Here is a 57,671-nt window from a genome sequence, read left to right as displayed (position 1 = left end):
GTGCCGTCGGCCCGGATTTCGACGGCGCGAACAAGCACGCCGCTTTCGCGGGTGGCCTGGACGAGCCGCCGAATATCGGACGTTCGCGGATAATTCCGTGCCTTGCGCTCGAACATCACGCGCTCCGCCCCTGTGCAAACTGGGGGGACAGAACGAAAGTGCCAAGCTCGATGGCACGCTGCTGCGCGTTACGCCACCTTACGTCGAAGCCGCTCTGCGGTGCCGGAATGGTCGGCCAATCGCGGCTCAGCCAGATCGCGATCGACTGCGACGTCACGGATTCGACTTCCAGGCCGGGGACCATCTGCAGGATGGCCTCGGACTTGTAGCAGAGCGCGTGTCCCGCGAAGTAACCGCGATCGGCCGCGCTACGAAAATAGATCTTCTCGATCCCGAACTCCGACAGGCAGTTCCGCAACTTCGCCGACAGTTCCGCTCCCGCCGCCGCGTCTCGCGCCTCGTAGACGAAGGTCGCACAACGATCATTGTCGAGAATGATTTGCCCGTCGGCCTCCTCTTTTAGGGCGACAATGGATAGATAGGGCTTCGAATATGCAGCCGCAGCCACGGACAGGCTGGACCGTTTGGTCCTATCCTCCAAGGCTTTGTCGGCCGGCTGTGCGGAGGCCGAACTTTTCGGGTGACAACGGCGTTCGAGCTCCGCGTACAGTGCCGTCTCGACGGCGCTATCGATCAGGGGGAAACACCAACGCTCCTTTTCCGGGAGGTTGGGGGACCGGATCTCGCGCTGTCCGACGCTAAACCAGGCTGCCACTTGCTGCGACGGCAACTTGGTGATGGCGCCGGGAAACACACTCTCCAGCTTTGTCACGAGAGCATTGGCTCGCGGATTCCACTCAACGTCTTTATCGACGCGCAGGAAGATGCGAACGGAACCGGGAACCACCCCCTTCGCCAGTCGCTCCATTTCGGTCGCAATCGCCGGCCAATCCTTTTCGACCGGGCCCACGACGATAGTCGCATAGCGTTCGACCAGAGTCGGTGAAAACTCACCGGGATGGAGCGCACACAGAACCAATCCCTGCGCGGACACGGCGGCGCCAAAAATGGTCTGTTCCGTTACTTCCTGAGAGAAGAAAGGTCGATTTCGCAAATGGTCGCGAAAGTCAAAGAGAGGCGGCCCGTTCATTGCAGCCCTCCCTGCGGTGCGGCAGCGTCAGGCAGGAATCGCCAATCGCTACCGACCGGGCGGATTGCCGTAGCGCTAACCAGGGCCGTGCCGCCCTCGACCTCATAATTATACATCAGGCGGTCGGTGCCATCGAGATTGACGAACTGGTGCCCGAGGAGCTTGCGCATCCGTAGTTCGCCGTGGATCGAGACCCCGACGATGCTGCCGGGCGCAAAAAGGCGATCGGTGTTGGATCCCGTCACCGGCGCCAAGGAGGGCGTCAGGCTGCCATACCACTCGCGCAGCCTTTCGATGATCGGCGGCTCGAGCAAGCTGTCCTCGCCCGCCATACCTGCACCGCGATCGAGCCGGTCGAGAATGGCTTCGAAATCTTCGAACAGGGGCTGGGTGAGCCTAAGGCCGCCCGGCACATCGTCGAAGATCACAATGGCGCTGTCGAGTTTCTGGGGACCAACATAGTCGACGACATTTATTCCGGCGTGTGCATAATCGATCTCGCCCGCCGGGATGCCTTGGTCGCTGAGCAGGATGGCTTTGAGTGCTTCAGCGACCCTCTTGCGGATCTTGACTTCGCGCGGTGCCGCACCGCGGAACCACGGTTCGTCGATCCGGATCAGCACCCCGGTAGTTTCGAAATCGCGGCGCTGCTGCCGCATATGGGCATTCTTCTGCGCCAGCTCGGAATAAAGCATCTTCTTTCCGCCGTAGGCATAGCCGAAGACGGCTTCCGAGACCTTGAGCCGGCATTCGGCGAAAACGCCCTGGTCGCTTGTCAGATTGTGCTGATCGAAGATATGCTCCGCATTCAGCGAAGCGGAAACGGTGGACATCATCAGCGGCGTGGTGGTGATCCGGCCCTTTTCCGGCTTGAGCAGGATCGAATGCTCGAAGGGCGAGCGGCGCCAGCCTACCACGCGGTAGGACCTACGCAGATGAAGGTAGGTCGCTCCCGGATAGGCCTCGCGCATCGCCTTTTCGATCGAGATATCGCCGAGGGTCACACTAGGGTCATCCGCCATGCGCAGCTTGAAGCTGATGTTGGCGATCTGGCGCAGCGGAAAGTCGAAATGGGCGCATTCGCCCCTGAGCCGAGCGACGTCTTCAATTTCGTGGGGACGGAAAGCCGAGGGTGCGGCCCAGCCAACGGCTTCGGCAAAACCCTCAGGCCAATCGAGAAGGTGCAGCGCTTCCTCGATCAAGGCTTCATCATCGTCCAGCTCAGCGCGAAGGCAGCAGGCCTGCTGATACTGGATGATCCGATTGCCGAGATGCAGATGGTTGGGTTCGACGGATCCCGTCACCGCCTCCGCGAAGGTGGTGCCAAGCTTCGTGAACGCTGCGCGCGGTGCGATTACCGCGAACAGGCCAGGCTTCGAACGTCCAATCCGTCCCGCACGCTGGCGCAGGGACCGGCGCGTGGGCGGGACACCCAGATTCAGGCCGATCCGGAAGCGATTGATGTCGATGCCGACTTCGAAGGCGGACGTACAGGCTGCCGCTACCAGACTTCCGTTCTTCAGACCGCTTTCGATTGCCGCGAGATCGGCGCGCTCATAACCGTTGCGATAGGGGAGTACCCGATCATCGTCGGTCAATTTGCTGATGCGCTCGACGCCCTGCCTGGAGTCGGCAAAGGCGAGCAGCGACTCGCCCGCCATTTCGGGGATGAGTTCACCGATGGCGGTTGCGAGTCCATCTTCGGCGGCCCGGCCCCGATCTGCACCTTCGATGTGCATCAAGGTCATCGGCTGTGTCGGCGCGCCATTATCGTCTTCGGAAACATGTGCGAAGCCGCAGCCGGTCAGGGCTTCGACATGCCCTACCGGATCGCCGATGGTCGCGGATGCCGCGATGAGTTGCAGCGTGCCGCCGCCATTTCCCTTTGCGTGCATGGCGGCAAACCGAAGCCGCCTGAAGAAATAGGCGCAATTGCTCCCGAACACACCGTCGAGCAGATGGGCCTCGTCGATCACAAGGAAGCGAAGGCGCTTCAGACAGTCCTGCACTTCCCTGGTCGCCCGGAGGCGGAGGAACCAGGCGTGGACCACATCCGGCGTCATCAGCAGAATGCGTGCCGTCTTCAAAATCTCGCCGCGCTCGCACATCGGCACCTGACCATTGATCTCGGCGACGAGCGCCGGATCGAGGTCCATGGCAGCAAGCTCCTGCCGCCAGCGGCCCAGTTGGTCGCTGCCCAGCGCTTTCTGCGGATAGAGGATGATCGCGGTCCCATCGCCTTCGACCATTTCCCGGAGCACGGGATAGTGAAAGACGAGCGACTTCCCCGAACCGGTGGCGGTGGTGACGAGAACATTCTCGCCGGCATCGACGAGCTCGAGCGCGAGCGCCTGATGGTGCCACAGCTTGCCGCCGCGCGGATGGACGGAGGCCATGGCGATGGCCGCTGCGCCGCTGCGATAGGCCTCGGGCAAATCGGCAAGGCGGGGCAGACGCGTTTCCACTTCGACCGTCTCGACGACGGTCGGGGAAAGCGTGCCAAGGATGGTCGAGACCGGATCGAAGGACGGGCCGGCCTGCAGCTGCGGAATGCTGGGGGCGCCGCTCATTTGATCGCCCTCACCAGCTTTCCGAGATTCGCACTCGGTTCGATATAGGCCTCAGTGGATTCGAGGCGTGCGTGACCCGCGATCAGCTGAACGTCGCGCAGGGAAAGGCCAACGCGCGGTGCCGCCTTGGCCAGCTCGGTAATGAAGGTCCGGCGACCGGAATGGCTGGAACAGCCGACCAGCCCGACCTGCTTGTAAAGCAGATGGAACCAGGTGGTGAGCGATGACAGTGTCTGCCGTTTGGGCGTGTAGTGTTGCTGGGAAAATGCGACGTACGTCATGTCCGGATGGTTCAGCTGGAATTTGCGGATGGCCTCTGCGAGCCTCGGATGCATCGGGACCTTGCGACCCTTGCCGCGTTTGCCGACCTTCGGCCGCACCGTCACATAGTCCGATACCCGGCCATCGGGTTCGACGAGATCGGACAGATGGGTGTTGAGGATTTCACTAACGCGCAGGCCGGCATAGCGAGCGAGGCGATGCTTCAGCAGATAGGCTGTCGGCGCTCCGCCGCGGCTCAGGATATGCGTTTCCACCCGGTCGTTATCCCGATCGGACAAGATCCGAGCCCGTGAACGCGGCCGCTTGTGGGGATCGAGATAGAATTGCTCGGCCTGCCGCTTCCGCCCCTTATACGGCCGGTACTCCTGGTAAATGTCTTTCTTCACTTTTCAGCTCCTTTCAGTTGCGAGGAGCCATTAGCATCAACAGAAATTTTTGATTCGCAATAGAAAATTAGTATCTAGTCGCTGTGCGGGAAATTAACCTTAACATCGTTAGTATTAATGAAAACGATACTACAGATACTTTCGAGATAAATAAATAATTGCGATAGTTATCTGGAATAATTATATAAGAGAAAGCATCACATATGTTTCACTAAAATAGCATCTATCCGGTAATTACTGTTTCAATCGACGTGCGAAAAATTCCAACGAGGCCTGCCCCCGGCGCGAGGCGTCCTGCCGCGACAGGCGTCGCTTTAGGGGCTTGGTGGGTCTCGTGGGGCATCAGTGCGCTCGGCGCACCGCGAATCGGTCTTTCAGCAAGCGGGGTGATTCGCATCGATAGGGGGAGGGGCGGGGAGGCTTGGCCGGCCCTGCGGGCCGGGAGGGGCTTCGCGTGTTTTCCTGGGGCTTCGCCCCGGACTCGCAGCCCTTCGGGCTGGTCCTGCGGATGGGTTTTAAGATCTTTGGCGAGGAGGATTAAGAAATTTGGGGCTAGATTCCATGATACTGAAAATCATGGAGAATACCGGGATCTTGGTATAAGAAAATCAGTGTTATATTAGAAGTGTAGAATCCCAGTTCGAGGGGCAGGTTCGTCAATTAGCACTTGACATTCGACGTAAATTTGGCTATACTGTGCGCCGTTGCTTCGGATTTGACCGGCAATGACCTTCTGCATCATTGGTTTCTTGATCCGCGGGGCGGATCAGGCGCGATGCTCCCCCCACCCCAAAGGAATTTTCATGACCAATCATGAGCATAAGCTCGCGCGTGCGCGCCGCATCCTGGCCGCGATCGACGATCTGATCGAACGCCACGGCCAGATCTCACCGGCCCATTATCCCGGCTGTGCCGATCACAGGATCACGATCGACCTTCCGCCGCTTCGCATCACCATCCTCCCGAACCGATTTCGGGCCTATATGGCGAAGTCGAAGACCATGGTCGGCGAAGGGACGATCGAGCGCGACGGTTGGCGAGCCGTTGAGATCTGCTGGCACAATTCGCGGCGTGCCTGCTTCAACGTCTCCGGTGAAGAGATCGACTTCTACCACTATCTTCCAGGACGGTGGGAACAGGCGTTTGATGTCGACATCGAAGGCGATTCTATCCCGATCCGTCCCGACCTCTTCGCTGACGACAAGAACCCGGCCTGGCGCGAATTCAAGCAGAGTGGATTTGCGAAATGGCCGCCTGAGGCGCCGAATGCCGGAGCGTGATCGAGAGCGTGCGGGAAAGGGACGGCACTACTCCGTCCCTTTCTTCCGTTCCCCTTGCTCGAATCCTTCGAAGCCTGATCGTTGGATTGGAATGCCGTCATAAGCGCCCTTGGCTAGACGAGCGCGCAGCTCGCCAATAGCAGGATCACTCCGCCGATCAGAGTAACCAGGCCGCCGAGGACGTTCCGTGCGCCGCCACTGACGATCGCGGCGAGGATCAAGATGAGAATAAGGCCGAGCATTGTCAGATTTTATCGACTTCGTTCGTCCGCGAATTGACCAGATAGTTTGAGCGGCCCGTGCCGTCCCGGTTCGTGATGCAATGGACGCCATAAAGATTGGCACCGACTTTGCGGACCTCGATCGGCTTGGCACAAAGGTTTCCGCTAAGGTTGATGGCGAGGCGAATTACCTTCTCTGCTTCGTCGAGATCGCCCATCCTCACCGGCTCAGGTTTCGATGGAGGCGCTGCGTCCGCGATCGGCGGAGCGGCAGTCGCGGGCTGGGCAACCTTGGATGAGTTTTCGGCAACTGCAAGGTTTCGACCATCTTCTTCGGCAAACGTGCTTTCGACATTGCTGCCAATCGCTTGCAACGCCCAAATTCCACCGACAAACACAACCGTCGTGCCCAGCGCAATCTTTCCGAGCTTCCCCATAAATCACCTCTTCTGATGGTTATCCGAGGGCGGTGTAGCAGGCAGAGGTTAAGAAATACGGACGATCGTCCGTGGACTGACAGTCCCATACTCCGCGACTTCGTTGGCATGGAAGATTTCAACAAGGAGTTGGGAAAGCGTATCCGCCGCAGGCGAAAAGAGGTCGGCTTGTCTCAGGAAGACCTCGCTCTTTTAGCGGGCATTGACCGCTCTTACGTGGGTGGAATCGAAAGGGCCGATCGCAATGTATCGTTCTCGATTCTATGCAGGCTGTGTCTGGCACTTCGATGCGATGTAGCTGCGCTCACGCTGGGGATACCGCCAGCTCAGACCTGAGATTACATCAGCGAGCGCTATAGGTCGCTCTGTCGCTAGACTTTCAGGCGAAAAACCTGACCTGACCCATCGAGAGTAAGTTCGTGGATCATGTCCACGCGCGCGCCATCCCAATGGTAACGGAAATGTCGCCCTTGCACGGGCTTTTCGACGACATCCGGCCAGAAGGCCGCGATGCATTCGCCGCCGAGGTTGCGGACGGAAGGGTAAACCACCCCATCCTTGCCGGCATCGCGGTGCTGACGGGCAAAGGCTTGCGACGGCGCATAGTCGTCAGGCGCGAGCAGGGCATCGAAGCCCTCCGCCCGGATATCCACGAGCTTGGCTTTTACGGCGCCCACCAGCTCGCGTATATCCGAGATCCAGCCTGGCTCGTCTCGGGTGTCGAGCAAGCGCTGGGCCTGGTGATATGTCACTTCGGCGATCGCCGTCTCGAACGTCTTGGCGGCATAATAAGCGCCGAAATGGCCGTCGTGGAAGCGCCCCGGCCGATCAGGAGAGCAATGGGTGAAGGGCGCCATCACATAGCTCGCCCCTGGCCCGGACACCCGGCGTTCGACCGGGACGAGGTCGAGATTGCCGATGGTCTCGGCAATCCGCGGATTGGTCTTTGCTTCTGCCGCGGCGAGCAGCTCCCAATCCTCGGGATCGGCGAGATCCTCGAACAGGTCGATCGGCGGATATTTGCTCTCGATCAGGCGGACGGCCGACGGCCACGCGATCGGAGCCAGCGGTGCATCGGGCATGGGTGGATCACCAAGCTCCGCGATAGCTGTCGAGATAGCGTCGTACCCGCATCAGATCGGTCAACTGCCCACCGAGCATGACCTCGAGCGCCGAGCGCTCGCCAAAGGCGCGGTTGGGCGCTTTGATCCAGCGATAGCCCCGTTCCGTCTCGGTGTAGAGCAGACGGAGCGCCTTATGAATGCCGATCAGGTTCGACAGGCGCGCGGCCAGATCGACATTCCATCGACCATATTCACCCTGCTTCCAACGCTGATAGGTGCGGACGGCGATGTCGCCGAGCAGGCGAGCAGCCTGGGCATCAGTGACGCCCCAATTATCGAAGAGGCGGATCACGGCGCGCTGCATGGCCTGCACCTCCGCGTCCGAAAAGTGCGGCGCGGGCGGCGGCGGCGCAGCCTTGATTGCGACAAGTTCCATAAATGCCTCCTGCGACAATTGGCGTATATATGATCTTTTCATGCCAATTGTCAATGTTGCGTGTGCGCATTCGCTAGCCGCTGCAGGAATATCGGCACGTCGGAAAATTGGAACATCCGTGGAATTGACCGAACCGTCCGCTCCGGTCCAGAAGCTTTCCGCCACAGCCTGTCGGGCAATCGCGGCGGGGTTCCAAGCCTGCAAACAAGCTCGGCTGATTGTCTGTGCCCTGGCGCCGAGCCTTGGACACGCGGTAACGCCGCTTCTTGTGCTCCCACGGGTGGACATTGCTGTCGAGCGCCCAAATGCCGCGACGACATTGCTGGGCATCCTCCAGCGCTTCGATATATCGTTCGTCGGGACCATAGCGTTCCAGAACCCAGGCCCATCCATTCAGCACCATCTCGAGTTCCACATTTCGCGGCAGGCGCAGATCCCAAGGACGTTTGGTTGCGGGAGGATCCTGGTGGGCGACGGGAAGATAGGGAACGGCAACGATCCGGCCATGCCGGTCGACAATACCGCCAGTGTCCATCTTCGTAAGAATGGCGAGGTCGACCGATTTTCCGCCGATGATCGACTGCAGAAATGCCTGTGCTTCTGGACCTCCTGGCTGATCCATTTCAGGTGCATCGACGAATCCTAGTCGAATGGCGACCTCGACTGCAGTGCCGCGCCCCGGATGATAGATGCGAGTCAGAAATCCGTCGCCGTCGATTACCTTGATGACGGGTACACGCAGCATTTCGAAATCAGGCTGTTCCGGTGCCGTCAGCATCGCGCATTCCTAGGCATCGGTTGGTGCTGGATCGAACTGTTTCCAATCGAGTCGGATGTGATCCCTGGTGGTTTTGGGTAACGCCTTGCGGTCGACCATCCGGGCGGACACTTCAAAATCGGCTGAGATCTTGACGATTAGGACCTTGCTGAAATTACGCCGAAGGTTGAGCGTGACGATGTTGCTCTGCTTGAAGGGCGTGATGGTCTTCACCTCGACAAAATCATTCCCGAGCCGCCCGTCTGAACCCTTAGCGTAATTTTTGTGCAGCCGGATGCCGTATGCGATGGCACCGTAGAGTTCGCCTATGTCGCCATAAACTTGCAGATGCCGGCCGGTCAGCCGATGATATTCCTCGGCGGTATCGAGCAGATCCTCAAAGATTGGAATCAGCGAAGGGTCGGCATGGGGATATTGTTCGCGAAGTAGCTGCTGCTCGTAATGGTAGTCGAGCTCTGCCCAACTCACCCACTCGCCATCATCCCAAATCGCGTTGTCAGGCCCCAGCATAGTCTTTTCCATCAGCTTCGAGCTCTGTCTGGACTGAATAGCTGACGATATCTTTAAAGGGGGGCTGGAATGGCTTCAGGCGGGCGTGCGGGCAATTACAAGGCGCCTCAGCTCCTCGCGCAATTCAGCCTCGCTGGCTTCGATCGCCACGGTCGCGATCTCCAACCGTTCGCGACCATCTGCGAGACCATGCATCTCAACTTTTCGACCATTCGCTCCCGGCACTGCGGGGTAGAGGAGAACAAGACGCGGAGAACGATAGATCCGGGCATAGGCCATCATCTGATAGACATCGGCCTGGCTGACGCCGTTGGTCAGATTCTTCCACTTGGTATCGAGGATAATTTCAACCTCGCTGCCGCGTCGTACCAATATATCGGGCCGGGTTGAAAAACTGGTCCCGACCGTATCCTCGCCTTCTCGCCACGGACCAAGGCAGTAACGGAGGCCGCCCTGCGTCACGACATCCAGCCCGCTATCGGCGAGAGCCCGGCGGAGCTGGGCCGCCACATAAGCCTCGAACAGTTCGTTCATCGGAAAGAGCAGCGAAATGCCTTCAGGTTCGTGGCTCGCGGCATGGGTCTCCTGCCAACGCTGACCAAGGAGTAACCGGGCGAGTTCCAGCAAGGCGTTCCACCGCCGGCTCGAACGGTCGATGCGAACCTGCTTCCATGGCAGCGCGCCCGGCCTGACTGTTCGCACCTCGTCGAGCAAGAAGCGAAGTTCGGCGAGCTTGCGCTGAGTAGCCATCGATCGCGTGTGCCGCGATACGAATAGTACGCATGCCTTCATGATCTGCATTAGCGGTATGTCGACCGATAACGCGTCGAACCGGCAAGCGAGCCGATCGGGGCGAACCGCGTGGACGGTAAACTGTCGTACCGGGTCCAAGCGCCCCCGCAGTGCGCGTAGATCTTCGTCGAAGCTCTGATATTGCCTTGGCAACCCGTGCCGCACCTCGGCAAGCAGCCGATCGGCAAACAAGGTGATGAAGAGGTCGAGTAGGCTATCGGCGCGGTGAGACATCGCCGCCGCCTCACCTGTCGAAATATCCAGCCCAAGCGCGACATTGAGCATATGCATCAACCGGCCGCGGACGGTCGATGGCACATCGTCAGGAGTGGCCGGATCGACCTTGGGCAGGATTTCGAGACTGGCCCCACGCGCTGCGATGACGCCGACCATCTGGCGCGCTCGCAGGTGGCGATGATGGTCGCACAATATGTCGGTGCCATCGGTGCCGCCGAAGGGGTGTGCTCGTGCCGCGGCAAGGAGGGCATCGGCCTGGCCGCGCGTGAACCCGTCGCCTCCCACTGCGACACGGCCCCACTCGTGGACCGTGCGATGCGTCACTCGGAGATCTCTTCGGAGGCGGCATTGGCTGAAAGTGGAACCTTGCCGATCAATTGGTCATAGGCATCGGGCGCAAAATCGCGCCGGACGCTCCAGCTTTCGCGTTCCTCGCCTTCGCCGCCCGTCGGGTCGCGCAGCTTGCGGCAATCCAAAAAGGCGCCGCCCCGGCCGGGGCGTTCACCCAGCACAGCGGCGACGCGCGCCCAATCCTCGAAGAAATATTCCTGAAGCAATGGAATGACCTTGTCGCGCATCGTCGCGTCGATCGCGGCACGGTCACGGCTGCCGTCGCCGAGGAAAAAGGCATGGCCGATCCGGTGCTCGCGATCGACCAGATATTCGATGCGATCGTTGATCACCTCCAGCACCCGGCGCAGCGGCACACCCTCGACCGTTTCAGATAATAGCGATGCATCGGGGGCTAGCTCACGAAACAGGAAACGCCGCCGCAGCGCGGTGTCGAGCAGCGCGATCGAGCGATCGGCGGTGTTCATCGTGCCGAGGATGTGGAGGTTGGCGGGCACCGAGAATGGCTCGCGCGAATAGGGCAAGCGTAACTCGATCGCATTGGCTTCGCCGGTGCGCTTGTCCGGTTCGATCAGCGTGATGAGCTCGCCAAAAATCTTGGATATATTGCCGCGATTAATCTCGTCGATCACCAGCACATAGGGCTCCGGCTCGGGCGATCCGCCATCGGATTGCTGGCTGTTGATATAGGCTTCAAGGGCGGGAATGCTGACGTCGCTGCGCGTCATCAGATAAACTGACCGCATCGAAAAGCTTTTGGCATAGATGTCTTCGACCGCAGCGCCCGACTTGTCGATCCAAAGCCAGTTGACCTGGCGACGGTGCGAGTAAACCCCCGTGGGCCGCGGAACATATTCATAGTCGCCGATCACTTCGCCGATTGCACGAAACTTGGAGTTCCCCTTCGACACCACGACAAGATCGCCCTGTTTGATCCAGTTGCGGAAAATCATCGGACATTGCACACGGCCGGTCTGTGGCGTCGGTGCGGGGCGGCCGTTGTCGGGATATTCCCGGTCATCCGCCGCCGCCTCGGCTTGCCGCTGCCCGGCGAGCAATGCGACGAAACACGCCTTCTTCCGGGCTCAAAGAGAAGCCGGCGCTACCGTTTACGCCTTCTTCCGCCTCGGAATTGACCTGCGTCGGGCGCAAGCCCTCTATGAATTCCTCGTAGCTATAGTTCTGATGGAACGTAACGAAATCCACGCGCCGTGCTTCAACCAATTCATCGTAACGCGCCTTGAGTTCGGCGCGTCGCTGGGGGTCCCAGAGCAGCCCGTCGCCCTCGGCAAGTCGATCACAGAGCCGGACGGCTTCAGCGACCGTGGCATAGGTTTTGCCGGTGCCGGGTGGGCCGTAAAGGATCAGGTTGACGGCGGCCTGATGGTGATCGTCGAGCTCAGCATTCTCTTTCATTTCCGATAGGCCTTCCATCGCTTTGGCAATATCCGCGCGAAGGCGATAACTCACCAGTTTGTCCGCACCATATTTGAGATAGTTAGGCGTGCCTCCACCGAGTGGCCTGATACGAACGGGGAGCCGGTCCACCAGGATCGCTTTTACGATGCCGAGATCGGTTTCGATTTCCTGCGCTTCGCTGGCCTTATTGGACTGAGCTCCAACCGGTTTTGCGCGGTAGGCGACCACCCCTGTGGCGCGATTCTGTTGTTTCTCAGGTGCATAGGCCGTCCCGTCGGCATCGAAGAGCATTATTGGCGATTCTGCGACCCCGACAGCTTGGCCTTTCACGATCTCCAGCCCGAGCTTTTCGAGGTGCAGTCGGGCTTCTGTGCCGTTGCAATTCTTGCCGTCGAGAGGGGCACCCCCAGCCATGAACTGATGAGCCACGCCGAACACCGCCTTCGAGGGGTAGCGAGAGCCGTCACGGACGACCCAGTAGTCGATATCCTTCCCGAACCCATAGCTGTCGAGAAACGCGTCCAACCCCACGGCCCCACATTCGTCGATGGCTTTGTTCACTGCGTCCAGATCCGGCCGGGGTCGGCGCTTGTCGCCGGAATAGCGGCGATAATAATTTACCGTCGTGCGCAGGTTGCTGAGATCGCGGTACAGGTCGCTGGTCAGTGGCACCTTGGACGGGTTGGGTCTGTTCAGCGCCTTCTCGGTCGAGGAATAGCGCAGACTCTCCATGACGGAGTCCAGCTGATCCTCTTCGTAAAGCGCGTCCAAATCGCCATAGGCTTTCGCTAGTTGCCGTGCCTCGGAAAGCTTGGTGGCAACCGTATTCGAACTGTAATTCGCCTCCAGCCAGGCGCGGAACCCCGCTTCGTTCACGTCATTCCCCCCATTTTCGATCAGCCAGCCTTCGCCCGCCGTCCGCGCTTCTGCCTGGGCGCGGCGGCGCGCTCGGCGCGAATGCGATCGAGTAGGACGCTGGCGGGTTCGTCATTGGGGTCCTGCGGCACCAGTTCGCCACGGAACGCCCTGCCAAGGATCGACGCCTCCAGCCGGTCGATCAGCGCGCGGGCACGGGTGGCCTCGGCCTTCATGCGGTTTGCGCGGGCGAAGGCGGTGCGAAGCACAGCAACAAGCCCATTTTGAACCTCGGTTGATGGCGCGGGCAGTTCGAGTGCCAAAAATTTAGCTTGTGTGAGATTTAGGCCACTGTCGCTGATTCCCGTTTTCATGACTTCGATCCGCTCTAGCGCCTGCGGCGAATTCAACATGAACGTCAGAAAGGCAGGGTTCACGTGCTCCTTACAGCGCAGGCGGTACATTTTATCGGCAAGCATGAGCCGCGGTCTAGTGGTCTCCACGAGGCAAGTTACACCGCACCGGACCCGAGGTCCTGCCCGCGTCACAAGCACGTCTCCCGCCTTAACTTCGATAGACGGTCGCGGTGCGAGACCGGGAGGAAGAACTTTATTCTCGCCTGACCGGTAGGCGATTGCTTGGACTGCGGTCGTTTTCAGTACGGCCCATTCATCGCCAGTAGATGAAGGATAGTTCTCACATTTTGGGCTCCAGCCCTGATCAAGTGTCTCGATGAGGTCACCTAGGGCCAAGACGCGATGAGCAGCCGCTCGATCATAGGCTTCGCGTAAAGCGGCCAAGCGCAAGTTCGCCGCCAGCACCGACACCCTCTCCAGTTCCGCTCGCGCGCGGGCAAGCCGGGCGGTCAGCGCGTCCAGCTTCGCGACGATGCGGCGTTGTTCGGCTGCTGGAGGCAACTGAAACTCGAAAGAACCGACCTCCTCGGCGTTGACGCGTGGACGGTCGCCCTTGTCCAAAGACGCGGTGTACTCAAGAAACCGCGCGGACATCATCACACGTTTCAACATCGACGACAAAACGCCGGGATAAGGCGCAAACGGTAAAATCTCAGCCGATGCGCAGCCGTCGAATGACGCTTCGATAACCTTATTCAAATATGGCCTAAGGCGACCGTACAAGACATCGCCAGCGCGAAATTGCGCTACAGCGCTTCTGACGTCCGCAGCGCTTCCCACCGTAATCAATCGACTAGTCTGAGGTTCGATGTGCTCCAGGCCGACGAACGGAGTGGCCCCTAGTGTCGTAGGATTGGCTTTGTCTGACCGGACTGAGGTGACTTCTCCTATTGTCGTTTCGGCCCATCCCTCCGGCAACATCACTGTGCCGTCTCCTCGACAGCAGCGTCGCTATCTTCGCCGCCCAATTCGCCCACCAACGCCTCGATCTCCTCCAGCGCCAGCTTCAGATGCCCTTCGATCGCCGACGCGATCTCCTCGGGGGTGTCGAGCCCGTCCTCGGCTTCGTCGCTCGTGTCCTTGAGCCAACGGATATTCAGATTGTCGCCGTTCGCTGCGATCTCTTGGCGTGTGAAGCTGCGGAAGCGGCCCTCTTCGCCCTCGTCCCCGCGGCCCGCGCCGCCCAGCGGATCGCCGCCGAAGGCTTGGACGAAGGCGTCAAAATCGGCGCGCTTCAGCGGGTTGGTCTTGCCATAGGCGGGCGCGCCCGACCGCATGTCGTAGATCCATACTGCTTCGGTTGCATCTTGCACAGGCGCCTCCTCGGCGGCGCGGGTGAAGAAAAGGACGTTGGTCTTGACCCCCTGCGCATAGAAGATGCCGGTCGGCAGGCGCAGGATCGTGTGGAGGTTGCACCAGCTCATCAGCCGCTGCCGCAGAAGCTTGCCGCGCCCGTCGTCGAACAGCACATTGTCGGGTACCACGACCGCGGCGCGGCCGCCGGGCTTTAGCGCGCGTATGACATGCTCGACAAACGGCAGCTGGTAGGAGGAGACGCGGTCGGTGATCGTCAGATCATCGCGCGTCGGCGGCCCGCCCGCAGGACCGAAAGGCGGGTTGGTCAGGATCAGGTCGGCATTTTTGAACCGCGCCTCGCTGCCCTTAGGCGACAGCGTGTCGCCGAGGTCGAGATGGTCGGGGTCGATCTTGTGCAGATGCAGGTTCATCAACAGCAGGCGGAAGGTATCGGGCACATTCTCGATGCCGCGGATCGCCTCGCCCAACTGAAATTTCTGAAGCCGTTCGGACAGCTCGAAATAATCGTCGGTCTTTGCGCGCATATGCTGGTCGGCGGCGATTAGGAAGCCGCCAGTGCCGGCAGCGGGATCCTGGATCACTTCGCCCGGCTGCGGCTGCATCAGATCGACCATCACCTCGATCAGCACGCGCGGAGTGAAATATTGACCGGCGCCGCGCTTGGTCTCTTCGGCCATCTTCTGGAGCAGGCCTTCATAGGCGTCGCCGAAGGCGTCGCGCTCGGCGGTGAACCAGTGGAGGCCGTCGATCGCGTCGATCAGCTTGCGCAGCGTCGCGGGTTCGCGAACGACGGTCGTGGCATTCTGGAAGATCGCGACGACCGAACGGTCGCCGACCTTCGCCGGATCGCCGAGGTCGAGCAAGGCGCGCTTGTAGACGTTCAGCACCTCGGCCTCGTTCGCCGCGGTGATCGCGCGCCAGCGATAGCGCTCAGGAATGCGACTTTCGTCCTTCTGCTCGGACGCCATTTTCAGGAACAGCAGGTAGGTCAGCTCGGTGACGTACTGCTGATAGGTGATACCATCCTTGCGCAGCAGTGCGCACAGGCGCCACAGCTTGTTCACGAGATCGCTAGCGGGATTCAACTTGTCACTCCTTATGCGGCGGCGCCGCTATCCCAGATCGCGGCGTTCAGGTCCATCAGCACCTCGCCAAGTTTATGGTCGAATTCCTTGTCGATAACGGGGAAGCCGCCATTCTGGGCGAAGAGCGGATCGGACAACAGCGCCGGATCGCCGACCGGCTGATCCTTCAGCGCGCGGCCGATACGCTGTAGCCAGCGGCGCTGGCCCTGCGTCCAGTCGCGACTGGCGAGGATCGCCTGTACGCCATTCTCGACCCGCGTCTCATAGGGCACCAACGGGTCGCCGAGGGCGGCCTGACGGACGAAGCCGATGATATGCGCCGCGATGTCGGCGTTGCGTGCGGTGCCATAGGCGCGGCGCAGGCGTGCCTCCGAATAACCTTCGGCGTCGAGCAGCAACGCGATTTCCTTGAGCTCGGCGCGCGTCAGGTCGCGCGGGCGCTGCGTCGCGGCGACCAGCGCCGGCACCGCATTCATATTGGCGCGAATGAACGCCTCGAAGCCCGAGATATAGTCAGCGGGCGAAGCCTTCTCGCCATAATCATCCTCGACCGACACCAGTTCGTCCTCATGCTCGGACACGAACATGCCGTCACCCTTGTGCCGGTTCGGCGTGTCGAGCAGTATCGCGAGCGACGGATGTCGGCGGAACAGGTCGAGCGTTTCCGCGGGGGCGGCATCTTTCAGCCGGTCGGGTAATGCGGACAGATCGCCCAGCACCTGCGCCATCGCCTCGCGCTTCTCCTCATCCAGCCGCTTCAGCCGTTGGCGCAGTTTGACGACGATCTGGTCACGGACGAGGGCTCGGTCCGCGTCGGTCGGCGCGCGATCGAGGTCACGCACCAGGTCGGCAAAGCTCAACGCGGGGTCGACAACGACCGGGCGCATATCGGTGAAGTCCTGCAAATTCGCGTAGATATCGACGGCGTCAAAGATACGGAAATAGGCCTTGCCGATTTCGTCGCAGCGGCGTGTCGCGCGACCGATCATCTGGTCATAGAGGATGCGGCTGTTCACGCGGCGAACGAAGACCAGGTTGGTGATCGACGGCACGTCGATGCCGGTGGTCAGCAGGTCGACCGTCACGACATATTTGGGCCGCGGGTCGTTCTTGAACGCCTTGATCGCATCGAGCGGCTTGTCGACGCTTCCCGTGATCTTCTGGACCATGTCATGCGGCTGCGGCCCATATTCCTCTTCTAGCGCCTCGCGCAGCGCCTTGACGAGGATATCGGCATGATCGTCGCGCGCGGCGAAGAGCAGGGTCTTGCCCGGCTGGTCGGGCGGGCATTCGGCCGCGACTGCTTGCGCCACCGCCTTGTTGAACGCCTCGGTGTAAACTTTCTTGTTGAAGTCGGCGACTTCGAAATCGACCTGATCCTCCAGGTTGAACAGATCGAGTTGTCCAGTTCTTGGATCGACAATCGAAACCTCTTCGCCTGGTTCAAAGACGATGCCGGTCTGGCTGAGCGCGGTGGTGATGCGGCGCGGGGGGCGGTGGTCGATCAGATAACCGTCGATTACCGCCTGGCGATAGCCATAGGAAAAGACGGGCCGCCCGAAAATTTCGCGTGTGTGGAGCGCCGGGGTCGCGGTCAGCGCGACCGTCGTCGCGTCGAAATAATCGAGCACGCGGCGATAGGCCGAGAGATAATCGTCGAGGGTGCGAAACTCCAGATCGTCCTCGCGCAGCTCGGCGTCGAGCGTATAGCCGCGGTGCGCCTCGTCGACGATGATGAGGTCATAGGTGCCCGGCGTCGGCCGCTCGCCGTCGCCCTCGTCGAACAGCCGGCGGACCATCGCCTGCACGGTCGCGACCTGCACCCGTGTCGTCGCTTCGGGAAATTTAGTCGCAAGGTCGGCGACGGGGAAGACCTGGTCGAACTTCAGAAAGCCCGAGGTGTCGGTGGTCGACATCGCGTCGAGCGTCTGGCGGCCGAGTGCATTGCGATCGACGAGGAAAAGGATACGCCGGAATCGTTTCGCGCGGAGCAGTTCGTACATCAGCGCAATGGCAAGCCGTGTCTTGCCGGTGCCGGTCGCCATTGCGAGCAGGATCGCGCGTTGACCCTGATCGATCGCGCCGGTTACCGCCTCGACGGCATGCTCCTGATAGGGCCGCAAACCAGAGACACCGACTTCGCGTTCTGCCACTGCGGTGAGCGGCTCCCCGACCTTCTGCTCCAGCCGCTCGACCAGATCGCGGGGGGAAAACCATTCGGCAAGCGCCCGCGGCGCTTCTTTGGTGCGCGCGTTCCAGAACCAGATCCCGGATTTGATGGCTAGCTGCTTTACGTAGGGGCGCCCGTTAGTCGCAAAGACGAAGGGCACGCGGAACCGCTGGTCGCCATCGAGCCATGGTCCGCCAGTTGGGACGGCGTCGATATCAAGCGCGATATCGCGGGCGTAGCGTTGCGCCTGGCTCAATCGGCCTGGCACGTCGGTCGCCCCCCGCTTCGCTTCGATTACGCCAACGCAAGAACCGTCCACAAAAAGCGCGTAGTCGGCGGGACCGCTCTTTGTTGGCCATTCTGCGATCGCCATGTTGCGACCAAACTCCGGTCGAGCGCCACGCGCATATCGGATAAGCGCGCTGTCGACTTCCCAGCCCGCATTGCGAAGCTGCTCGTCGATCAGCACCCGCGTCGATTTCTCGTCCAGCTCGATCGAATCGGCCGCCGTTGCGGCCATCGATGCGAGCAGGTCGAGTTGCACGGGTGCCGCCGCCTCGGCCTGCTTCTGTATAGCCGAAAGTTCTTGCTCGGCGGCGGCCGCTTTGGCTTCGGTCTCCGCCGCGTAGGCTTCCCAGAAGACGCGTTCCTTCTCGCGCTGATCGGCATTCTCCATCGCCTCGCGCCGCGCCGCCTCGGCGTCGCTCGCTGCAAGGCGCGCTTCCGCCTCTGCATCGCGACTCGCTTTGACCTGCGCCCGCAACTCAGCGAGTTCGATTTGCAATTCTTCGGAGATGTCTTGAGACGATGCGGGCGGAACAAATGGCCCCGCACGGAAGCCTGGCTGATTGTTGTAGGCCTGATGAAACCATATGGCGAGATTGCGGGCCAGTTTCAGCGCCCCGAGGGCTTCGCTGGGCGTGCCCGCATCGTCATGCACTGCCTTGTTGCCCTGCCGTCGGAGCAAATGGAAAATGTCGCCGATCTGCTGAGGCATGAGCGATCGCCTCCGCAATTGTGAAAGTACCTCGTCAAACGAGGGCGACCCCGGCGGCAATAGTGCATGTGTTGCCGCTATTTCTTTCGCCATCGCCTCTGCGAAGGATCGAAGTTTCGTCAGCGCCGCAGGGGCGTCATCAAAGACGTAACGCTCAGCAAGCCTGGCAAGACGAAATAGGCGATCGTCAGCGGCCTCTAGAAAGGCAAAGTTCGAAGATCCCCCCTCAGTCACCAAGGCATATTAGCTGCTCCAGTGTTTCGCTCAAGTTAGCAATCACTGTACGCTCCGGCAAAGCGTGAAATCGCTGCCGATGCTGAAATTGCACCTCGATCCCGCGCGCCCAGTCAGTTTTTACAGGGGTTCAGTAAGTCATTGAAATCGCTAGGGTGGGTTCTGGCGCTTTTTACAGCGAAAGCCGCAGAAATCCTCGCAGAATTTCAGCTTGGGAAGCTTCTGCTCTGCCATTGAGCTACACCCGCGTGCCGGTTTTTGGCCTTTGCCGCGTCCGGCGTCGGCGGTCAATCCTTCGCGGGGCCGGATGCTCCCACAAAAAGCAGCTTGTGGCGGGGGCCAAGGCGCAATAGCGGCTTGGGCACCAAGAAGGGGAGAGATGCCGGTGTTCGAGACGCTCAGCCTCGCCAGCCTGCCCGCCGCCGACGAAGCGATCCGGCCGGCGATTCGTGCCATCGCCGCCGAGGCCGCGGCGGCTGCCGGCACCGCCCAGCGTGCGCGTTCCTGGCAGGGTTATGACGCGGCCTTCAGTCGCCGGCTGGGCGAGGCGGGCTTTCTCGGGCTGACGCTCCCCAGGCGCTATGGCGGGCATGAACGCGGACCCTTCGCGCGCTTTGTCGTCGTCGAGGAATTGCTGGCGGTCGGCGCGCCGGTTGCCGCACACTGGATCGCCGACCGGCAGAGCGCGCCGCTGATCCTCAATTTCGGCGACGAGGCGCAGCGCGACCATTATCTGCCGCGGATCGCGCGCGGCGAGATTTTCTTCTGCATCGGGATGAGCGAGCCGGGATCGGGGTCCGACCTTGCGAGCGTACGCACGCGCGCGGTGCGCACCGCAACCGGCTGGCGCGTCAACGGACAAAAGATCTGGACGTCGGGCGCGGCGCACTGCGACTATATGATCGCATTGCTCCGCACGTCTGGCAGCCCGGAGGATCGGCATGCCGGCCTGTCGCAACTCATCATCGATCTGAAAGCGCCGGGCGTCACGATTCGCCCGATCCGCGATCTGTCGGGAGATGCGCATTTCGCCGAGGTGTTCTTCGAGGATGTCGACCTTCCCGACGGGGCGCTGATCGGCAACGAAGGCGAAGGCTGGAAACAGGTCACCGCCGAACTCGCCTTCGAACGCAGCGGGCCGGAGCGTATCTATTCGAGCGTGGTGCTCCTCGACGCCTGGATCCGGCATCTGCAAGGCATCGGTCGACAGGATGCCGCAACGCTCGCGCTCGTCGGCGACTTCACCGCGCGGCTGGGCGTCTTGCGGGCCATGTCGATTGCATGCACGGCTCGCCTTGCGGCGGGCGAAAGCCCGGTGACCGAGGCCTCATTGGTCAAGGACCTCGGTACCGCCTTCGAACAGCAGTTGCCGGCCCTGATCGGCGACGATCTTGCGGCGCATCCCGACGAAGCCATCGATACCGAACTGTACCGCACGCTGCTTTATGTCACTCATGTGGCACCCAGCTTCTCGTTGCGTGGCGGGACGCGCGAAATCCTGCGCGGGATCATCGCGCGCGGGATGGGATTACGGTGAAGGGGCCGGCGCGATGAACGAATTTCTCGAACCCTTCGAACGGATGATCGCAGACCTCTCGCCGCCCGCGACGGTGCGCGCGATCGAGGCGGGCGAAAGCGCCGATGCCTTGTGGAACGGCATCGCCGGATCGGGCTTCCTCGATGCGCTGGTGCCGGAGGATCGCGGCGGCGCGGGTTTGCCGCTCGCCGAGGTTTGCGCTCTGTGGCAGGCGCTCGGCCGCCATGCGGTGCCGTTGCCGGTTGGCGAGACGATGATCGCGCGCGCGCTGCTCCCCGACGCGCCGGAAGGGCCGATCGCGCTGGCGACCGTGGGCGCGGCAGGGGAAACCATCGTTCCCTTCGGCCGCGTCGCGCGCGATATCCTCCTCGAAACGCCGCGCGGGCTGCATCGGATCACGGCCGACGGCGAACCGATCGGCGCGTTTGGCAGCACGGCGCTTCGCGTGCGCGCCGATCCGGGCGATGCGACTGTCCCGGCGCCTGCGGGCGGCCTGCGCGCGATTGCGGCGATCCTGCGGGCCGCCTTGATCGCGGGCGCCGCCGACCGCTTGACCGCCATGACCGCCGTCTACGCCAACGAGCGCATCCAGTTCGGCAAGCCGATCGGCAAGCAGCAGGCGCTTCAACAACAGATGGCGGTGATGGCCGAGGATATGGTCGCTTGCCGCATCGCTTCGCAGATCGGCTGCGCAGGGGGGCTGCCACCCGGTCTCGCCGCCGCGGCGACGGCCAAGTCGATCGCGAGCAGCGCCGCTGCCCGTCTCGCCGCAACCGCGCATGCGGTTCACGGTGCGATCGGGATCAGCGAGGAGTTCGACCTCCAGCTCTACACGCGCCGCCTCCACGAATGGCGCCTCGCCGACGGGTCCGAGACATACTGGAACCGCCTGCTAGGCGCCGCGCGACTGGCCGATGACGGCGGGTCGGTCGATTATGTCCGGGCGGCCGTCTGACCGAAGCATGTCACCGGGCGGATTCGAGGATGGTTTCCATCGCGACGAAGGTCGATGTACTCGCGACATGCGGCAAGCTTGAGATCTTCTCTCCCAGCACGATGCGATAACGGCGGATATCGGGCGTGCGGACTTTCAGCAGATAGTCAAAGCTGCTGGCGATCATGTGGCACTCCTCGACCTCCGGGATCTGCCGTACCGCCGTGTTGAACCGGCGCAGCGCCTCCTCGCGCGTGTCGGACAATTTCACCTCGGTGAAGGCGACATGGTCGAGGCCGACCTTGGCCGGATCGACGATCGCGCGAAATCCGGTGATCAACCCGCTGTCGACCAGACGTTTCACCCGCTGCTGACACGGTGTCTTCGACAGCCCGACCCGCTGCGCGAGATCGGTATAGGTGATGCGTCCGTCGCGCCCCAGGATCGTCAGGATCTTGCGATCGAACTCATCCAGATCGACTGAGGAAATGCCATTTTTCATACAATCTACCTAATATTCTCCAAAAATTTGGTCAAATCATATATTCAGATCATCAAATGAGGTCGGATCGACTTCTGTGTATATGCTAAAGGCCGTGGCATGACCCAGCCCACCGACCGCGCCGCCCTTCGCGCCCTCGCCCGCCGTCCCGAAACCGACATCGTCGCCGACCTGCGCGCCGAGCTGGCCCGCTCGCCCGCCAGTGTCGTCGCGACCACCCAGCGCGGCCTCGCGCTCATCCGCAAGGCAAAGGCAGAGGGCGACCGGGAAACGCTCGTCGCGCAATTGATGAATCGCTACCGCCTTTCGACCGAGGAAGGCGTCGTGTTGATGTGTCTGGCCGAAGCGCTGCTCCGGGTTCCCGACAGCGCAACCGCCAACGCGCTGATCCGCGACAAGATCGCGGGCCGTCACTGGAACGATGGCGAGGATGAAGACAGCCCGCTGATCGTCGCGCTCTCGGCCCGCGGGCTGTCGCTCGGGTCGGCGACGCTGATGCTCGGCGCGATGGGCAGCAAGGCGAACCCGTTGTCGCTGCTCAAATCGATGATCCGTCGTTCGGGCGAACCGGTGATCCGTCAGGCGGCGCTCGCGGCGATGAAGCTGCTCGGCCAGCAGTTCGTGATGGGCGAGACGATCGATGCCGCGGTCAAGCGCGCCGACAAGGACAAGTCTGAACTGGCCAGCTTCGACATGCTCGGCGAAGCAGCGCGCACCGCCGCCGACGCGCGGCGCTATTTCGACAGCTATGCCAAGGCCATCGAGCGAATCGGAAAGAGCGCGAAACCCGGCGACCCGCACGCAAATCACGGCATCTCGATCAAGCTGTCCGCGCTTCATCCGCGCTATGAATATTTTCAGGACGCGCGCGTTCGGCAGGAACTGGTCCCCGGCGTCATCGAACTTGCCCGCGCCGCGCGCGACGTCAACATCCCGCTGATGATCGATGCCGAGGAAAGCGACCGGCTCGAACCGCATATGGACGTGTTCGCGGCGTTGATCGAGGCCGGGATCGCGGATGGCTGGACCGGGCTCGGTATCGTCATCCAGGCCTATCAGAAGCGCGCGCCGGAAGTGATCCGCTGGGTCGCGGCGCAGGCGCGGGCGCGGGGCGTCAAGCTGTCGATGCGTCTCGTCAAGGGCGCTTATTGGGATACCGAGATCAAGCGCGGACAGACCATGGGCCTCGGCGACTTCCCGGTCTTCGCCGCAAAGAACCACACCGATCTCAACTATATGCACTGCACGCAGATCCTTCGCGACAGTCAGGATTGCATCTTCCCCGCATTCGCGAGCCACAATGCGATGACGCTCGCCTTCGTGACCGAGCTGTTTGCGGGCGCCGACTATGAACTGCAGCGGCTGCATGGCATGGGCGAGGGCGCGCATGACGCGATCATGGCGCTCTATCCGCCGCCACGGCCGGTCCGCGTCTATGCGCCGGTCGGTACGCACCGCGACCTTCTCGCCTATCTTGTCCGCCGCTTGCTCGAAAATGGCGCGAACTCCAGCTTCGTGCATCAATTCTCCGACCCCGACGTCACTCCCGAACAGCTTGCGGTCGATCCGCGCAGCATCGCGAGCACGCCGTCGACGATCGCGACGGGTCTGGGCCTCTTCGACCCCGTGCGCCGCAATTCGCGCGGCTACGACCTTGGTGAACCGGGCGTGCCCGAAGCGCTGACCGCGGCGATCGGTAAGGCGCGGCGCGGCGATCTCGTTGCCGCGCCGATCATCGGCGGCCGGACGCAGGGCGGGGTGACGGGGCCGGTCCTCAATCCCGCGACGGGAGCCATCGTGGGTCAGGTGATCGAGGCCGACCGCGCGCAGGTCGAAGCCGCCGTCACCGCGGCACGCAAGGCGCAGAGCGACTGGAGCCTCGCGGGCGGCGCCTTTCGGGCGGACCGTCTCGAACGCGCAGCCGACTTGCTGGAGGAGCGCGACGCGCTCTTTCTGGGACTCGCCATGGACGAAGCGGGCAAGACGTTGCTCGACGCCATCGCCGAAGTGCGCGAGGCGGTCGATTTCCTCCGCTATTATGCGGCGCAGGCGCGCGCCGACTTCACCTATCCGGTCGCGCTTCCCGGCCCGACCGGCGAACGCAACGAACTGATCCTGGAAGGCAAGGGCGTCTTCGTTTGCATCAGCCCGTGGAACTTCCCGCTCGCGATCTTCCTGGGGCAGGTCTCGGCTGCGCTCGCTGCCGGCAATGCCGTGCTGGCCAAGCCCGCCGAACAGACCCCGCTGATCGCACACGCCGCGGTCGAATTGCTGCTCGAAGCGGGCGTGCCCGCCGATGTCCTCGCCTATCTCCCCGGTCGCGGCGAGACGGTCGGTGCTGCTTTGACGAGTCACAATGACATCATCGGCGTCGCCTTCACCGGCTCGACGGAGGTCGCGCGGATGATCAATCGCAGCCTCGCCGGGCGCGACGGCCCGATCGCGACGCTGATCGCTGAAACCGGCGGCGCGAACGCAATGATCGTCGATTCGACGGCGCTGCCCGAACAGGTCGCGCGCGATGCCGTTGGCTCGGCCTTCCAGTCAGCGGGACAACGTTGCTCGGCGCTGCGCCTGCTCTGCGTGCAGGAGGATGTGGCGGACACGATGATCGAGATGGTTGCAGGCGCGATGGCCGAACTCAACGTCGGCGATCCCGCGATTCTCGCGATCGACGTCGGCCCGATCATCGACGACGAGGCGCAGGCGAATATCGCCGCCTATGTGGCGGAAGCGCGTGCGGCGGGCCGGGTCATTGCCGAGGCGGGCCGGACGAACTTGCCTGCCGGCGGTCATTTCGTGCCGCCGGTCGTGATCCGGCTCGATGATGTCACCGACCTCAAGCGGGAAATCTTCGGCCCCGTGCTCCATGTCGCGACGTGGAAGGGCGGCGAACTCGATGCACTGATCGATGCGATCAATGCCTCGGGCTATGGCCTGACGCTCGGCGTCCACACACGGATCGACGGCGTCGCGGCGCATATCGCGGCGCGGGCGGAGGTCGGCAACGTCTATGTGAACCGCAATCAGATCGGCGCGATCGTCGGCTCGCAACCCTTCGGCGGGCGCGGCCTGTCGGGGACCGGTCCGAAAGCCGGCGGCCCGCACTATCTGCACCGCTTTGCCGAGGAAAAGTCGATCTCGACCGACATCACCGCGGCGGGCGGCAATGCGGCGTTGATGGCCGGCTAGGGTCCCGATCCTAGTCGACGGGTCGGATCGCCATCGCGACGTCGCGGGCGAAGCGCATCTTGCCCGCGACCCCTCCGCCCTTGCCGGGATCGTCATAGGTATAGACCGCCAGCACCTTGTTCCCGACACTGGTCAGGCAGCCGCCGAGAATGATCGGATAGACGACCCCGCCGCCATTCACGTTGAGCGTGCCGCCCAGATAGGCGCAGTCCTGGTCGCTTCCGCGTGGCGCCAGGTCGCCGGCGATCTCCATCGGCGTCTCCAGGACGTCGGAGAGGCCCTTGGCGGCCCGGTCGGTGGCCGCGTTGCTCGCTACGCCCGTCTGCCAATCCGCCTTGCCGAACTCGGCGTTGATGGCGCGCAGGAATTCAGGACGACTGATCATTGTGGTCAGCGCCGTCCGCGGCGACTTGATCAGCATATAGTCGTTGCCGGGCCCTTCGGCCCGCCCCGCCTGGTCGCAGCGGATCAGCGTCGCGAGCGTGATATTGTCGCGATCGCCTCTCGCCAGCGTGTCGGCGATCAGCTTGTCGCTGTTCACCGGTTCGCAATAGCCCGCCGGCATCGGCGCCGTCAGCGTGACATCGTTGATCGTGAACGTGACCCTGTCGGCGGCCTGCGCGGCCGTCGACAGCAGCGACGCGGCGGCGATCGCCGCAAAAGCCCAATTTTTCATAAACCCACCCCTTATGCTCCCGGCACGCCTAGCAGCTGTGCCTGCGCTTTCAATCGTCCCGTCGCGTCCGGGTTCGCGGCAATGCCGTCGCGGAGCGCTTGTGCGGCCTTCGCCGTTTCGCCCAGCGTCATGCGGCTGCGCATCAGCATGATCCAGCGGTCGACGTTCTTGGGATCGGCTTTGAGCTTGGCTTCCAGTCCGCTCACCATGCCCTCGATCATCGCGTCCTGCTGGCCCTTGGGAAGCTGCGATGCCGCCTCCATATCCGCGCGGCTGGGTCCCGGGATCGCCCGCGCCGCGACCGGCATCTCTTCGGCCTTCAGCGGCCGTGCCTGCGTGTTCATCAGCCGCGCCGCGACGTCGATCTTGTGGATCGCCCCGACCTGCTCGATCGTGCGGCGAAGGTCGGCTTCCCAAGGGGCGCCCTGCGGGGTTTCGGCCAGCAGCGCGAACCAGTCCTCGATCGCGCCCTTGTGATCGCCGGCCACGTCTTTTTTCACGGCCATGAAATATCGCGCGCGCGGATCTTTCGCGTCGAGCGCGATCGCCTTTTCGAACGCCACCAGCGCATTGGCCGGCAACGGGTCGCGCTTGCTGGAATAAACCCGGACTTCGCCCAGCGCCGACCAGAGCCCGGCCGAATCGGGCGAAAGCGCGACGGCCTTTTCATAAGCCGTCGCCGCGCCCGGATAATCTTCCATGTCGAATCGCGCCGCACCCAGCGCGGTCCACGCTTCGGCGCTGTTCGGCTCGGCCTTCACGCGCGCCTCCAGCGCGGCCAGCTGGCCATCGGGTGCAGCAGGTGATTCGGAGAGCGTGGCCGCCGCCGAATCGGCGGAATCGCGCCAGGTTGTATAGCCGATCGCGGCGGCCAGCAGCACAAACGCCGCGATCAATATCGCCCGGTTCGTGGGCGTCATCCCGCTGCCCATCTTCTTGCTCTCGTTCATCTTTGTCCCCTTTGTGCGATGCACCAAAAAACATGGGCGTCGCGTGCTGGCGTCTTGCCTTTGCCTCGCGATGGTGTAGCCTTTGACCCGCGAGGTCGGTCAACGACAAAATCGTCAGTGGGGTCGCACCGATTTTCCCAGACAACAGGGGAGGGGTGCAGTGGCAGTATCGGATCACGTCGATTTTTCGACGTTCATGGAAGGCGTAAAACGGCGCAATCCGGGGCAACCCGAGTTCGTCCAGGCGGTGCAGGAAGTGTCGGAGGACATTTTCGACTTCATCGCCGACAAGGAACAATATCACGCGCAGCAGATCCTGCGGCGTATTGCAGAGCCTGACCGGGTCGTGTCTTTCCGCGTGTGCTGGGAGGACGACAACGGCAATATTCGCGTGCAGCGGGGCTGGCGCGTACAGAACAACAACGCCATCGGGCCGTACAAGGGCGGGATTCGCTTCCACCCCAGCGTGACCGAAAGCGTCCTCAAGTTTCTGGCCTTCGAACAGACGTTCAAGAACGCGCTGACCGGCTTGCCGATGGGCGGCGGCAAGGGCGGGTCGAACTTCAACCCGAAGGGCAAGAGCGTGCGCGAGATCATGCGCTTCTGCCAAAGCTTCATGACCGAGCTGTACCGCCATATCGGCGCCGACATCGACGTGCCTGCGGGTGACATCGGCGTGGGCGGGCGCGAAATCGGCTTCATGTTCGGCCAGTACAAACGCATCACCAATGAATTTACCGGCGTGCTGACCGGAAAAGGCCTCGAATGGGGCGGCTCGCTGATCCGTACCGAGGCGACAGGCTATGGTGCGGTCTATTTCCTCGCCAACATGCTGGCGGCGAAGGGGCAGGATCTGGTCGGCAAGACGGCCGTCATCTCGGGTTCGGGCAATGTCGCGACGCATGCCGCGGAAAAGATCGTCCAGCTTGGCGGCAAGGTGCTGACCTTGTCCGATTCGGGCGGCTTCATCCACGATCCCGACGGCATCACGCAGGAAAAGATCGACTGGGTGAAGGCGCACAAGACGCATCGTCGCGGCCGGATCGAGGAATATTGCGACGAGTTCAAGGGGGCGAGCTTCACCGCCGGCAAGACGCCGTGGGGTGTGAAGTGCGATGTCGCGCTGCCGTGCGCGACGCAGAACGAACTGCTGGGCGACGATGCAAAGGCGCTGGTTGCCAACGGCTGCATCGCGGTCAGCGAAGGCGCCAACATGCCGACCAACCTCGACGGCGTGCATGTCTTCAAGGATGCGAAGATCATGTTCGCGCCGGGCAAGGCGGCCAATGCCGGCGGCGTGGCGGTGTCGGGCCTCGAAATGAGCCAGAACAGCGGACGGCGGAGCTGGAACGAAAGTGAATTGCAGCAGATGTTGAAAGACATCATGGATGGCATTCACACGAGCTGCCTGACCTATGGCGACCAGGGGAATGGCTATATCGATTATGTGAAGGGCGCGAACATCGGCGGCTTCAAGAAAGTCGCAGACGCGATGCTGGCGTTCGGGGTGGTGTGATTACGGTCTAGGCGCAAAAGCGCCAGGCGGGAAAAGGGGACACGCAGGATGACGACCGACGCGATAGTGAAGCGCGGCGAGCGACCGCGGGCGGCCATGGTGGCGTTCGCGCTGCTCCTGCTCGCGCTCGTGATCGCCGCGGTCGTCGCCGCCCCGCCCGCCCGGTCGCAGGGCGGCGAGGCGGGCCGCTACACCGGGGTCGCGTCCTGCGCCGGTTCGACGTGTCACGGCCGGATGGAAGGCGATGGCATCGTCGTCCGCCAGGACGAGCTGATGAAATGGCAAGAGCCGTCGAGCGCCGGCGGCGCACACAGCCGCGCCTGGGCCGTGCTCAGCAACAGCCGCAGCCAGTTCATCGCGCGCAACCTGGGAATCGGTGACCCGTCGAAGGCGTCGATGTGTCTCGGCTGCCACAGCACCGCGGGGGCCAGCCGCGGCGCGGTGCCGGTCGATGACGGGGTCGGGTGCGAATCGTGCCACGGACCCGCCGGCGGATGGATTTCCAGCCATTATGCGGGCGTCGGCACCAACGCGGACCCCGATCGCGAAATGCGCGACAAACATCTCTCGAACCTCCGCGCCGGGCTCTGGAAGCTCGAGGATCCCGTCGTGCGTGCCGGAGTTTGCGTCGATTGCCATTTCGGATCGAAGGGCGAAGGGCAGTTCGTCACGCATCGCATCATGGCCGCGGGCCACCCGCGCATTTCCTTCGAACTCGACCTGTTTTCGTCGCTGCAGGCGCATCATCACGAGGATGCGGACTATGGCTGGCGCAAGTTCGGATCGGGCGGGGCGCGCACCGACCATGTCCAGATGTGGGCGGTGGGGCAGGCGGTCGCGCTCGAACGCAGCCTCGACCTTTTCCAGTCGAAGCGCGGGACCGAGGGGATGTTCCCCGAATTCTTCTTCCTCGATTGCCATAGCTGCCACCGCCGCATCTTCGATCAGGCGAAGCCGCTGCGCACCGGCGTCGACAATCCGGGCCGCGCGATGGCGGGGGGCGAGAAATGGCCCGAAGGTATTCCGCCCTATAATGACGAAAATCTGATCATGCTGTCGGCCGCCGCTCGCCTCGCCTCGCCGGCGCTGGCCGAACAGCTTGCCGCCCGCACCGCCGCCTTCCACCGTGCGATGACGATCGACCGGCCGAGTGCGGTTGCCGCCGCGGCGAAGCTGGCGGAAACGGTGTCGGCGCTGAAGGGCGCGTTCGCGGCCCGCAGTTTTTCGGGGGCCGATGCGTTCGCGCTGGTCGATGCGATCTCGACGCCCGCGATCAACGATCGCCTCACCGACTATGCGGGCTCGCAGCAGGCGGTCATGGGGGTCGATACCTTGCTCAATTCGATGGTTTCGTCGGGACGGGTCACCGTGGGCGCCGCGGCGGGCATTCGCGCCGACATCGACCGCGCCTATGCCGCGGTCAAGGACCCCAACGCCTACAAGCCCACCGATTTCCAGGCCGCGCTGGGCAGCGCGGTGCGCTCGATTCGGGCGCTGCGGTAAGATCATGCAAAGCAAAACCCATCTTTTCCGCTCGGCGGCCTTTGCCGCGATCGGTTCGCTGCTCCTCGCGTCCTGTGGCGGAGGCGGGGGCGGGACACCGACCCCGGCGCCCACGCCGACCCCGACGCCAACCCCCACCCCCACGACCGTCTATACGGCGCCCGCCGCGGAATCGCTGAGCGTGGGCGAGGTTCAGACGGTCCTCGCCAACGCGATTTCGGAAGCGCAGGCGCGCGGGCTGCCTTCGGTGATCGCGGTGACCGACCGGGTCGGCAACGTCCTGGCGGTGTTCCGCATGAACGGCGCGCGCGCGACCGCGACGACCGCCGCGGCGCCGAACGGCGCCAACATGGACGCGCAGAACGTCACTTTCCCGGCAGAGGGCGGCGCCATCGCGAAAGCCATCACCGGCGCCTATCTGTCCAGCGGCGGCAACGCCTTTTCGACCCGCACGGCAAGCCAGATCGTCCAGGAGCATTTCCCGCCGGCGCCGACGACCGTCGGGCTGGAAAGCGGCCCGCTCTATGGCGTGCAGTTCAGCCAGCTTCCGTGCAGCGACTTTTCCTCGCGGTTCGGCGCGGCGGGCAATGCGGCGCTGATCGGGCCAAAACGCTCTCCGCTGGGGCTCGCGGCCGATGCCGGCGGACTGCCGCTTTACAAGAATGGCGTCCTCGTCGGCGGCATCGGCGTGATGGGCGACGGCGTCTATGGCCTCGATACCAATATCCTCGATGTCGAGAATGATCCGGAGGAATTCATCGCGCTCGCGGGCACGCGCGGGTTCGAGGCGCCGTCCAGCATCACCGCCGACAAGATCAGCGTCGACGGGACGACGCTGCGCTTTTCCGACGCGACCTTCGCGGGGGTCATGAGCGGCGGCGGGGCAAGTTTTGCCAGCCTCAACGGCGTTGCGGGCAATCTGGTCGCGGTGACGGGATACGCCAGCGCGGCCGTTACCGCCGGTGTCGCCTACGGGACCGAGGCATCGGGGGTGCGCCCCGCGACCCCTGCCGAATTCTCGAACCGCGATGCCTTCATCTTCACCGACGGCAGCGGCACCAACCGTTACCCGATCCGTGCGGGCGCCGATGGCGGGGCCGTTCCCACCCCGCTCAGCGCCGCCGAGGTGCGAGCGGTTCTCGAGGAAGCCTTCACGGTCATGAGCCGCGCCCGCGCCCAGATCCGCAAGCCGCTCGACAGCCGTGCGCAGGTGACGATCAGCGTCGTCGATACGTTCGGAACCCCGCTTGGCATCGTCCGATCGCCCGACGCGCCGATCTTCGGGTCCGACGTCAGCCTGCAGAAGGCGCGCACTGCGGCCTTCTTTTCCAACCCGAACGCCGGCGCCGAACTGTCCGCCAACGCCAGCGCCGACATTCGCCAGTTCGTCGGCGCCCTGCGCACGTTCCTGAACAATCCGGCCGCGCTTACCGGGACGATCGCTTTCCCCGACCGGGCGAACGGCAATCTGTCGCGCCCCTATTTCCCCGATGGCGAGGTCGGCCGTCCGCATGGGCCGTTGTCGCGCCCGATCGCGCAATTCAATCCCTTCTCGACCGGGCTCCAGTCAGCGCTGATCATCGGCAATCTGGGCCAGCATGTCGGCTTTCTTCAGGGCGCGAATCCCGACACGCCGGCCCGTTGCACGACGTTGCCCGACGCGGCTCCGGGACAGAACCGGCTTCAGAACGGCATCCAGATCTTTCCCGGATCGGTGCCCATCTATCGCGGCAGCACGCTCGTCGGCGCGATCGGCGTGTCGGGCGACGGCATCGACCAGGATGACATGATCAGCTTTCTGGGCGCCCACAACGGGGGCTTGCGCGCGGTCGGGATCGGCAATGCCCCCGCGGCGATGCGCGCCGATCAGGTGGTGGTGACGCTGGCCGACGGTGCAAGGGTGCGCCTGCGCTACATCAGTTGCCCCTTTGCGCCCTTCCTCGATACGACGGCTCAAAATGTCTGCGACGGGCTGTAGGCGATGAGCGTGGAGGTCAGCCTTTGGCCGATCATCGCGACGCTCGCGGCGCAGGGCGCGCCCGCGGTCGATGTGCCGCCGGCGCCCCCGGCGGCCGACCCGCCCGCGGCGGACGAAGCGACCGGCGAACAGGCACCGGACACCGCCGCCGAACAGGCGCCGCTCGAAGACCTCACCCCGCCGCCGCCGCCGGTCGATTGGCAGGAGGTGATCAAGGACGATCTCGTCACCCAGATCATCGAGGGGCGCCGCCGGCCGGGCTATACGCCCGACCTTCCCGACCAGTTGACGCAGGACAATGTCGGGGCGCTTCGACCGCCGCCGCCACAGGCTTTTCCCGGCATCGAGGACCAGCTTCCCGTCCCCGACCGCTGGCGGCTGATCGAGACGCTGGGCGTCGTCAAGGAGCGGTGGTTCGACCCCTATCACCAGAACACGCTGAAGGGCGACCGGCCGATCGATCCCGAAAAGGTCAAATGGCTGCCGATCAAGGGTGACGACTGGTTCTTCGTGCTCAACGCGGTTTCGGACACGGTGTTCGAGCCGCGAACCTTCCCGATTCCGGTCGGCGTCCAGACGACGTCGCGCCCCGGCAGTCTGGATGTGTTCGGCAAGAACCGCAGCTTCGTGTTCGCGCAGACCTTCATTGCCGGCGCGGCGCTGATCAAGGGGTCGACCGCCTTCAAGCCGCCCGACGTCGAATATCGCGTCACGCTGGCGTATCAGGCCAATTATGTCGACGTGCCCGAACGGCGCGTTCTCGACGTGCGCCCGTCGAAGAAGAGCAATCGCTACGACAGTTTCCTCGGCGTGCAGGAACTGTTCGTCGACAAGCATCTCGGCAACGACAGCGACCGGTTCGATTTCCACTCGATCCGTATCGGTATCCAGCCGTTCCAGAGCGATTTTCGCGGCTTTCTGTTCAACGACAGCCAGCTTGGCGTTCGCTTGTTCGGCAACCGCGACAACAATCGCTTCCAGTACAATGTCGCGGCCTTCTGGCGGCTGGAAAAGGATACCAACAGCGGCCTCAACGACATCACCCAGACGCCGCGCGACGACTTCATCTTCACCGCCAATCTGTATCGGCAGGATTTTCCGTTCGTCGGGCTGACCAGCCAGGTCAGCGTGACCTACAACCGGAACCGCGAAAAGAACGACGTCCAGATCGATCACAATGGCTTCCCGGTCCGCCCGGCGCTGCTCGGCGATCTGCGCGGCCGCGAATATGATGTCACCTATCTTGGCTACAGCGCCGACGGGCGTATCGGGCGGATCAACCTCACGGCAAGCTTCTATGCCGCCCTGGGGGAGGACCGGAACAGCTTCTTCACCAGCAAGCCCGCAAAGATCCGCGCCGGCTTCGCGGCCGCCGAACTCAGCTATGATCACGACTGGATGCGTTTCCGCCTGTCGGGGCTCTACGCGAGCGGCGATCGCGATCCGTACAACAATGTCGAGGGCGGGTTCGATGCGATCTTCGAAAACCCGATCTTCGGCGGCGCCGACACGAGCTACTGGATCCGGCAGACCATCCCCTTTGCGGGCGGCGGCCGCGTCATATCGATCAGCGGCCGCAACGGCATATTGAATTCGCTGCGCTCGTCGAAGGAAGAAGGCCAGTCGAACTTCAACAATCCGGGGACGGTGTTCGTCGGCGCGGGCGCCGATTTCGACCTGTCGCCCGAAACGCGCGTCAGCTTCAACGCCAACCATCTGTGGTTCGACAACACCAGGGTGCTGCAGACCCTTCGCGTCGAAGGGTCAATTCCAAAAGACATCGGCTTCGATCTGTCGGTGGCGGCGATATGGCGGCCGAAGGCGACGCAGAATATCGTCGGGCGCCTCAGCACCGCGATCCTTCTTCCGGGCAAGGGGTTCAAGGATTTGTTCGAAAACAAGAAGCGTGAAAACGCCTATGTCTCGATCCTCGCCAATGTGATCGTGAGCTTCTGACGATGGTTCGCAAACTCCTCTCGCTCTTCGCCTTCCTTGTCCTGGCGCTGACGTTCGGCGCCCAGGGCGCGCGGGCGTCCGAAGCGGAAAAGCCGGTCAAGGTCGTGTACCGCTTCACGCCGCCCGCGCCCAAGGAGCAGAGCGAGTCCCAGATGGCGGAGAAGTCGGCTGGCTGCTACAGTTGCCACGTCCGCACCGACCTGCCGACGATGCACAAGACCCCCGCGGTGCGGCTTGGCTGTACCGACTGTCACGGCGGCGATTCAACCTCGCCCGCAGCCTTCGGCAAACCCGAACTCGGTTATGAGAGCGCCTATAATCTGGCAGCAAAGAAGGCCGCGCACCCGCAGCCGACCCTGCCCGGCGCATGGGGTGGCAGCCCCGCGAACCCGAAGCGCAGCTATACGTTGCTCAACAAGGAATCGCCGGAATTCATCCGTTTCGTGAACCCCAGCGATTATCGCGTCGCGCGCGAGGCGTGCGGATCGTGCCACCTTGAGGTGATCGAGGCGACCGAGCGCTCGATGATGTCGACCGGCGCGATGTTGTGGGGCGGGGCCGCCTATAACAACGGCATCGTCCCCTATAAGAATTATATCTTCGGAGAGGCCTATACGCGCGACGGCAAGCCCGCGTGCATTCTTTCGCCCTCGTCGCGGCTGACGAAGGAGGAATATGCCGAGGCGTGCAAGCCAAGCTTCGACGCCGACAAAATCCTGAAACCCGAAGAAAGGAAGCGCGGCGCGCTGGCCCGAATGTACCCGCTTCCCCGCTGGAGCGTCATTCCGCCCGGCGACGTCTTCCGCGTCTTCGAACGCGGCGGCCGGAACATCAGCACCCAGTTCGCCGAAATCGGCCTGCCCAATCCCACCGGTAGCATCCAGCGGCTCGAAGAGCCGGGCCGTCCCGACCTCAAACAGTCGAACCGCGGTCCCGGAACCGGGCTGCGCGTCTCGATCCCCGTGCTCAATATCCACAAGACGCGCCTCAACGATCCGCTGATGTGGTTCATGGGGACCAACGACCAACCGGGCGACTACCGCCACTCGGGCTGCGCCGGTTGCCATGTCATCTATGCCAACGACCGCGAACCCCGCCACAGCCTGATCTATGCCCAATATGGCCGCGACGGCGAGACCGCGACGGTCGACCCGACGATATCGGGGCGCAAATGGAAACCCGAAAGCGACGACCATGGCGGGGGACACGGTGGTGGCGGGTCGGATCATGGCGATGGCGCGAAGCACGCGCCCGATCCCGACCAGCATGGCGCGCTCGTCGATCCGGCCGACGCGGCGGCTGGCCCTCAGGCGAAGGCCAAAAAGGAACGGCTCGAATCGGGCCACCCGATCGGCCATGCGTTCACCCGCGCGATCCCGACCGCGCAGTGCATGACCTGCCACATGCACCAGCCGAACATCTTCCTGAACTCGTACCTCGGCTACACGATGTGGGATTATGAATCCGACGCGCCGCAGATGTGGCCGGGTCCGAACAACACCGCGCCGCGGCCTCCGGGGATGAGCGAGGCGGAGTATCAGAAGAAGTACAAACAACAACATTATCCGACCGCTGCCGAGGTTCACAGGACGCTCGAACGCAATCCCGAAGGGGCATCGGCGCGCGGCCTGTGGTCCGACGTCGAATTCCTGCGCGACGTCTATGACGTCAACGACACCAACCAGAATACCCAGTTCGCCGATTATCACGGCCATGGCTGGAACTTCCGCGGTATCTTCAAGCGCGACCGCAACGGCAACCTTCTCGATGCCGACGGCAATATGTCGACCTATGGCACCGACAAGGCGCATATCGTCGATCCGAACGACCCGGAAAAGTGGCGCAAGAGCTGCAGCCACTACACCGATCCCAAGGAGCGTGAGCTGTGCCTGAGCACGGCGACTCCCGACGGTCGCGAGGGTAAGTTCGTGCCGCCGGGCCTCAACCCCGGCAAGGCCGTCCACATGATGGACATCCATGCCGAAAAGGGCATGCAGTGCGCCGATTGCCACTTTGCGCAGGACGCCCACGGCAACGGCTATATCCAGGGCGAGGTCGCGAATGCGGTCGAGATCGGGTGCAAGGACTGCCACGGCACCGCCGATGCCCTTCCCAACCTTCTGACCTCGAACGTCGCGGCGCGGCCGCAGGGCACGAATCTGGCGTTGCTCCGCAACAGCGACGGACGGCGGCGTTTCGAATTCCAATATAATGACGATGGCGAAGTGACAGGTCTGATCCAGCGCTCGATCGTCGACCCGAAACTCGAATGGCAGGTCAGTCTGGTCAAGCAGGCGGTGACGCCAGGGCCACACTTCAATGCCAAGGCCGCACGGGCCAAACTCATGGCGCGATCGGGGGCCGACGACGGCAAGTTCGAATGGGGGCCGGGCGTTGCGAAGGAGGATCGCGCGCACGGCGAAGACAAGATGACCTGTTTTACCTGTCATCTTTCGTGGACGACGAGTTGTGGCGGTTGTCACTTGCCGATCGAGGCGAACTGGAAGACCAGCATGCATCACTTCGAGGGGGAGGAGACGCGCAACTTTGCGACCTATAACCCGCAGGTGGCGCGCGACGAGATGTTCCAGCTCGGCCGGCACATGACAACCAAGCCCGGCGAACCCGGACCGAATGGCGAGGTGCGCGGGATTATCACGCCGGTGCGCTCGACCTCGGCTCTGGTGCTGTCCTCGACCAACCTCAATCGCGAACGCATCTATGTCCAGCAACCGCCGATCTCGGCCGCCGGTTTCTCCAGTCAGGCGTTCGCGCCGCACTTCCCGCACACGGTGCGTCGTCAGGAAACCAAGCAGTGCACCGATTGCCACCTGTCGGCAGCCGACGACAATAATGCGATCATGTCGCAATTGACGTTGATGGGGACCAATTTCGTGAACTTCGTCGGGCTCAACGTCTGGTCGGGTCAGGATGGCAGCTTTCAGGCGACCCGCGTCACCGAGTGGGATGAGCCGCAGGCGGTGATCGGCAGCTATCTGCAGAAATACGCCTATCCCGACTATTACGACATGCACGTCAGCCAGAATGGCCGCGAGCTCAAGAACTGGGTACGCGGCAAGACCTTCGACAAGAAACTATCCGGCGAAACCCAAGCCCTGGAAGAGTTCCACAACATTGTTCAGGATACGAGCGGCCGGGTGAACTGCCTGCAACAGCGCGGTGAATATATGTTCGTCGCCGAGGGCAAGGGCGGTTTCCGCGTCTATGACGTCGCGTCGATCGGCAACAAGGGCTTTTCCGACCGCATCGTTCGTGCGCCCTTCTCGCCACTCGGGCACGACACCCATGTGAAGACGACGAACGCGACCTGCATGGCGATCGGGACGAACCAGCCGATCAGCGTGTCGCGCAACGACCATATCGTGAAGGATTTTCCCGAAAATCAGGAACAGTCCTTCCATCCGCTCTATCGCTATGCCGTCATCACCGACAGTGTCGAGGGGCTGGTGCTTGTCGACATCGACACGCTGGCGAACGGCGAATTCCGCGACAACAAGCTGACCCGCGCGCTGACCTGGAACGAAGGGAATGTGCTGGCAGGCGCGCGGCATGTGACGCTTGCGGGTAACTACGCCTATGTCACGACCGACGCCGGGCTTGTCGTACTCGACCTCTCGACGCCGCTGCAGCCGAAGGTCACGGCGCAGTTGCCCCTTCGCGATGCGCGCGCCAGCGCCGTCCAGTTCCGCTATCTCTGGGTCACCAATGCCGAGGGCGTCAGCCTGTTCGACATCACCAACATGGCGCAGCCGGTGCTCGTGCCGGAGGGCACGGTACGGATCGCCAATGCGCGCAAAATCTATCTGGCGCGCACTTATATGTATGTCGCCGCCAAAACCGACGGCCTCGTGATCGTCGATGTGACCCGCCCGGCGGCACCGGTCATGTGGCCCGCGCTGACCTTCAATGGCCTGTTGAACGACGCCGAGGACGTGATCGTCGCATCGACCAACGCATCGCTCTTCGCCTATGTCGCCGACGGCCGGAACGGCATCAAGGTGCTGCAACTGACCAGCCCTGACAATCCGGGCCTCTATGGCTTCTCGCCCAAGCCGACGCCCGAACTGATCGCCTGGGCCAGGACGCCTTCGCCGGCCCTCGCACTGTCGAAAGGCCTCGATCGCGATCGTGCGGTGGACGAGAGTGGCGGTCAGATCGCGGTCTTCGGCCGGGTCGGTTCGCGGCCCTTTACGCGGCCTGAAATGGAGAGACTGTTCCTCAACAGCAAGGGCATGGTCTACAAGGTCCGCGACGAGGTCGATCAATCGGCGTGGCGACCGCCGTTGCTTTACGCGAACTAAAGCCGTTCGGCCTGCACCACATTGTCCGACGCGCGCAGCGCCGAGAGAATGCGCATCACATGGTGCACGTCGCGCACTTCGACGACGACGTCATAGGTGTGGAACCCGCCTTCGCGGTTCGACAGCCGCAGATTGGTGATGTTCGCCGAATTGGCGGCGAGGATGCCCGACATTTCGGCGAGCGTACCCGGTTCGTTCAGGATCACGATGCACAGCCGTGCATTACCGCCCTCGCTGTCTTCCTGCCAGCGCAGGTCGATCCAGTCGGCATCGATCCCGTCGGCGAGGCTCGGGCAGTCGATGACATGGACCTCGATCCCTTCGCCCGGGCGAGCAAGGCCGACGATGCGGTCGCCGGGGACGGGGTGGCAACAGTCGGCAAGCTGGTAGGCGACCCCCGGCGTCAACCCCGCGATCGATACCGCGGCGCCCTGTGCCAGGCGGCCGGGCTTGGTCTTCATCTCGGCCGTGATGCCGGGGACGAGCGCTTCGAGTACGGCATTGTCGGTGAAGCGCTGCTTGGCGATTGCGACGTAGAGCGCGCTGTCGTCCTCAAGCTTCAACCGCGTCAGTGCAGCCGTGCGTGCCTTGTCGCCGACCTTGTTCGGCAACCGCGCGACGATCTCGTCGTACATTTTGCGGCCCAGTGCCGCGAGTTCGACTTTTTCCTTCGAGCGCACGTGGCGGCGGATCGCGGCGCGCGCCTTGCCCGTAACCGCGAAGCCCAGCCATGCCGGCTGCGGCGTCTGCTTGTCGGACGACAGGATTTCGACCGTGTCGCCGTTCGCGAGTTGCGTGCGCAGCGGCACCAGCCGACCATTGACCTTCGCACCGACCGTGCGGTCGCCAAGCTTGGTGTGCACGGCATAGGCAAAATCGACCGGCGTCGCACCCTTTGGAAGCTGGTGAAGGCTTCCTTTGGGCGTGAAGGCGAAGATGCGATCCTGGTACATCGCGATGCGTGTGTTCTCTAGGAACTCGTCCGGATCATGCGTCTGTTCGAGGATTTCCAGCAGGTCGCGAATCCACCCCGCCTGCCCGTCGGGCGCGGCGCCGCCCTGCTTGTATGCCCAATGGGCGGCAAGGCCGAATTCGGACTGCTGATGCATGCCGAGGCTTCGGATCTGAATCTCGATGCGCATATTCTGCTGGTGCATGATCGTCGTGTGCAGCGACTTGTACCCGTTGCGCTTCGGCGTCGAGATATAGTCCTTGAACCGGCCGGGGACCATTTTCCACTTGCGGTGCAGGATACCGAGCGCCGCGTAACAATCGGCATCGGTCGGCGTTATGATGCGGAAGGCGATGATGTCGGTCACCTGCTCGAAGCTGACGTGACGCTCCTGCATCTTGCGCCAGATCGAATAGGGGTGCTTTTCGCGCCCTGAGACATCGGCCTCGATGCCGTTCTTCGCCAGTAATTCCTTGAATTCGCGGCTGATCGCGGCAACCTTGTCCTTCCCTCCCGCACTCAGCTTGGCGAGACGCCCGGTGATGGTCGCATAGGCCTCGGGCTCCAGCTCGCTGAACGCGAGCAACTGCATCTCGCGCATATATTCATACATGCCGATCCGCTCGGCGAGCGGGGCATAGATATCCATCGTCTCCTTGGCGATGCGGCGGCGCTTGTCGGGGTTCTTGATGAAATGCAGCGTCCGCATATTGTGCAGCCGGTCGGCGAGCTTGACCAGCAGCACGCGGATATCGTCCGACATGGCGAGCAGGAATTTGCGCAGATTTTCCGCCGCACGTTCGTTCTCGGTCTGGGCCTCGATCTTCGACAGCTTGGTGACCCCGTCGACCAGCCGTCCGACGTCGGCGCCGAACAGGCGCTCGATTTCGTCCGGCGTGGTCAACGTGTCTTCCAGCGTGTCGTGGAGCAGTGCGGTGACGATCGTCTCGCTATCGAGATGCAGGTCGGTCAGGATACCCGCGACCTCGACGGGATGGCTGAAATAGGGGTCGCCCGATGCCCGTTTCTGGCTGCCGTGCTTCTGGACGGTGAAGACATAGGCACGATTGAGCAACGCCTCATCGACGTCAGGATCATAAGCGCGCACGCGCTCGACAAGTTCATACTGCCTGAGCATAGGGTCCAGACCCCAATGTCCTCCATGCGGCCGCAATTGCAATGCGAAACTTGCTTTCATTTTGGAGAAGACGTTAGCAACTTTGGTAAAGCCCGTTGGAAGCATCGTTCGCGCCGGGTAGAAAGCGGGCCGATGGGGACCGATAATCTCGATTCGACCGCGGCGCCGCGTGTTTCGATCGTCATGCCGGTGCATAATGGTGCGCGGTGGCTGGCGGAGGCTATCGAGTCGATTCTGGTGCAGGACTTCCGGGATTTCGAGCTGATCCTCGTCGATGACGCATCGCGGGATGCGTCTCCCGCGATCATGGCCAGCGCTGCAGCGCGCGATGCGCGTGTCCGGTTGATCACGCTCGAGACCAATCGCGGGCTGCCGGGGGCTCTGAATGCGGGGTTCGATGCGGCACGCGGTGCCCTGCATAGCTGGACGTCGGACGATAATCTTCTCCGCCCCGCGATGCTCGATCGTCTGGTTGCGACGCTCGATGCGCATCCCGAGGCGGATATCGTCCATGCCGACTTCACGCTGATCGACGAGGGCGGGACCGAACTCCGCCGCTCGCGCGTCGGTCCGGTCGATCGCCTGCTCCACGGCAACAATGTCGGCGCCTGTTTCCTGTATCGCGCCCACGTGACCGAGGTGCTGAACGGCTATGATACCGGGCTGTTCGGGGTGGAGGATTATGATTTCTGGCTACGCGCGGCGCAAAGGTTCCGTTTCGTGGAACTGCACGAAGATCTCTATCGATACCGCAAGCATGGTGGCAGCCTGACGAGCCAGCGTGCCGCACAGATCCAGGCGCTCACGGCGCAGATCGTCGAGCGCGCGATACCCGCTTCGCTCCCTGCGAAGCAGCGCAGCGAAATATTGCTGGGGCTCGCGCTGAAAAGTCACCGCCGCTGGCGCTTCGACCTGGTCCTGCGTGCCTTCGCCGCGCATCCGGTTCCGGTTCTCGCACAATTGCCGCAGATCGGGCGCTGGTCGCTTGTCATGGCGCGTGACCGCCTGACCGCCTGAATCGGAAGGACCGCCGCGCGTACCGGAACACGGCGCGCGGACGGCCCCTGCGGCACAGCCGAGCCGGGAGCAGGAGAGGAGAGCGCCCCGACCCGACCGGCCGGATCATTTCACCTTGTTGCAGCGCGCGAGTTCATCGGCCTCGAACGCCTTGCCGTTCGCAGTGAAGCTCTTCACTTCGCCTGCCTCGCGGGCGAGACCTGTGCATATGAGCAGTGGGCGGCTCGTGCCGCGTCCTGCGCCGCAGTTCAGCCCTTCGCACGACCAGATGATATCGCGCGCCACGAATTTTGCGGCCTTCGGCGGGCTTGTGAGTTCGGCGCGATAATAGGAACCACCGGCGGCGCTGGCCGTTGCCGGAATCAATGCGACGCCGCCCAGCGCGGCAAGCAAGGGTAGTAAAAGGGACGGGGAAGAAAGCTTGGCCATGGGGAGATCCTCCTGTTCTTGAGCAATCTTAAAAGAGTTGCAAAATGAAATTGGTACAGCGGGTTGCAAATTGCAACCAAAGGCGCATATTTTTTTGTGCGAGGGCCAATTTTACGTTAGGGCATGGCGATGGGAAAATTACGCGAACCGCTCAATGACATCTATGGCGACAATTGTGCGCTGCCGCTCGCATTGGAAGCCATGGGCGAGCGATGGTCTTTCATGATCCTCCGCGCGGCCTTCAACGGCGTCCATCATTTCGAGGAGTTCCAGCAGGAACTCAGCATCGCGCGCAACATCCTGTCGAACCGTCTGTCGCGACTTGTCGATCATGGCATCATGGCGCGCGAGGTGATGGCCGAGGATCGCCGCAAGGTCCGGTACGAGCTGACGCAAAAGGGCATCGAACTTCTTCCCGCGATGATCGCTCTGCGCCAGTGGGGCGAGAAATGGGGGGCAGGCGTGGCGTCGACCCCCGTTCTCGTCGATACGCGCGACGAACAGCCGATCGGGCCGGTGACCATGACCGCGCACGACGGGCGGACGCTGACCTATGGCGAGCTGCTTTGGAAGCACCGCTCGGAATTGCAGCCGCTGGGCCAGGCGCGTGTGCGCATGGCGCCTGTCGCGGCGGAATGATATTTGGCTTCACGCACTCTCGCGCCGACCGTCGATAGCGCCGCCTCCGCAATGCCCATTTTCGGATTTTCTTCGCCCGAGCCGTTTTTCGGTAACAAGGTACGGGCGTTCTGGAACCTGCAACTGCTGGGCTGGGCCGCGTGGCTGGGGCTGCGCGGTGTGTCCGGCCTGGCCAATGGTCAGCCGTTCACCTTTCTGATCCCGCAGACGATTTCGGCGATCACGGGCTTCTCGCTGACCCTCATCCTGTCGGTCTGCTATCGCGCCCTGATCAATCGTCGCCCGCTGTTGATGTGGGGTGTCAGCTTCGGGCTGGCCGGGATCGCGACCGCGCTGTGGGCGTTCATCGACGCCTGGGTCGCCCAGATCCAGAATCCCGCGAGTGAAGCCGGGTTCACCAGCTTGCTCCTCGGTGCGGTCTATATCGACGCGACCTCGCTCGGTGCCTGGTCGGCGCTGTATTTCGCGATCAACTATTTCCTCCAGCTCGAGGAACAGAATGACCGGATGCTGCGGCTTGAGGCGCAGGCGGCTTCGGCGCAGCTCGCCATGCTGCGCTACCAGCTCAACCCCCATTTCCTGTTCAATACGCTGAACAGCATTTCGACGCTTGTGCTGCTCAAGCAGTCGGAACCGGCGAACGCGATGCTGTCGCGGCTTTCGGCGTTTCTGCGCTACACGCTCGCCAACGAACCCACGGCGCAGGTGACGCTGGCGCAGGAGATCGAGACGCTGAAACTCTATCTCGATATCGAAAAGATGCGTTTCGAGGATCGCCTCCGCCCGCATTTCGCCATCGATCCGGCGGTTGCGCGCGCGCGGCTGCCGTCGCTTCTCCTCCAGCCACTGATCGAAAACGCCATCAAATATGCGGTCACGCCGCAGGAAGAAGGCGCCGACATCAGGATTTCGGCTCAGCTTGCCGGTCAAAACGTGCGGATCACCGTGTCCGACACGGGCTCGGGATTGTCAGGGGAAACGACCGACCCCACCACGGGGCTTGCAACGGAATCGACCGGCGTGGGTTTAGCCAACATCAGGGACCGGCTGGCGCAGGCTTTTGGCGACCAGCATCGGTTCGACGTCCAGACGGGCGCTGAGGGCGGGTTCGCGGTGGTTATCGAGTTTCCGTTCCAGCCCGAAGGGCAAATGACGATTGGAACAGAACGCACATGACGATCAGAACCATCCTGGTGGATGATGAAAAATTGGCGACTCAGGGCCTGCAACTCAGGCTCGAAGCGCACCCGGATGTCGAGATTGTCGACACCGCCCTGAACGGTCGCGAGGCGATCCGAAAGATCAAGACGCACAAGCCGGACCTGGTGTTCCTGGACATCCAGATGCCCGGATTTGACGGCTTTTCGGTGATTCAGGGGCTGATGGAGGTCGAACCGCCGCTCGTCGTTTTCGTCACCGCCTATTCGGATCATGCCATCCGTGCGTTCGAGGCGCAGGCGGTCGATTATCTGGTGAAACCGGTCGAGCCGGAACGACTTGCCGACGCGCTTGACCGTGTGCGCCAGCGCCTTGCAGAAAAGCGCGGGGCCGCCGAGGTCGAACGATTGAAGACCGTCCTGGCCGAGGTCGCGCCTGAGGCGGTCGAGGACTATGACGCCGAGGCTCAGCCCGATGCTCACGCTGCCGATCGCTATGAAAAGATGATCAACATCAAGGATCGGGGTCAGATTTTCCGCGTCGATGTCGACAGTATCGAGCGGATCGATGCTGCCGGCGATTACATGTGCATCTATACTGCCGACAACAGCCTGATCCTGCGCGAGACGATGAAGGATCTGGAAAAGCGGCTCGACCCCCGCAACTTTCAGCGCGTCCACCGCTCGACAATCGTCAACCTGTCGCAGGTCAAGCAGGTCAAGCCGCACACCAATGGTGAATGCTTCCTCGTGCTCGGCTCCGGCGCGCAGGTGAAGGTCAGCCGCAGCTATCGCGACGTGGTCGCACGCTTCGTGCATTGATGCGATGAAGACGAAGGCGCCGGCATTGTCCGGCGCCTTTTCTTCTAGAGCTGGTGCCCGGTGCGGTCGCGTTTCGTCGCGAGATACCGCTCATTATATTTGTTCGTCGGCAGGGCGAGAGGCAGTCGTTCGGCGACCTCCACGCCTTCCTTTTCCAGTCGGGCGACCTTTTCCGGATTGTTGGTCATCAATCGGATGCGCGGGATGTGGAGCAGGTCGAGCATTCGCCCCGCGATCGCGAAATCGCGCGCCTCGACCGGAAAACCAAGCCGCAGGTTCGCATCGACCGTGTCATAACCCTGATCCTGTAGCGCATAGGCGCGCAGCTTGTTGACCAGGCCGATCCCGCGGCCTTCCTGTCGAAGATAGAGCAGCACCCCCCAGGGGGCATCGGCCATCGCGTGAAGCGCGGCATGAAGCTGCGGTCCGCAGTCGCATTTGAGGCTGCCCAGCACATCGCCGGTCAGGCATTCGCTGTGCAGCCGGACGACCGGAGGATTGCCGTCGCGCTTGCCGACGATCAGCGCGACATGGTCGGAGGCTTCCTCGGGCGAGCGGAAGGCGATGATCTCTGCGGTTTCGCTCGCCTCGACAGGCAGCCGCGCCCGCGCCGCGATTTCGAGACGGGCAGGGTCGAGCAGGGCCGCAGCGTCGGCAACATCGCAGGCGGTTTCCGCATCGTCGCCGGACGCATCGCGCACGAAGAATGCCGGCAACAGGCCGGCGTGCCGCGCCATCGTCATCGCCGTCGCGGCAGCGCTCTCTCCGCCCGTCGCGATCGTCTGGAACGGTCCTTTCAGCGGATTGGCGAGGTCGAGCGCCGGATCGGCGATCGCAAGCGCTGCGGCGACCGTATCGGCCGCCCCCGCCAGCCGCACCGGCCCCGGCGTTGCCGCCACGCGCTGGTTGGTGAGCTTCAGCGTCACCGCGCGTTCGCCGGAGAGCAACACGTCGGTACTGCCGAATTCGGCGAGCGCTGCGTCACGCGCGCTTTCGACCGCGAGCAGGTCGAGCGCCCCATCGGGGCTTGTCACCCGAAATGGCCAACCGCGGCGCAGCGCGTCGATGGCGCGCGCCGCCCTTCGGGCACCTTCGCCGCGTGCGTCCTCGCTCAAAAAGCGAACTCCGTCACGATGGGAATATGATCCGATGGCCGCTCCCAGCTCCGCGCGGGCTGGACGATACGGTGCGCGACGGCTTTCGGCATCAGGTCGGGCGTCACCCACATATGGTCGAGGCGGCGGCCGCGGTTCGACGCTTCCCAGTCCTTCGCGCGGTAGCTCCACCAGGTGTAGAGGGGCGTCGGCGCCGCGACGAAGTGGCGGCCAAGATCGACCCAATCCGACGCCGCCTGCAGGCGGGCGAGTGTTTCGACTTCGATCGGCGTGTGGCTGACCACATCGAGCAGGGCCTTGTGGTTCCACACATCGCTTTCTAGCGGCGCGACGTTGAAATCGCCCGTCAGGACGGTCGGCGTATCGACAAGCGCGCTCGACCATTCGGTCATCCGGCCATAGAAGTCGAGCTTCTGCCCGAATTTGGGATTGAGATCGCGGTCGGGGATGTCGCCGCCGGCGGGGATATAGACATTGTCGAGCCGCACGCCCGACGGCAATGTCACACCGACGTGCCGCGCTTCGCCGTTCGCCTGCCAGTCATATTTGCGAATGTCGGCCAGCGGGATCCGGCTGACGATCGCGACGCCGTGATGCATCCGCTGTCCGTTGGTGACGATGTGCGTATAGCCAAGCTGTTCGAACATCCCCTTTGGGAACAGGCCGCATTCGACTTTCGTTTCCTGCAGGCACAGGACGTCGGGCGCCTCTTCGCGGAGGAATTTCTCGACGATACCGATCCGCGCGCGGACGCTGTTGATGTTCCACGACGCAATGCTGGTGTTGCTCATTCGAACGGCTCTATCCATGCGGACGAGGCGGCGCAACGGCGCGCGGGCGGAATCTGGTTCGCGCAAACATAAACCCCCGTTCCAGGGGCGGTGGAACGGGGGTTCAAGGTCAGCGTTCGTCACGCTCTTGAATGAAGACACCGGGCAGTCCGGATGGGGCAACAGGGGGAAACCCAAAGCCGGGGCCGTGTTGGCGCCTTCGAGAGTTGGAATACCCCAGCTTCCCTGTCGCCAAGCTGAACAAGCGGCGGCGCGCCGCCGTTCGTCGGCCAGGTCGGGCCGTTCGTCGAAGGCCGGGCGCCCCATGGCAGCTTGGCGCCCCTCGGTGCGGTTACTTCCGCTGGCGCGGGCGCGGGTCGGTCCATTTGAATGCGGAATCGGCGACCGCGACGTTGAACTTCTGATTCGAAAGATCGATGCGGGTGCGGTTGTTCTGCGAATCCAGCGCGACCCAGCCACGCAGGCGCAGACCCGAAGGAGCCGATCCGTCGCGGACGAAGACCATCGTGATCGTGCCATATTCGGGCCGCTTGGGGTCCTTGACCTCGACGCTCACCACCTCGTCGCTGCCCGTCGGCAGCACCTTGGCATATTTCGTCAGGTCGCGGTCGGGATCGAGCAGCGCGCCCAGAGGCGAGTTCTTCACCGGCCAGCTTTGTACCTGCTTCACCTGATAGTCGATCATGGTCAGGCGGCTGCCGTCGCCGACGATCAGCAGCGGAACGTCCTTTTGATACTGGAACCGGATCTTGCCGGGGCGCTTGAGCGTCAGTTTGCCCGACAACCGCTGGCCGTTGCGATCGGTCTGGACGAAATCGGCGGTCATCGAACTCGTCGCCTTGAGGTGCGACTGCACCGACGACAGGGCATTCGCCGATTGCGCGATCGCGGGAACGGCAAGCGCGAAGCCAAAGCCGGCGAGCGGCACAAGTGTGCAGGCGGCAAGAGGGGCGAGGGGCGTCTTCAAGATCATCTGACTCTCATTTTCATTTCGGCAGCCTGCTCTGGCCATCGGGCGTTGAACTCGGACTGAACCGCCGCTTCATTTTCCCGTCATCCCGGTCTGCTCCGGGACGGCGAAGGGGCTATCGCGGCTGGCCGTACTGGTCGGTCAGCACGTCGCGGCGCCCGACATGGTTGGGCGGACTGACGAGGCCTTCCTCTTCCATGCGTTCGATCAGGCGGGCGGCGCTGTTGTAACCGATGCGCAATTGGCGCTGAAGCCAGCTCGTCGATGCTTTCTGGCTTTCGACGACTATCTGACAGGCCTTGGCATACATCCGATCCTCGGCGCTGTCGCCGCCGGTCGGCGCCCCTTCCATGGCGAAACCGCCATCCTCGGGGTCCTCGGTGACGCTTTCGATATAGTCGGGGCGGCCCTGTCCCTTCCAGTGATCGGCGACCGCCCGCACTTCGTCGTCCGACACGAATGGCCCGTGAATGCGGGTGATCTGCTTGCCGCCGGGGACGTACAGCATGTCGCCCTTGCCCAGCAGTTGTTCGGCCCCTGCCTCGCCCAGGATGGTGCGGCTGTCGATCTTCGAGGTGACGTTGAAGCTGATGCGCGTCGGCAGGTTTGCCTTGATGACGCCGGTGATGACGTCGACTGACGGGCGCTGCGTCGCGAGGATCAGGTGGATGCCGGCCGCGCGCGCCTTTTGCGCGAGGCGCTGGATCAGGAATTCGACTTCCTTGCCGGCGGTCATCATCAGATCGGCGAGCTCGTCGACCACTACCACGATCTGGGGCAGCGGCGCATAATCGAGCGTCTCTTCCTCATAGACCGGCTGGCCGGTATCGGGATCATAGCCGGTCTGGACGCGGCGGCCGAGCGACTTGCCTTTCGCAAGCGCGCCGCGGACCTTGTCGTTGTAGGAGGCAAGGTTGCGCACCGACAGCGACGACATCATCCGATAGCGGTCCTCCATCTGCTCGACCGCCCATTTCAGGGCGCGGATCGCCTTTTTCGGCTCGGTTACCACGGGCGCGAGCAAATGTGGAATATCGTCATAGACGCTGAGTTCCAGCATCTTGGGATCGATCATGATCATCTTCACCTGATCGGGACCCAGGCGATAGAGCAGCGAGAGGATCATGGCGTTAAGCCCGACCGACTTACCCGAACCCGTCGTACCCGCGATCAGCAGGTGCGGCATCGGGGCCAGGTCGGCGATCATCGCGTCGCCGCTGATATTCTTGCCGAGGATGATCGGCAGCGCGCCGGTCTGATCCTGGAACAGCGCGCTGCCGATGATCTCGTGCAGCACCACCGCTTCGCGGTGCGCATTCGGCAGTTCGATGCCGATCACGGTGCGTCCCGGAATCGGCGCGATGCGCGCGGACAGCGCCGACATGTTGCGCGCGATATCGTCCGCGAGGTTCGACACGCGGCTGGCCTTCGTGCCGGGTGCGGGCTCCAGCTCGTACATGGTGACGACCGGGCCGGGCCGCACCGCGGTAATCACGCCCTTGACCTGAAAATCCTCAAGAACCGACTCGAGCAGGCGTGCATTGCGTTCGAGCGCGGCCTTGTCGATCTGACCCGCCGGCCGGTCGGGCGCGGGGGCGAGCAGGTCGATCGACGGCAGTTGATAGTTGGTGAACAGCTCGGTCTGCGGCTTGGTTTTGGGTTTCGTCGGGGCCGACCGCTGGACGGGTTCGGCGATCTCGGGCGGGGCGCGGTCGCTCGGTTCGGCGCGCGGCCGCGGGCGGATGACCCGCTCCATCAAATTGGGCGCTTTCGTGCCGGTGTCGATCTCGCGCGTCGGCTCTACAACGCGGCTACCTTCGGCGGCCGGCAATTTGAAACGCTGTGACCAGCCCTTTTCGAGGCGGAGCGCGCGCCAGGCGAGCCAGATCCCGATGCCGAGCAGGAACAGGATCGTCGCAAAGCGGATCAGCGCCGCGGCGGGATCGCCGGCCAGCGCGAACCAGGGGGTGATCGCACCGCCGACGACCAGCGCGATGATGCCGCCCCAGCCGGCGGGCAGCGGCGATCCGTTCGCCGGCGCCCACAGCTCGGCGCCGAGCCCGGCGAGCAACAGGCCCGCAAAGGCATAAGCCAGTTGGCGGAGCCAATAGGGCTGCGGCGCGCCCGTCCAGAGTCGCCACGCCATAAGCCCGAGCAATGGAATGAGGAGGGCGATCGGGGCGCCCCCGATCGACAGCCCCAGATCGGCGAACCAGGCACCCGCCGCGCCCATCCAGTTCGCCGCGCTGCCGCCCGCCGCTGTGTTCAGCGCCGCGTCGGTGCTGTCATAGGTCAGGAGCGCAAGCGTCAGGAACAGGGTGAAGGCGGCGAGCGCCACCGACGCCGCCAGCACGAGGCTGCGGGCGATGCTTTGCCGGAAAACGGTGCGCCAATCGGCCTTCGCGGCGATGGGCTTGCGGCTGGCCATGCTGAAAACGGTCCCCATGAGTTAGCCATCGGGATATGCACATGCGCCGGACTCGCCGTCAAGCATGGCGGGCGGGTCGCCCACAGCCTTTCCAATCGTCCGGCGGCGGGCTAGGGCACCTTCATGAGCGAAACCCTGCACAGCGATGTCCTGATTTCGGGCGGCGGTCTTGTCGGCCAGGTGCTGGCGCTGGCGCTGGCGCATCACGGCCTGTCGTCGCAGGTGGTCGATCCGGCCGATCCGGTCGCCACGATCGCACCGGGCTTCGATGGCCGGGCGTCGGCCATTGCCAGCGCGACCTGGCAGATGTTCGAAGTGCTCGGGCTCGCCGACCGGCTCGCTGGGCACGGCTGTGCGATCCATGCGATCAAGGTCAGCGATGGCGGGCAGGCGGGCGAACTGGACTTCGTCACCGCGCCCGAAGACCGCGCGCTCGGGACGATGATCGAAAACCGTCAGCTCCGTCTCGCATTGGCGGCCGCGCTCGCCGAAGCCCCGCTGGTCCGTTTGTTCATGCCGTCGACGGTCACCGACCGCACGGTCGATGCGCATGGCGTTACGCTGACGCTCGCGGACGGCACGACGCTCGCGGCGCCCGTGCTGATAGTCGCCGAAGGGCGCCGTTCGCCGACGCGCGATGCCGCTGGCTTCAGTATCGCGAACTGGTCCTATCACCACCACGCGATGATCGGTGCGGTCGCGCACAGCAAGCCGCACGGCAGTGTCGCCCACGAGATTTTCTTCCCATCGGGGCCGTTTGCCCTGCTGCCGCTCGTCGACGATGAACAGGGGCGGCATCGGTCGGCCTTCGTCTGGACCGTTTCCGAAAAGGATGGGCCGGGTTTTGCGAAGCTTGGTGACCGCGGCTTCGTCGCCGAGCTCGAAAAACGTGCGGGCGACCCGCTCGGGACGATGGACCTCGTCGCGCCGCGCATGACCTATCCGCTCGGTTTCCATCACAGCGCGACGATTGTCGCCGATCGCGTTGTCCTCGTCGGCGATGCGGCACACGGCATCCATCCGATCGCGGGGCAGGGACTCAATCTGGGCCTTCGCGACGTGGCGGCGCTGACCGAGGTTCTCGTCGAAGGTGCGCGTCTGGGGCTCGATCTTGGCGATGCCGCCCTGCTCGCGCGGTACCAGCGCTGGCGCGGGCTCGACAGCCTGATGGTCAGTCTTGCCACCGACGGCCTCACGCGCCTGTTCGGCATCCCGGGACGCACGGCGTCGGCGGTCCGGCGGGCCGGGCTGGGCGCGGTGCAGCGCCTTCCGATCCTCAAACGCTTCTTCATGGACGAAGCACGCGGCGAGGCGGGGGACTTGCCCCGCTTGCTTGCGGGCACCGAAATCTAGGTATTTCTACCTAGCCGGTCATCGCGCCGGCGCTAACCATCCAGCCATATCCCTGTCCCGGTGGACGCTTCGTCCGCGAGGGAGGAATGCGATATGTCGGCGAAAAGTGACGCTCTCGAAGCGGCGGTGCTGGCGCTGATCGAGGCAAGGACCGCACTCGACACCTCGCCCCGCGCCCGATCGAGAGTTGACCGCGCGTTCGAGCGGCTCGCCGCGCTGGCCCGTCCGCGCATCCGGCATTTTACCCGCCTCTATGGTCTTTCGGACGTCGCCGACGATGCAGAGCAAGTGTGCTGGATCGCGCTCCACCGTGCCGCCGAACGCTATGATCCGGCACGGGCGCGTTTCACGACCTATGTGAACTGGCAGCTGCGTGCTGAGTTGCAGACGCTTCGCCTCCGCCTCATCGGCGACCAGCGATGCGCCGGGCGGCGACAGGTTCAGGCGATGCTGTCGTACGAAGCGCTCGCCGAAGACGGCATTGACGAATGGTTGGCCGACCCCGATGCGGAGGCTGCCGTCGAACGAGGGGCCTCCGACGGGTTGGCCGCGTTGCTGGCCGACCGATTGGTCGCGGACTGGGCGTCGCATCGACAGGCGACGCTGTCACGCTCGCCGCGCGGGGCCGCAGCGCCCGACCGGGTCGCAGCGAGGGTGCGGCACGAGCGCACGCTCGTCCGGCGTCAATTTACCTATACCGACAGCCTCGTCGAGCGGTTGGGCGAGGCCGACCGGCATATCGTGCGCCGCGCTATCGCGGACATGGCCCGCATTGCGGGGACCAAACCGCACTAAATCATTGCAGGGTCGCGCGCCCGTCGTCGCCGTCGAAACGGCCGAAGAATTGCATCATCTGGACGACGAGGTCGGCGCGGGCGCCGATGGGTGTAGCCTCGAGGAGAGCTTGCTTTGCCGCAGCGTCAAAGGGGGCGACCTGCGCGATGCCGTTGACCAGCGTCGCATCGTCGAGCTGTCCGACCGAATCCCAGTCCACGACATAGCCCTGCCGCGCCGCAAACCGCTTTGCCTCGCGCTCGAGGCTCGCGCGTTCGATACTCGACAGAACAGCGTCTTCTTCCGCTTCGATCTCGATTTCGGCCTCGATCTGCCGGAACGGCGTCGTGACATCGAGTTCGCGGCGGACGCGAAAACGCGCGACGCCTTCCAGCACCAGATTGAAACGCCCCTCATCCAGCGCTTCGACGTCGATGATCCGGCCGATGCAGCCGATATCGTAGAGCGCCGGCGGCTCACGAAATTCCTCGCCCGGGATCTGCCGCGGCTGGATCATCCCGATCTGCCGGTCGCGTGCGAGCACTTCCTGCACCATCGCCTTGTACCGCGGTTCAAAGATGTGAAGCGGCAAATGCAGCCCAGGAAACAGCACGGTACCGGGCAGCGGGAAGATCGCAATCCGCTGGATGGTCAAAGGCGCAGCGTCGGGCATCAGCCGAAAAGGATCAGCGACAGGCGGCGGCGTTGCGCGGCGACCCACGGATCCTCCAGTCCGACCGCCTCGAACAGGGCGAGCAGCTTCGCGCGGGCAGCCCCTTCGTTCCACTCGCGATCGGCGGCAACGATATGGAGCAGATTGTCGGCCGCGGCATCGCGGGCGCCTGCGCCGATCTGCGCCGCAGCAAGGTCGAAGCGGGCCTGATGATCGGCGGGATTCGCAGCAACAGCCGCCTCGAACCCCGCTAGCTCTCCCGCGTCGGGGGCGTCGGCCGCGAGCGATAGCGCGCTTTTTGCCTGTGCGATCGCTGCATCGTCGGCGATGTCGCGGGGAACTGCATCGAGTGCGGCCTGCGCCGCCTCGGTGTCGCCCGCAAGGATCAGGGCGCGGATCAACCCGCCATGCGCCGGGGCATTGTCGGGCGCCATCTCCACGATCTGCGCGAAAATGCCGACCGCGCGTTCACCGTCACCTTCGGCAAGGACGCTCTCACCCATCTCGATCAGCGGTGCGATCTCGACCGCGCGCGCGCTTGCCTCGCTTTCGATCGGCAATTGGGCGAGCAGTTGGTCGAGGATTGTCTTCAGCTGGCTTTCGGTGCGCGCATTGGTCAGGTTCGCGACTGGCTGGCCCTGGAAGATCGCATAGACTGTCGGGATCGACTGAACCTGGAACTGCCCGGCGATGAAGCGATTCGCATCGACATCGACCTTCACCAGGACCACGCCCTTGTCCGCATAATCCTCGGCTACCTTTTCGAGAACCGGGCCAAGCTGCTTGCAGGGTCCGCACCATTCGGCCCAGAAATCGAGAATGACCAACTGCGTCATCGATGGTTCGACGACGTCGCGGCGGAACGCTTCGACGGCTTCCTTTTCCTCGCTGTTGAGACCGAGAGTAGCCACGGGACCTGTGCTCCTTGTCATAGGGATATGCGCTTATGTGGGATTTGGCGGCGATATGCCAACCCTTCGGCAAAAAACGCAAACAGGGCTTGCCGACTCCATAAGCCGATGCTAATCGCGCGCCTCACCCGCTGGCACCCACCCGGTCGCCAGCCGCCAGAGCGGGCGTAGCTCAGGGGTAGAGCACAACCTTGCCAAGGTTGGGGTCGAGGGTTCGAATCCCTTCGCCCGCTCCAGTTTTCCTAACAATTTCAGACACTTACGCCGAATGGCGGCGTAATACGCGTCGTTACGTGGGCTCGATTTTTGCCTCGCGTAATAAGGACGTAATATGATGGGAGCGAGCTGTCGGGTGCCTCTAGGGCAGGATCGGCGACGTTGTTCGCAGAGGTCCGAACATTCTTCCGCCGATCCGACACGCCTCACATGCTCTAATCTTTCTGCTGTTTGGCCTCTTGGCGGGCGTCGCGAAGGATTTCGATGCCGCCCTTGATCGCGATCAGCGCAGTCGCAAATCCAACCAGAAGGTCCGGCCAGTTCGTACCGAGCCACCAGACGAGGACACCCGCGATCAGGATGCCGCCGTTCGAGATGAAGTCGTTGTAGCTGAAGGTTGTCGCGGCTCTGAGGTTGACGTCCGGATCCTGAATGCGCTGCAAGAGCTTCAGACAAGCATAGTTCACCACCGCAGCGACGGCCGACATGATCATCATTGTCGGACCGATCGGTTCGCTGCCTTCGAAATAGCGCCGTCCTACATCGAACAGGACGCCGGCCGCGAAGACCAGCAGCATGACACCCGATGCCGTGGCAGCACGGGTTTTCCATTTCAGGCCGTGGCTGAGCGCAACGAGGCTCAAGGCATAGACCGCGGCGTCGGACAGATTGTCGAGCCCATTGGCGATGAGCGCGCTCGAATCGCCGAGCCCGCCGGTTACGAGGAAGGCGATCGCGATAGCCGAGTTCAGGACGAGAACGATCTGGAGCGTTCGCTTTTCGCGTTCGCTCCCGGATGCTTTTTCATTCATTGCAAGCTCCTCAATCCTCACCATCCCTAAAAGGAGGCGGAACCCGCTTGGGTTCCGCCCCAGTCAGCACTCTCGGTTGCCGCCGACAGGGGGGAATGGCGGCCATCTGGGAGTGTCTCAGCCTTCGGGGCTGGGGACGCTGCTCGGGCGCGCCAGCTCTTCCTCTTCGGCCTTCGCGGTCCGTCGATGGACCAGGAGGTACAGGGCCGGCAGCACGAGCAAAGTCAGGATCGTCGACGAGATGATCCCGCCGATGACGACAGTTGCCAGCGGCCGCTGCACCTCGGACCCAGCCCCGACATTGAGCGCCATCGGTACGAACCCGAGCGACGCCACCAGCGCCGTCATCATCACCGGTCTGAGGCGGGTCAGCGCGCCTTCGCGGATCGCCTCGACGAGCGCTTTTCCGCGTTCGCGCAGATCCTTGATGAAGGATAGCATCACCACGCCGTTCAGCACCGCGACCCCGGACAAAGCGATGAAGCCGACGCCCGCCGAGATCGATAACGGAATGTCGCGCAGCGCCAGCGCCGCGACCCCGCCCGTCAGCGCCAGAGGCACGCCCGAGAAGACGATCGCAGCATCGCGCACCGTGCCGAACAGCATGAACAGCAGCCCGAAGATCAGCAGCAGCACCAGCGGCACGACGATCTGGAGGCGCTCGGTCGCGGACTGAAGCTGCTCGAATGTGCCGCCATATTCGATGTAGTAACCATCGGGCAGCACGACCTCAGCTTCGACCTTTTGCGTGAGCTCGTCGATGAACGAGCCCAGATCGCGCCCACGAACATTCGCCGTGATCACCGCGCGGCGCTTGCCATTTTCGCGGCTGATCTGGTTCGGCCCCGCCGCGAGCGATATCTCCGCCAGCTCCGAAAGCGGCACGAAGCCGCCGGCCGGAAGTGCAACGGGGAGATTGCCGAGCGACGCGAGATCGGTGCGAATGGCCTCGGGAAGCCGGACGATGACGTCGAAGCGGCGGTCACCCTCGAAAAGCTCGCCGGCCTGACGGCCGCCGGTCGCTGTCGAAACCGCATCCTGCACCGTTTCCATGCTGACACCGTAGCGCGCGAGCTTGTCGCGATCGGGCGTGACCGAGAGCATCGGCAGGCCGGTGACCTGTTCGAGCTTCACGTCCTGCGCGCCCGCAATCCCGCCCGCGACTTCCTCGATCGCCTGCCCCGATTCGAGCAATTGATCGAGGTCGTCGCCGAACAACTTGATCGCCACGTCGGCGCGAACGCCGGCGATCAGCTCGTTCATGCGCATCTTCACCGGCTGGGTGAACTCATAATTGTTCCCTGGCACCTCGTTCGCCGCCTTGTTGAGTTCGGCAACGAGCTGGTCGCGCGTCTTTCTCGGATTGGGCCATTCCTTCCGGTCCTTGAGCATGATGAAATTATCGGCGACCGACGGGGGCATCGGATCGGTCGCTACCTCGGGAGTGCCGATCTTCGCGAACACCCGCTCGACTTCGGGGAACTGCCTGATCCTCTTCTCCAGCGCCTCCTGCATCGCGATCGACTGGGTGAGGCTCGTCCCCGGAATGCGCATCGCGTGCATCGCGATATCGCCTTCGTCGAGGTCCGGGATGAACTCGGACCCGAGACTGGTCGCCGCCACGCCGCTCAGCGCGACAAGCGCCAAAGCACCAGCCAGCGCAGCCTTCGGCCAATTGAGGACGCGGTCGAGCATCGGGCGGTAGCCCTTGCCGAGCCCGCGCATCAGCCAATTTTCCTTTTCTTCGACCTTGCCGGTCACGAACAGCGCCACCGCGGCCGGAACCAGGGTGAGCGACAGCAGCAGAGCGGCGGTAAGCGCGAGGACGACGGTGATCGCCATCGGATGGAAGGTTTTGCCCTCGACGCCCTCGAGCGCGAAGATCGGCAGATAGACTGCGGTGATGATAATAATGCCGAAGATGCTCGGCTTGATCACTTCTGCGCTTGCGGAAGCGACTAGGCCGAAGCGCTCGTCGCGGTCGAGCAGGCGTCCGAGCCTGTGCTGAGCCTCGCCGAGCCGGCGGAGGCAGTTCTCGACGATGATGACGGCCCCGTCGACGATGAGGCCGAAGTCGAGCGCCCCGAGGCTCATGAGGTTTGCCGATGTCCGCGTCTGGAGCATGCCCGTCAGCGTCATCAGCATCGCGACCGGAATGACCGCCGCCGTGATCAGCGCGGCCCGGAAATTGCCGAGCAGCAGGAACAGGATCACGATGACGAGCAGCGCGCCCTCGGCGAGATTCTTCTGCACCGTCGAAATCGTCCGCTCGACGAGCGCGGTGCGATCGTAGAGCGGCTTGGCAACGACACCCTTCGGCAACGCACGCGAGGCTTCGACGAGGCGTTCGGCCGAGGCCTGCGCCACCACGCGCGGATTCTCGCCGATCAGCATCGAGACCGTCGCGAGGACGACTTCCTTGCCATTTTCGGTTGCGGCGCCTGTGCGGAGCCCCGAGCCGATCGCGACATCGGCGACGTCGGCGATCCGGATCGGAACCCCGCCGCGGGTGGTGACGATGATCTGCGACAGGTCACGCTCATTATTGGCCTGACCCGGCACGCGGATCAGAATCTGTTCGCCGCTGCGCTCGACATAACCGGCCCCGCGGTTGGCATTATTGGCCTCGAGTGCGGTGACGACATCGTTGAGCGAGAGATTGAGCGAGGCGAGCGAGGCCGGGTTGGGTGTCACATGATATTGGCGGGCATAGCCGCCGATCGTGTTGATCTCGGCGACCCCCGGAATCGTGCGCATCTGCGGCCGGATGACCCAATCGGACATCGTCCGGAGGTCTTCCGCCGTATAAGGCGTGCCGTCGGGTTTTCGCGCGCCCGGTTCGGCCTCGATCGAGAACATGAAGATTTCGCCGAGGCCCGTCGAGATCGGGCCCATTTCGGGCTCCATCCCGGGCGGAAGCTGGCCGCGCGCGGCCTGGAGCCGCTCGTTGACCTGCTGGCGCGCGAAATAGATGTCGGTCCCGTCCTCGAAGACGACAGTGACCTGGCTCAGGCCATAGCGCGAGATCGACCTGGTATAGTTGAGGTTCGGGATGCCCGCGATCGCGGTCTCGATCGGATAGGTGATGCGCTGCTCGGACTCGAGCGGCGAATAGCCTTCCGCCTTGGTGTTGATCTGGACCTGGACGTTGGTGATGTCGGGAACGGCGTCGATGGGCAATTTGGTCGCGCTCCACGCGCCGATCGCGCAGAGGAGCGCGACCACCGCGAGGACGAGCCATCGTTGCCGGATCGAAAAGCCTATGGTTCTGGCTAGCATGTTATCCTGCTCCCCGATCAATGGTCGTGGCCCGCGCCGGACTTTTCGATGTCGGCGCGAACGAGGAAACTGCCCTTGGTGACATAGGCGGTGCCGGGCTTGATGCCCGACAGGACCTCGGTCCATTCGGGCGACGAACGGC

The 57,671-nt window shown here is 63.3% G+C and carries 45 protein-coding genes, 1 tRNA gene and 1 pseudogene (1 of these 47 running past the window's edge); 17 read left to right on the top strand and 30 right to left on the bottom strand.

Translation table 11 applies throughout. The features are described 5' to 3' along the window. The 4 genes in view from JNM03_RS11530 to JNM03_RS11515 are tightly spaced (each overlapping or abutting the next) and all read right to left on the bottom strand, a layout consistent with a single transcriptional unit that may run on beyond the window. Positions 1-116 carry the 5' portion of a hypothetical protein gene (locus JNM03_RS11530; protein WP_288990432.1) on the bottom strand. The gene continues 91 nt to the left of window position 1, outside the view, so 116 of the gene's 207 nt are visible here — the first part of the coding sequence; it begins with the start codon at positions 114-116; its stop codon lies beyond the left edge, outside the window. Beyond that, complete coding sequence (locus tag JNM03_RS11525; protein WP_294036744.1) at positions 116-1,150, bottom strand: DUF3010 family protein; 1,035 nt, start codon at positions 1,148-1,150, stop codon at positions 116-118. The genes JNM03_RS11530 and JNM03_RS11525 overlap by 1 nt, the downstream gene beginning before the upstream one ends. Continuing rightward, positions 1,147-3,720: a DEAD/DEAH box helicase gene (locus tag JNM03_RS11520; protein WP_294036742.1), complete on the bottom strand. Its 2,574-nt coding sequence runs from the start codon at positions 3,718-3,720 to the stop codon at positions 1,147-1,149. Before JNM03_RS11520 ends, JNM03_RS11525 begins: the two co-directional genes overlap by 4 nt. Further along, positions 3,717-4,388 (bottom strand): site-specific integrase, encoded by a 672-nt coding sequence (locus tag JNM03_RS11515; protein ID WP_294036741.1) that lies wholly within the window; start codon positions 4,386-4,388, stop codon positions 3,717-3,719. The genes JNM03_RS11520 and JNM03_RS11515 overlap by 4 nt, the downstream gene beginning before the upstream one ends. Positions 4,389-5,191: 803 nt before the next feature. On the opposite strand from JNM03_RS11515, the gene JNM03_RS11510 reads away from it, so the two are divergent. Continuing rightward, entirely contained in the window at positions 5,192-5,668 is a 477-nt protein-coding gene (locus JNM03_RS11510; RefSeq protein WP_294036739.1) for a hypothetical protein, read from the top strand. A 113-nt stretch (positions 5,669-5,781) separates the two neighbouring features. On the opposite strand, the gene JNM03_RS11505 is transcribed toward JNM03_RS11510, so the two are convergent. Together JNM03_RS11505 and JNM03_RS11500 are read right to left on the bottom strand one after the other, a co-directional pair. Continuing rightward, positions 5,782-5,910 carry a hypothetical protein gene (locus tag JNM03_RS11505; protein WP_294036738.1) on the bottom strand — a complete coding sequence of 43 codons (129 nt, stop codon included), beginning with the start codon at positions 5,908-5,910 and terminating at the stop codon, positions 5,782-5,784. 2 nt (positions 5,911-5,912) lie between these two features. Then, positions 5,913-6,326, bottom strand: a complete 414-nt coding sequence (locus JNM03_RS11500) for a hypothetical protein (protein WP_294036736.1) — start codon at positions 6,324-6,326, stop codon at positions 5,913-5,915. 15 nt (positions 6,327-6,341) lie between these two features. Here JNM03_RS11500 and JNM03_RS11495 point away from each other — a divergent pair, with 15 nt between their 5' ends. Further along, entirely contained in the window at positions 6,342-6,662 is a 321-nt protein-coding gene (locus JNM03_RS11495; protein WP_367235815.1) for a helix-turn-helix domain-containing protein, read from the top strand. A 35-nt stretch (positions 6,663-6,697) separates the two neighbouring features. Here the strand turns inward: JNM03_RS11495 and JNM03_RS11490 are convergent, their stop codons facing one another. The 10 genes from JNM03_RS11490 to hsdR form a co-directional block, all read right to left on the bottom strand. Continuing rightward, complete coding sequence (locus JNM03_RS11490) at positions 6,698-7,408, bottom strand: RES family NAD+ phosphorylase (RefSeq protein WP_294036732.1); 711 nt, start codon at positions 7,406-7,408, stop codon at positions 6,698-6,700. Positions 7,409-7,415: 7 nt separating this feature from the next. After that, a complete protein-coding gene (locus JNM03_RS11485) occupies positions 7,416-7,826 on the bottom strand; it encodes an antitoxin Xre/MbcA/ParS toxin-binding domain-containing protein (RefSeq protein WP_294036730.1) in 411 nt (136 codons plus the stop codon). A gap of 73 nt (positions 7,827-7,899) precedes the next feature. Next, complete coding sequence (locus JNM03_RS11480; RefSeq protein ID WP_294036728.1) at positions 7,900-8,604, bottom strand: thermonuclease family protein; 705 nt, start codon at positions 8,602-8,604, stop codon at positions 7,900-7,902. A gap of 9 nt (positions 8,605-8,613) precedes the next feature. Further along, positions 8,614-9,114, bottom strand: coding sequence for a hypothetical protein (locus JNM03_RS11475; protein ID WP_294036726.1), 501 nt, complete (start codon positions 9,112-9,114; stop codon positions 8,614-8,616). Positions 9,115-9,189: 75 nt separating this feature from the next. Next, positions 9,190-10,467, bottom strand: a complete 1,278-nt coding sequence (locus JNM03_RS11470; RefSeq protein ID WP_294036725.1) for a restriction endonuclease — start codon at positions 10,465-10,467, stop codon at positions 9,190-9,192. Further along, positions 10,464-11,552 carry an AAA family ATPase gene (locus JNM03_RS11465; RefSeq protein ID WP_294036723.1) on the bottom strand — a complete coding sequence of 363 codons (1,089 nt, stop codon included), beginning with the start codon at positions 11,550-11,552 and terminating at the stop codon, positions 10,464-10,466. The genes JNM03_RS11470 and JNM03_RS11465 overlap by 4 nt, the downstream gene beginning before the upstream one ends. Next, positions 11,512-12,789, bottom strand: a complete 1,278-nt coding sequence (locus JNM03_RS11460) for a hypothetical protein (protein WP_294036721.1) — start codon at positions 12,787-12,789, stop codon at positions 11,512-11,514. The genes JNM03_RS11465 and JNM03_RS11460 overlap by 41 nt, the downstream gene beginning before the upstream one ends. A 20-nt stretch (positions 12,790-12,809) precedes the next feature. Further along, a complete protein-coding gene (locus JNM03_RS11455) occupies positions 12,810-13,883 on the bottom strand; it encodes a hypothetical protein (protein ID WP_294036719.1) in 1,074 nt (357 codons plus the stop codon). 221 nt (positions 13,884-14,104) lie between these two features. After that, entirely contained in the window at positions 14,105-15,586 is a 1,482-nt protein-coding gene (locus tag JNM03_RS11450) for an N-6 DNA methylase (RefSeq protein ID WP_294036718.1), read from the bottom strand. A gap of 11 nt (positions 15,587-15,597) precedes the next feature. Then, positions 15,598-18,987, bottom strand: coding sequence for a type I restriction-modification system endonuclease (gene hsdR, locus JNM03_RS11445; protein ID WP_294036717.1), 3,390 nt, complete (start codon positions 18,985-18,987; stop codon positions 15,598-15,600). A gap of 385 nt (positions 18,988-19,372) precedes the next feature. On the opposite strand from hsdR, the gene JNM03_RS11440 reads away from it, so the two are divergent. Together JNM03_RS11440 and JNM03_RS11435 are read left to right on the top strand one after the other, a co-directional pair. Further along, positions 19,373-20,524, top strand: a complete 1,152-nt coding sequence (locus JNM03_RS11440; protein WP_294036716.1) for an acyl-CoA dehydrogenase family protein — start codon at positions 19,373-19,375, stop codon at positions 20,522-20,524. 13 nt (positions 20,525-20,537) lie between these two features. Further along, positions 20,538-21,479, top strand: a complete 942-nt coding sequence (locus JNM03_RS11435) for an acyl-CoA dehydrogenase family protein (protein WP_294036715.1) — start codon at positions 20,538-20,540, stop codon at positions 21,477-21,479. A 10-nt stretch (positions 21,480-21,489) separates the two neighbouring features. Here JNM03_RS11435 and JNM03_RS11430 read toward each other — a convergent pair whose 3' ends face one another. Then, positions 21,490-21,960 carry an Lrp/AsnC family transcriptional regulator gene (locus JNM03_RS11430; RefSeq protein WP_294036713.1) on the bottom strand — a complete coding sequence of 157 codons (471 nt, stop codon included), beginning with the start codon at positions 21,958-21,960 and terminating at the stop codon, positions 21,490-21,492. A 99-nt stretch (positions 21,961-22,059) separates the two neighbouring features. Between JNM03_RS11430 and putA the strand changes: the two genes are divergently transcribed. Further along, positions 22,060-25,152: a bifunctional proline dehydrogenase/L-glutamate gamma-semialdehyde dehydrogenase PutA gene (putA, locus tag JNM03_RS11425; protein ID WP_294036711.1), complete on the top strand. Its 3,093-nt coding sequence runs from the start codon at positions 22,060-22,062 to the stop codon at positions 25,150-25,152. A gap of 10 nt (positions 25,153-25,162) precedes the next feature. Here the strand turns inward: putA and JNM03_RS11420 are convergent, their stop codons facing one another. Next, entirely contained in the window at positions 25,163-25,828 is a 666-nt protein-coding gene (locus JNM03_RS11420) for a hypothetical protein (protein WP_294036710.1), read from the bottom strand. Positions 25,829-25,839: 11 nt separating this feature from the next. Next, a complete protein-coding gene (locus JNM03_RS11415; protein WP_294036709.1) occupies positions 25,840-26,778 on the bottom strand; it encodes a tetratricopeptide repeat protein in 939 nt (312 codons plus the stop codon). A 160-nt stretch (positions 26,779-26,938) separates the two neighbouring features. Here JNM03_RS11415 and gdhA point away from each other — a divergent pair, with 160 nt between their 5' ends. From gdhA to JNM03_RS11390, 5 genes are read left to right on the top strand one after another with little or no spacing between them, the layout of a single operon-like run. Continuing rightward, a complete protein-coding gene (gdhA, locus tag JNM03_RS11410) occupies positions 26,939-28,294 on the top strand; it encodes an NADP-specific glutamate dehydrogenase (protein WP_367235804.1) in 1,356 nt (451 codons plus the stop codon). 48 nt (positions 28,295-28,342) lie between these two features. Next, positions 28,343-29,797 carry a multiheme c-type cytochrome gene (locus JNM03_RS11405; protein ID WP_294036707.1) on the top strand — a complete coding sequence of 485 codons (1,455 nt, stop codon included), beginning with the start codon at positions 28,343-28,345 and terminating at the stop codon, positions 29,795-29,797. 4 nt (positions 29,798-29,801) lie between these two features. Then, a complete protein-coding gene (locus JNM03_RS11400) occupies positions 29,802-31,775 on the top strand; it encodes a heme-binding protein (RefSeq protein ID WP_294036705.1) in 1,974 nt (657 codons plus the stop codon). Positions 31,776-31,778: 3 nt separating this feature from the next. Beyond that, on the top strand, positions 31,779-33,731 hold the full coding sequence (locus JNM03_RS11395; protein ID WP_294036704.1) for a hypothetical protein: 1,953 nt from the start codon (positions 31,779-31,781) through the stop codon (positions 33,729-33,731). 2 nt (positions 33,732-33,733) lie between these two features. Further along, a complete protein-coding gene (locus tag JNM03_RS11390; RefSeq protein ID WP_294036703.1) occupies positions 33,734-38,053 on the top strand; it encodes a hypothetical protein in 4,320 nt (1,439 codons plus the stop codon). Here JNM03_RS11390 and JNM03_RS11385 read toward each other — a convergent pair. Further along, entirely contained in the window at positions 38,050-40,143 is a 2,094-nt protein-coding gene (locus JNM03_RS11385) for a bifunctional (p)ppGpp synthetase/guanosine-3',5'-bis(diphosphate) 3'-pyrophosphohydrolase (protein WP_294036701.1), read from the bottom strand. The genes JNM03_RS11390 and JNM03_RS11385 overlap by 4 nt on opposite strands. Positions 40,144-40,275: 132 nt before the next feature. On the opposite strand from JNM03_RS11385, the gene JNM03_RS11380 reads away from it, so the two are divergent. Continuing rightward, complete coding sequence (locus JNM03_RS11380) at positions 40,276-41,160, top strand: glycosyltransferase (RefSeq protein ID WP_294036699.1); 885 nt, start codon at positions 40,276-40,278, stop codon at positions 41,158-41,160. Positions 41,161-41,265: 105 nt separating this feature from the next. Here the strand turns inward: JNM03_RS11380 and JNM03_RS11375 are convergent, their stop codons facing one another. Next, the gene (locus tag JNM03_RS11375; RefSeq protein WP_294036698.1) at positions 41,266-41,589 is read right to left on the bottom strand and encodes a hypothetical protein; all 324 of its coding nucleotides are present in this window, start codon (positions 41,587-41,589) and stop codon (positions 41,266-41,268) included. A 129-nt stretch (positions 41,590-41,718) separates the two neighbouring features. On the opposite strand from JNM03_RS11375, the gene JNM03_RS11370 reads away from it, so the two are divergent. The 3 genes from JNM03_RS11370 to JNM03_RS11360 are packed head-to-tail and all read left to right on the top strand — an operon-like array spanning position 41,719 to position 44,207. Continuing rightward, a complete protein-coding gene (locus JNM03_RS11370) occupies positions 41,719-42,228 on the top strand; it encodes a helix-turn-helix domain-containing protein (RefSeq protein ID WP_294036696.1) in 510 nt (169 codons plus the stop codon). Between the two features lie 51 nt (positions 42,229-42,279). Next, positions 42,280-43,404 (top strand): sensor histidine kinase, encoded by a 1,125-nt coding sequence (locus JNM03_RS11365; protein WP_294036694.1) that lies wholly within the window; start codon positions 42,280-42,282, stop codon positions 43,402-43,404. Next, complete coding sequence (locus JNM03_RS11360) at positions 43,401-44,207, top strand: LytTR family DNA-binding domain-containing protein (RefSeq protein WP_294036692.1); 807 nt, start codon at positions 43,401-43,403, stop codon at positions 44,205-44,207. Before JNM03_RS11365 ends, JNM03_RS11360 begins: the two co-directional genes overlap by 4 nt. Before the next feature lie 44 nt (positions 44,208-44,251). On the opposite strand, the gene ribA is transcribed toward JNM03_RS11360, so the two are convergent. The 4 genes from ribA to JNM03_RS11340 all read right to left on the bottom strand — a co-directional run bounded on the left by ribA (position 44,252) and on the right by JNM03_RS11340 (position 49,511). Continuing rightward, complete coding sequence (gene ribA / locus JNM03_RS11355) at positions 44,252-45,322, bottom strand: GTP cyclohydrolase II (protein WP_294036691.1); 1,071 nt, start codon at positions 45,320-45,322, stop codon at positions 44,252-44,254. Next, positions 45,319-46,113, bottom strand: a complete 795-nt coding sequence (locus JNM03_RS11350; protein WP_294036690.1) for an exodeoxyribonuclease III — start codon at positions 46,111-46,113, stop codon at positions 45,319-45,321. The genes ribA and JNM03_RS11350 overlap by 4 nt, the downstream gene beginning before the upstream one ends. Before the next feature lie 331 nt (positions 46,114-46,444). Next, positions 46,445-47,086: an outer membrane lipoprotein carrier protein LolA gene (locus JNM03_RS11345; RefSeq protein WP_294036689.1), complete on the bottom strand. Its 642-nt coding sequence runs from the start codon at positions 47,084-47,086 to the stop codon at positions 46,445-46,447. A 112-nt stretch (positions 47,087-47,198) separates the two neighbouring features. Beyond that, the gene (locus JNM03_RS11340; protein WP_294036688.1) at positions 47,199-49,511 is read right to left on the bottom strand and encodes a DNA translocase FtsK 4TM domain-containing protein; all 2,313 of its coding nucleotides are present in this window, start codon (positions 49,509-49,511) and stop codon (positions 47,199-47,201) included. Between the two features lie 123 nt (positions 49,512-49,634). Between JNM03_RS11340 and JNM03_RS11335 the strand changes: the two genes are divergently transcribed. Then, positions 49,635-50,864 (top strand): FAD-dependent monooxygenase, encoded by a 1,230-nt coding sequence (locus JNM03_RS11335; RefSeq protein ID WP_294036686.1) that lies wholly within the window; start codon positions 49,635-49,637, stop codon positions 50,862-50,864. 93 nt (positions 50,865-50,957) lie between these two features. Then, positions 50,958-51,659 carry a sigma factor gene (locus JNM03_RS11330; protein ID WP_294036685.1) on the top strand — a complete coding sequence of 234 codons (702 nt, stop codon included), beginning with the start codon at positions 50,958-50,960 and terminating at the stop codon, positions 51,657-51,659. 1 nt (position 51,660) lies between these two features. Here the strand turns inward: JNM03_RS11330 and JNM03_RS11325 are convergent, their stop codons facing one another. After that, positions 51,661-52,311, bottom strand: coding sequence for an LON peptidase substrate-binding domain-containing protein (locus JNM03_RS11325; protein ID WP_294036684.1), 651 nt, complete (start codon positions 52,309-52,311; stop codon positions 51,661-51,663). Further along, positions 52,311-53,222: a tetratricopeptide repeat protein gene (locus tag JNM03_RS11320; protein ID WP_294036682.1), complete on the bottom strand. Its 912-nt coding sequence runs from the start codon at positions 53,220-53,222 to the stop codon at positions 52,311-52,313. Before JNM03_RS11320 ends, JNM03_RS11325 begins: the two co-directional genes overlap by 1 nt. A gap of 161 nt (positions 53,223-53,383) precedes the next feature. Here JNM03_RS11320 and JNM03_RS11315 point away from each other — a divergent pair. After that, positions 53,384-53,458, top strand: a tRNA-Gly gene (locus JNM03_RS11315). Between the two features lie 195 nt (positions 53,459-53,653). On the opposite strand, the gene JNM03_RS11310 is transcribed toward JNM03_RS11315, so the two are convergent. The 3 genes and pseudogenes from JNM03_RS11310 to JNM03_RS11300 form a co-directional block, all read right to left on the bottom strand. Continuing rightward, positions 53,654-54,250, bottom strand: coding sequence for a cation transporter (locus JNM03_RS11310; RefSeq protein ID WP_003046522.1), 597 nt, complete (start codon positions 54,248-54,250; stop codon positions 53,654-53,656). Positions 54,251-54,367: 117 nt separating this feature from the next. After that, the gene (locus JNM03_RS11305) at positions 54,368-57,529 is read right to left on the bottom strand and encodes a CusA/CzcA family heavy metal efflux RND transporter (protein ID WP_037553392.1); all 3,162 of its coding nucleotides are present in this window, start codon (positions 57,527-57,529) and stop codon (positions 54,368-54,370) included. Between the two features lie 17 nt (positions 57,530-57,546). After that, positions 57,547-57,671: pseudogene (locus JNM03_RS11300) on the bottom strand (HlyD family secretion protein); the annotation flags it as partial.

The sequence above is a fragment of the Sphingopyxis sp. genome (assembly GCF_016793825.1).
In the GTDB taxonomy this organism is placed as follows: Bacteria; Pseudomonadota; Alphaproteobacteria; order Sphingomonadales; family Sphingomonadaceae; genus Sphingopyxis.
Note: the sequence above shows the minus strand (reverse complement) of the source record. Positions and strands in the feature narration are given on the sequence as shown.

Bases quoted from the DNA above. Each gene is read 5' to 3' on its own strand.
- JNM03_RS11360 (WP_294036692.1), top strand. From the start codon at position 43,401: ATGACGATCAGAACCATCCTGGTGGATGATGAAAAATTGGCGACTCAG.
- JNM03_RS11365 (WP_294036694.1), top strand. From the start codon at position 42,280: ATGCCCATTTTCGGATTTTCTTCGCCCGAGCCGTTTTTCGGTAACAAG.
- JNM03_RS11490 (WP_294036732.1), bottom strand. From the start codon at position 7,408: ATGCCCGATGCACCGCTGGCTCCGATCGCGTGGCCGTCGGCCGTCCGC.
- JNM03_RS11485 (WP_294036730.1), bottom strand. From the start codon at position 7,826: ATGGAACTTGTCGCAATCAAGGCTGCGCCGCCGCCGCCCGCGCCGCAC.
- JNM03_RS11405 (WP_294036707.1), top strand. From the start codon at position 28,343: ATGACGACCGACGCGATAGTGAAGCGCGGCGAGCGACCGCGGGCGGCC.
- putA (WP_294036711.1), top strand. From the start codon at position 22,060: ATGACCCAGCCCACCGACCGCGCCGCCCTTCGCGCCCTCGCCCGCCGT.
- JNM03_RS11380 (WP_294036699.1), top strand. From the start codon at position 40,276: ATGGGGACCGATAATCTCGATTCGACCGCGGCGCCGCGTGTTTCGATC.
- JNM03_RS11505 (WP_294036738.1), bottom strand. From the start codon at position 5,910: ATGCTCGGCCTTATTCTCATCTTGATCCTCGCCGCGATCGTCAGTGGC.
- JNM03_RS11375 (WP_294036698.1), bottom strand. From the start codon at position 41,589: ATGGCCAAGCTTTCTTCCCCGTCCCTTTTACTACCCTTGCTTGCCGCG.
- JNM03_RS11370 (WP_294036696.1), top strand. From the start codon at position 41,719: ATGGGAAAATTACGCGAACCGCTCAATGACATCTATGGCGACAATTGT.
- JNM03_RS11415 (WP_294036709.1), bottom strand. From the start codon at position 26,778: ATGAACGAGAGCAAGAAGATGGGCAGCGGGATGACGCCCACGAACCGG.
- JNM03_RS11400 (WP_294036705.1), top strand. From the start codon at position 29,802: ATGCAAAGCAAAACCCATCTTTTCCGCTCGGCGGCCTTTGCCGCGATC.
- JNM03_RS11420 (WP_294036710.1), bottom strand. From the start codon at position 25,828: ATGAAAAATTGGGCTTTTGCGGCGATCGCCGCCGCGTCGCTGCTGTCG.
- JNM03_RS11345 (WP_294036689.1), bottom strand. From the start codon at position 47,086: ATGATCTTGAAGACGCCCCTCGCCCCTCTTGCCGCCTGCACACTTGTG.
- JNM03_RS11495 (WP_367235815.1), top strand. From the start codon at position 6,342: ATGGTTATCCGAGGGCGGTGTAGCAGGCAGAGGTTAAGAAATACGGAC.
- JNM03_RS11520 (WP_294036742.1), bottom strand. From the start codon at position 3,720: ATGAGCGGCGCCCCCAGCATTCCGCAGCTGCAGGCCGGCCCGTCCTTC.
- JNM03_RS11335 (WP_294036686.1), top strand. From the start codon at position 49,635: ATGAGCGAAACCCTGCACAGCGATGTCCTGATTTCGGGCGGCGGTCTT.
- JNM03_RS11350 (WP_294036690.1), bottom strand. From the start codon at position 46,113: ATGAGCAACACCAGCATTGCGTCGTGGAACATCAACAGCGTCCGCGCG.
- JNM03_RS11430 (WP_294036713.1), bottom strand. From the start codon at position 21,960: ATGAAAAATGGCATTTCCTCAGTCGATCTGGATGAGTTCGATCGCAAG.
- JNM03_RS11325 (WP_294036684.1), bottom strand. From the start codon at position 52,311: ATGCCCGACGCTGCGCCTTTGACCATCCAGCGGATTGCGATCTTCCCG.
- JNM03_RS11480 (WP_294036728.1), bottom strand. From the start codon at position 8,604: ATGCTGACGGCACCGGAACAGCCTGATTTCGAAATGCTGCGTGTACCC.
- JNM03_RS11510 (WP_294036739.1), top strand. From the start codon at position 5,192: ATGACCAATCATGAGCATAAGCTCGCGCGTGCGCGCCGCATCCTGGCC.
- JNM03_RS11525 (WP_294036744.1), bottom strand. From the start codon at position 1,150: ATGAACGGGCCGCCTCTCTTTGACTTTCGCGACCATTTGCGAAATCGA.
- JNM03_RS11340 (WP_294036688.1), bottom strand. From the start codon at position 49,511: ATGGCCAGCCGCAAGCCCATCGCCGCGAAGGCCGATTGGCGCACCGTT.
- JNM03_RS11385 (WP_294036701.1), bottom strand. From the start codon at position 40,143: ATGCTCAGGCAGTATGAACTTGTCGAGCGCGTGCGCGCTTATGATCCT.
- JNM03_RS11475 (WP_294036726.1), bottom strand. From the start codon at position 9,114: ATGCTGGGGCCTGACAACGCGATTTGGGATGATGGCGAGTGGGTGAGT.
- JNM03_RS11305 (WP_037553392.1), bottom strand. From the start codon at position 57,529: ATGCTAGCCAGAACCATAGGCTTTTCGATCCGGCAACGATGGCTCGTC.
- JNM03_RS11310 (WP_003046522.1), bottom strand. From the start codon at position 54,250: ATGAATGAAAAAGCATCCGGGAGCGAACGCGAAAAGCGAACGCTCCAG.
- JNM03_RS11500 (WP_294036736.1), bottom strand. From the start codon at position 6,326: ATGGGGAAGCTCGGAAAGATTGCGCTGGGCACGACGGTTGTGTTTGTC.
- JNM03_RS11330 (WP_294036685.1), top strand. From the start codon at position 50,958: ATGTCGGCGAAAAGTGACGCTCTCGAAGCGGCGGTGCTGGCGCTGATC.
- JNM03_RS11435 (WP_294036715.1), top strand. From the start codon at position 20,538: ATGAACGAATTTCTCGAACCCTTCGAACGGATGATCGCAGACCTCTCG.
- JNM03_RS11395 (WP_294036704.1), top strand. From the start codon at position 31,779: ATGAGCGTGGAGGTCAGCCTTTGGCCGATCATCGCGACGCTCGCGGCG.
- JNM03_RS11390 (WP_294036703.1), top strand. From the start codon at position 33,734: ATGGTTCGCAAACTCCTCTCGCTCTTCGCCTTCCTTGTCCTGGCGCTG.